The 46688-nt window shown below is 71.6% G+C and carries 51 protein-coding genes and 1 riboswitch (1 of these 52 cut by a window edge); of the genes, 24 read left to right on the forward strand and 27 right to left on the reverse strand.

The annotated features are described in order from the left end of the window. On the forward strand, positions 1-93 hold the 3' portion of the coding sequence (gene proB, locus C2L58_RS43420; protein WP_013228477.1) for a glutamate 5-kinase. It extends 1017 nt beyond the left edge of the window; the window shows 93 of its 1110 coding nt (coding positions 1018-1110); its start codon lies off the left edge, out of view; the stop codon is at positions 91-93. Between the two features lie 100 nt (positions 94-193). Here proB and C2L58_RS43425 read toward each other — a convergent pair whose 3' ends face one another. Further along, complete coding sequence (locus tag C2L58_RS43425; RefSeq protein ID WP_103343433.1) at positions 194-907, reverse strand: SDR family oxidoreductase; 714 nt, start codon at positions 905-907, stop codon at positions 194-196. A 61-nt stretch (positions 908-968) separates the two neighbouring features. Here C2L58_RS43425 and C2L58_RS43430 point away from each other — a divergent pair, with 61 nt between their 5' ends. After that, positions 969-1568 (forward strand): TetR/AcrR family transcriptional regulator, encoded by a 600-nt coding sequence (locus tag C2L58_RS43430; protein ID WP_103343434.1) that lies wholly within the window; start codon positions 969-971, stop codon positions 1566-1568. Here C2L58_RS43430 and C2L58_RS43435 read toward each other — a convergent pair. The 5 genes from C2L58_RS43435 to C2L58_RS43455 all read right to left on the reverse strand — a co-directional run bounded on the left by C2L58_RS43435 (position 1538) and on the right by C2L58_RS43455 (position 7579). Beyond that, positions 1538-1822, reverse strand: coding sequence for a putative quinol monooxygenase (locus C2L58_RS43435; protein WP_103343435.1), 285 nt, complete (start codon positions 1820-1822; stop codon positions 1538-1540). The two genes, C2L58_RS43430 and C2L58_RS43435, sit on opposite strands and share 31 nt — an antisense overlap. Continuing rightward, the gene (locus C2L58_RS43440) at positions 1819-2205 is read right to left on the reverse strand and encodes a PPOX class F420-dependent oxidoreductase (RefSeq protein ID WP_103343436.1); all 387 of its coding nucleotides are present in this window, start codon (positions 2203-2205) and stop codon (positions 1819-1821) included. Before C2L58_RS43440 ends, C2L58_RS43435 begins: the two co-directional genes overlap by 4 nt. A gap of 12 nt (positions 2206-2217) precedes the next feature. Beyond that, positions 2218-3939, reverse strand: coding sequence for an arginine--tRNA ligase (gene argS / locus C2L58_RS43445; protein WP_103343437.1), 1722 nt, complete (start codon positions 3937-3939; stop codon positions 2218-2220). Positions 3940-4009: 70 nt separating this feature from the next. Next, positions 4010-5296, reverse strand: a complete 1287-nt coding sequence (locus tag C2L58_RS43450; RefSeq protein ID WP_103343438.1) for an MFS transporter — start codon at positions 5294-5296, stop codon at positions 4010-4012. Between the two features lie 171 nt (positions 5297-5467). Beyond that, on the reverse strand, positions 5468-7579 hold the full coding sequence (locus tag C2L58_RS43455; protein ID WP_103343439.1) for a RecQ family ATP-dependent DNA helicase: 2112 nt from the start codon (positions 7577-7579) through the stop codon (positions 5468-5470). A gap of 197 nt (positions 7580-7776) precedes the next feature. On the opposite strand from C2L58_RS43455, the gene nadD reads away from it, so the two are divergent. The 7 genes from nadD (at position 7777) to C2L58_RS43490 (ending at position 14612) form a co-directional block, all read left to right on the forward strand. After that, a complete protein-coding gene (gene nadD / locus C2L58_RS43460) occupies positions 7777-8346 on the forward strand; it encodes a nicotinate-nucleotide adenylyltransferase (protein ID WP_233226260.1) in 570 nt (189 codons plus the stop codon). 60 nt (positions 8347-8406) lie between these two features. Beyond that, complete coding sequence (gene rsfS, locus C2L58_RS43465) at positions 8407-8802, forward strand: ribosome silencing factor (RefSeq protein WP_103343441.1); 396 nt, start codon at positions 8407-8409, stop codon at positions 8800-8802. Beyond that, positions 8799-9413, forward strand: a complete 615-nt coding sequence (locus C2L58_RS43470; RefSeq protein WP_103343442.1) for a histidine phosphatase family protein — start codon at positions 8799-8801, stop codon at positions 9411-9413. The genes rsfS and C2L58_RS43470 overlap by 4 nt, the downstream gene beginning before the upstream one ends. A gap of 3 nt (positions 9414-9416) precedes the next feature. Beyond that, the gene (gene octT, locus C2L58_RS43475) at positions 9417-10145 is read left to right on the forward strand and encodes a diglucosylglycerate octanoyltransferase (protein ID WP_103343443.1); all 729 of its coding nucleotides are present in this window, start codon (positions 9417-9419) and stop codon (positions 10143-10145) included. A gap of 4 nt (positions 10146-10149) precedes the next feature. Beyond that, entirely contained in the window at positions 10150-11007 is an 858-nt protein-coding gene (locus C2L58_RS43480; RefSeq protein ID WP_103343444.1) for a DegV family protein, read from the forward strand. 139 nt (positions 11008-11146) lie between these two features. Beyond that, a complete protein-coding gene (locus tag C2L58_RS43485) occupies positions 11147-11863 on the forward strand; it encodes a ComEA family DNA-binding protein (RefSeq protein WP_103343445.1) in 717 nt (238 codons plus the stop codon). Positions 11864-12251: 388 nt separating this feature from the next. After that, entirely contained in the window at positions 12252-14612 is a 2361-nt protein-coding gene (locus C2L58_RS43490; RefSeq protein WP_103343446.1) for a ComEC/Rec2 family competence protein, read from the forward strand. Between the two features lie 183 nt (positions 14613-14795). Here C2L58_RS43490 and thrC read toward each other — a convergent pair whose 3' ends face one another. After that, positions 14796-16061, reverse strand: coding sequence for a threonine synthase (gene thrC / locus C2L58_RS43495; RefSeq protein WP_103343447.1), 1266 nt, complete (start codon positions 16059-16061; stop codon positions 14796-14798). A gap of 13 nt (positions 16062-16074) precedes the next feature. Then, a riboswitch (SAM riboswitch) is annotated at positions 16075-16208 on the reverse strand. 147 nt (positions 16209-16355) lie between these two features. Between thrC and holA the strand changes: the two genes are divergently transcribed. Next, the gene (gene holA / locus C2L58_RS43500) at positions 16356-17336 is read left to right on the forward strand and encodes a DNA polymerase III subunit delta (protein ID WP_103343448.1); all 981 of its coding nucleotides are present in this window, start codon (positions 16356-16358) and stop codon (positions 17334-17336) included. 136 nt (positions 17337-17472) lie between these two features. On the opposite strand, the gene rpsT is transcribed toward holA, so the two are convergent. After that, a complete protein-coding gene (gene rpsT, locus C2L58_RS43505; RefSeq protein WP_103343449.1) occupies positions 17473-17733 on the reverse strand; it encodes a 30S ribosomal protein S20 in 261 nt (86 codons plus the stop codon). Between the two features lie 364 nt (positions 17734-18097). Between rpsT and C2L58_RS43510 the strand changes: the two genes are divergently transcribed. Both C2L58_RS43510 and C2L58_RS43515 read left to right on the forward strand, forming a co-directional pair. Further along, positions 18098-18961 (forward strand): DMT family transporter, encoded by an 864-nt coding sequence (locus C2L58_RS43510; protein WP_199191710.1) that lies wholly within the window; start codon positions 18098-18100, stop codon positions 18959-18961. A 23-nt stretch (positions 18962-18984) separates the two neighbouring features. Next, complete coding sequence (locus tag C2L58_RS43515) at positions 18985-19359, forward strand: VOC family protein (RefSeq protein ID WP_103343451.1); 375 nt, start codon at positions 18985-18987, stop codon at positions 19357-19359. On the opposite strand, the gene C2L58_RS43520 is transcribed toward C2L58_RS43515, so the two are convergent. Then, positions 19356-19976 carry a class I SAM-dependent methyltransferase gene (locus C2L58_RS43520; RefSeq protein WP_103343452.1) on the reverse strand — a complete coding sequence of 207 codons (621 nt, stop codon included), beginning with the start codon at positions 19974-19976 and terminating at the stop codon, positions 19356-19358. The genes C2L58_RS43515 and C2L58_RS43520 overlap by 4 nt on opposite strands. A 115-nt stretch (positions 19977-20091) precedes the next feature. On the opposite strand from C2L58_RS43520, the gene lepA reads away from it, so the two are divergent. Beyond that, complete coding sequence (lepA, locus tag C2L58_RS43525; RefSeq protein ID WP_103343453.1) at positions 20092-21933, forward strand: translation elongation factor 4; 1842 nt, start codon at positions 20092-20094, stop codon at positions 21931-21933. Positions 21934-22084: 151 nt separating this feature from the next. Then, a complete protein-coding gene (locus tag C2L58_RS43530; RefSeq protein WP_103343454.1) occupies positions 22085-22654 on the forward strand; it encodes a Uma2 family endonuclease in 570 nt (189 codons plus the stop codon). A gap of 6 nt (positions 22655-22660) precedes the next feature. Here C2L58_RS43530 and C2L58_RS43535 read toward each other — a convergent pair whose 3' ends face one another. From C2L58_RS43535 to C2L58_RS43555, 5 genes are all read right to left on the reverse strand, one after another. Next, positions 22661-23242, reverse strand: coding sequence for a hypothetical protein (locus C2L58_RS43535; RefSeq protein WP_103343455.1), 582 nt, complete (start codon positions 23240-23242; stop codon positions 22661-22663). 28 nt (positions 23243-23270) lie between these two features. Further along, complete coding sequence (locus tag C2L58_RS43540) at positions 23271-23717, reverse strand: pyridoxamine 5'-phosphate oxidase family protein (RefSeq protein ID WP_103343456.1); 447 nt, start codon at positions 23715-23717, stop codon at positions 23271-23273. Positions 23718-23757: 40 nt separating this feature from the next. Continuing rightward, complete coding sequence (locus tag C2L58_RS43545; protein WP_233226254.1) at positions 23758-24168, reverse strand: HIT family protein; 411 nt, start codon at positions 24166-24168, stop codon at positions 23758-23760. Positions 24169-24192: 24 nt separating this feature from the next. Beyond that, positions 24193-25419, reverse strand: coding sequence for a pentapeptide repeat-containing protein (locus C2L58_RS43550; protein ID WP_103343457.1), 1227 nt, complete (start codon positions 25417-25419; stop codon positions 24193-24195). 72 nt (positions 25420-25491) lie between these two features. Further along, a complete protein-coding gene (locus tag C2L58_RS43555; protein WP_103343458.1) occupies positions 25492-27264 on the reverse strand; it encodes a family 20 glycosylhydrolase in 1773 nt (590 codons plus the stop codon). 108 nt (positions 27265-27372) lie between these two features. Here C2L58_RS43555 and C2L58_RS43560 point away from each other — a divergent pair, with 108 nt between their 5' ends. The 3 genes from C2L58_RS43560 to C2L58_RS43570 are packed head-to-tail and all read left to right on the forward strand — an operon-like array spanning position 27373 to position 29357. Further along, entirely contained in the window at positions 27373-27882 is a 510-nt protein-coding gene (locus tag C2L58_RS43560; RefSeq protein WP_103343459.1) for a MarR family winged helix-turn-helix transcriptional regulator, read from the forward strand. Positions 27883-27933: 51 nt separating this feature from the next. After that, the gene (locus tag C2L58_RS43565; RefSeq protein WP_103343460.1) at positions 27934-28290 is read left to right on the forward strand and encodes a nuclear transport factor 2 family protein; all 357 of its coding nucleotides are present in this window, start codon (positions 27934-27936) and stop codon (positions 28288-28290) included. 17 nt (positions 28291-28307) lie between these two features. Continuing rightward, the gene (locus C2L58_RS43570) at positions 28308-29357 is read left to right on the forward strand and encodes an NAD(P)H-dependent flavin oxidoreductase (protein ID WP_103343461.1); all 1050 of its coding nucleotides are present in this window, start codon (positions 28308-28310) and stop codon (positions 29355-29357) included. On the opposite strand, the gene C2L58_RS43575 is transcribed toward C2L58_RS43570, so the two are convergent. From C2L58_RS43575 to C2L58_RS43585, 3 genes are all read right to left on the reverse strand, one after another. Further along, entirely contained in the window at positions 29354-30796 is a 1443-nt protein-coding gene (locus C2L58_RS43575; RefSeq protein WP_199191711.1) for an amino acid permease, read from the reverse strand. The genes C2L58_RS43570 and C2L58_RS43575 overlap by 4 nt on opposite strands. Positions 30797-30886: 90 nt before the next feature. Then, positions 30887-31927: an alpha/beta hydrolase gene (locus C2L58_RS43580; protein ID WP_103343463.1), complete on the reverse strand. Its 1041-nt coding sequence runs from the start codon at positions 31925-31927 to the stop codon at positions 30887-30889. Between the two features lie 136 nt (positions 31928-32063). Beyond that, positions 32064-33029 carry a quinone oxidoreductase family protein gene (locus C2L58_RS43585; RefSeq protein WP_103343464.1) on the reverse strand — a complete coding sequence of 322 codons (966 nt, stop codon included), beginning with the start codon at positions 33027-33029 and terminating at the stop codon, positions 32064-32066. Between the two features lie 59 nt (positions 33030-33088). On the opposite strand from C2L58_RS43585, the gene C2L58_RS43590 reads away from it, so the two are divergent. Genes C2L58_RS43590 through C2L58_RS43600 form a run of 3 tightly spaced genes read left to right on the forward strand, consistent with a single transcriptional unit; the run spans position 33089 to position 34130 of the window. Beyond that, positions 33089-33289, forward strand: a complete 201-nt coding sequence (locus C2L58_RS43590) for a hypothetical protein (RefSeq protein WP_103343465.1) — start codon at positions 33089-33091, stop codon at positions 33287-33289. A gap of 11 nt (positions 33290-33300) precedes the next feature. Beyond that, positions 33301-33765 carry a ribonuclease domain-containing protein gene (locus C2L58_RS43595; RefSeq protein WP_103343466.1) on the forward strand — a complete coding sequence of 155 codons (465 nt, stop codon included), beginning with the start codon at positions 33301-33303 and terminating at the stop codon, positions 33763-33765. Then, a complete protein-coding gene (locus C2L58_RS43600; RefSeq protein WP_103343467.1) occupies positions 33762-34130 on the forward strand; it encodes a barstar family protein in 369 nt (122 codons plus the stop codon). The genes C2L58_RS43595 and C2L58_RS43600 overlap by 4 nt, the downstream gene beginning before the upstream one ends. Here C2L58_RS43600 and C2L58_RS43605 read toward each other — a convergent pair. After that, positions 34105-35082: an Lrp/AsnC family transcriptional regulator gene (locus C2L58_RS43605; RefSeq protein ID WP_103343468.1), complete on the reverse strand. Its 978-nt coding sequence runs from the start codon at positions 35080-35082 to the stop codon at positions 34105-34107. The genes C2L58_RS43600 and C2L58_RS43605 overlap by 26 nt on opposite strands. A gap of 104 nt (positions 35083-35186) precedes the next feature. Here C2L58_RS43605 and C2L58_RS43610 point away from each other — a divergent pair, with 104 nt between their 5' ends. Next, positions 35187-36458 carry an MFS transporter gene (locus tag C2L58_RS43610; RefSeq protein WP_103343469.1) on the forward strand — a complete coding sequence of 424 codons (1272 nt, stop codon included), beginning with the start codon at positions 35187-35189 and terminating at the stop codon, positions 36456-36458. Here C2L58_RS43610 and C2L58_RS43615 read toward each other — a convergent pair. The 9 genes from C2L58_RS43615 to C2L58_RS51640 all read right to left on the reverse strand — a co-directional run bounded on the left by C2L58_RS43615 (position 36455) and on the right by C2L58_RS51640 (position 43834). After that, the gene (locus tag C2L58_RS43615) at positions 36455-37228 is read right to left on the reverse strand and encodes an enoyl-CoA hydratase family protein (protein ID WP_103343470.1); all 774 of its coding nucleotides are present in this window, start codon (positions 37226-37228) and stop codon (positions 36455-36457) included. The genes C2L58_RS43610 and C2L58_RS43615 overlap by 4 nt on opposite strands. A gap of 85 nt (positions 37229-37313) precedes the next feature. Beyond that, entirely contained in the window at positions 37314-37943 is a 630-nt protein-coding gene (locus C2L58_RS43620) for a cyclase (protein WP_103343471.1), read from the reverse strand. Positions 37944-38108: 165 nt separating this feature from the next. Then, on the reverse strand, positions 38109-38846 hold the full coding sequence (locus C2L58_RS43625) for a sirohydrochlorin chelatase (protein WP_103343472.1): 738 nt from the start codon (positions 38844-38846) through the stop codon (positions 38109-38111). Beyond that, entirely contained in the window at positions 38843-40105 is a 1263-nt protein-coding gene (locus C2L58_RS43630; protein ID WP_103343473.1) for a sulfate adenylyltransferase subunit 1, read from the reverse strand. Before C2L58_RS43630 ends, C2L58_RS43625 begins: the two co-directional genes overlap by 4 nt. Continuing rightward, complete coding sequence (cysD, locus tag C2L58_RS43635) at positions 40105-41025, reverse strand: sulfate adenylyltransferase subunit CysD (RefSeq protein ID WP_103343474.1); 921 nt, start codon at positions 41023-41025, stop codon at positions 40105-40107. The genes C2L58_RS43630 and cysD overlap by 1 nt, the downstream gene beginning before the upstream one ends. Before the next feature lie 20 nt (positions 41026-41045). Further along, on the reverse strand, positions 41046-41741 hold the full coding sequence (locus tag C2L58_RS43640) for a phosphoadenylyl-sulfate reductase (protein ID WP_103343475.1): 696 nt from the start codon (positions 41739-41741) through the stop codon (positions 41046-41048). Then, positions 41738-41887 (reverse strand): Insertion element protein, encoded by a 150-nt coding sequence (locus tag C2L58_RS43645; protein ID WP_233226255.1) that lies wholly within the window; start codon positions 41885-41887, stop codon positions 41738-41740. Before C2L58_RS43645 ends, C2L58_RS43640 begins: the two co-directional genes overlap by 4 nt. Further along, positions 41884-43572, reverse strand: a complete 1689-nt coding sequence (locus tag C2L58_RS43650) for a nitrite/sulfite reductase (RefSeq protein ID WP_103343477.1) — start codon at positions 43570-43572, stop codon at positions 41884-41886. The genes C2L58_RS43645 and C2L58_RS43650 overlap by 4 nt, the downstream gene beginning before the upstream one ends. Before the next feature lie 106 nt (positions 43573-43678). Further along, positions 43679-43834: a putative leader peptide gene (locus tag C2L58_RS51640; RefSeq protein WP_369904358.1), complete on the reverse strand. Its 156-nt coding sequence runs from the start codon at positions 43832-43834 to the stop codon at positions 43679-43681. A 103-nt stretch (positions 43835-43937) separates the two neighbouring features. Here C2L58_RS51640 and C2L58_RS43655 point away from each other — a divergent pair, with 103 nt between their 5' ends. From C2L58_RS43655 to C2L58_RS43665, 3 genes are read left to right on the forward strand one after another with little or no spacing between them, the layout of a single operon-like run. Continuing rightward, positions 43938-44354 (forward strand): VOC family protein, encoded by a 417-nt coding sequence (locus tag C2L58_RS43655; protein ID WP_103343478.1) that lies wholly within the window; start codon positions 43938-43940, stop codon positions 44352-44354. A 47-nt stretch (positions 44355-44401) separates the two neighbouring features. Further along, positions 44402-45634 (forward strand): radical SAM family heme chaperone HemW, encoded by a 1233-nt coding sequence (hemW, locus tag C2L58_RS43660; RefSeq protein WP_103343479.1) that lies wholly within the window; start codon positions 44402-44404, stop codon positions 45632-45634. 60 nt (positions 45635-45694) lie between these two features. After that, positions 45695-46615, forward strand: coding sequence for an NADP-dependent oxidoreductase (locus C2L58_RS43665; protein ID WP_103343480.1), 921 nt, complete (start codon positions 45695-45697; stop codon positions 46613-46615). Positions 46616-46688 lie beyond the last annotated feature (73 nt).

Consider the following 46688-nt stretch of genomic DNA (forward strand, 5'->3'; position numbering starts at 1 on the left):
CCGGACCTGATCGGCCGCTCAACCCCGGAACTCCCGGCCGAGCAACGCCGCGAGGTCGTCCACGCCGACGACCTCGTCCCCCTCCGCCGCTGACCCCACCCGTGTCGACCCGCCAATCACGCGTGTCGACCCGCCAATCACGCGTGATGCCCCTTCAATCACACAAGATTCCCTTTTCGTCACGCGCGGAGCCTCAACCCAGCGAGACCAGGCGGGCTCCGCCGTCGGCTTCCAGAACCGTGCCGGTCAGGTTCCGGTTCGTGGCCGCCAGCGTCACCACCTCCGCGACGTCGTCCGCCGTCGCGACGCGGCGCACCGGGATCGAAGCCGCCGTCTGCGCGAAGAATCCGTCCCGCATCTCCTCCGGGAAGCCGCTCCACCACGCCGTGTCGACCACTCCCGGCGACACCGCGTTCACCCGCCTCGGCGCCAGCTCGACCGCCAGCGGCTTGACCAGCGCTTCGATCGCCGCGTTCAGCGCACCGATCCCGGCCGTGCCGGCCATCGCCGCCCGGGCCGTGATCGCGCTGAGCAGCGTGATCGAACCGTCCGTCGCCAGGTGCGGCAGGACGGCCTGGATCGTCGCCAGGTGCGCCCAGAACTTCGCGTCGAACGCCCGCCGGAGCACGGCGAGGTCCAGCGCATCGATCGGCCCCATGCCTTCGGTGCCGGACAGGCTCACCACCAGCACGCCGACCGTCCCGAGTGACGCGGCCAGCGCGGCCATTGCCGGGGTGTCGCCGCCGTCGGCCTGGTGTCCGGTCAGCTCCGGGTCGCTCGATGCGACGTCATCGAGACGTTCTTTGCCGCGCCCGGTGACGTGGACGTCGTACCCCCGCTGCTGGAGCCGTCGCGCGGTCGCCAGGCCGATGCCCGAAGTGCCGCCGGCCACGAGAGCGATGCTCATGCTTGTTCCTCATTTCGAACCGGTACGTCTCGTTTCGAAATGGACGCTACCATCGGATCCCATGACCGACCAGTCCCGCCCCGGCCGCAAGCGCAGCGAACAGAGCCGGCTGGCGATCCTCGCCGCGACGCTCGAACTGGTCGCGGAGGCCGGCTACGGCGCACTGACCATCGAAGGCATCGCCGCGCGCTCGGGCGTCGGCAAGCAGACGATCTACCGCTGGTGGCCGTCGAAGGCCGACGTCCTGCTGGACGCGCTCGCGACGAAGGCGGACCTGCAGATCCCGGTCCCCGACCAGGGCTCCTTCCGCGCCGACCTGGCCCGGTTCCTGGGCAGCACCTTCGAGCTGGGCGGGAAGTCCCCGGTCGCGGACACGCTCCGGGCGCTGATGGCCCAGGCCCAGATCGATCCGGAATTCGGCAAGCGCTTCCGCGAAGACTTCCTGTTCCGCCGCCGTGACGCGCTCGGCACGCTCGTCGACCGCGCCCGCGAGCGCGGTGAACTCCCGGCCGGCGTCCGGCCCGGCACGGTGCTCGACGTCGTGTTCGGGACGCTCTGGTACCGGCTGCTCGCGACGCGGGAGCCGGTCGACCGGGGTCTGGCAGACGAACTAGTGGCGCTGCTGGCGGATCACGGCGCCTCGACCGCCGAGATCCGGTAGCGCGCCACCGAGGCGTCGAGGATCTGCGCCGCCTGCTCGGCAGACGGCCCGGAGCCGCGGAAGCGCTCCAGGTCTTCGTCGGACTCCCAGCGCTCGTAGACCGTGATCCGGCCGGGGTCGAGCAGGTCGGCACCCAGCGCGTATTCGAGGCAGCCCGGCGCCTCCCGCGCGAGACGGACGGCTTCGGCACACCCCGCCAGGTAGTCCTCACGCTCTTCGGGAGCGACGGCGAGCCAGCCGGCGATGATGATCACGACGTGATCCGATCCGCCTTGATCGTGAGCAGCAGCCGCGTCTGGTCGCGGCCACCCCACCACGGGTACGGGCCGCCGAGGTAGCGCTGCGACAGCTTCTCGATGTGCTCCACCGCGCCGTCTTCGGTCGTGTCGATGACCTGCCCGCGGATCGCGAAGTAGCGCGACGGCCGGGCGCGGTCGGCAACGTTGAGCGCCACCCGCGGGTCACGTGCGATGTTGCGCTGCTTCTGGTGACCCAGCACGGTGTTGACGAGGACGTGCGTCCCGTCGGTGTCCACCCAGGTCTGGGTGAGCTGCGGCGAGCCGTCGGGCATCAGCGTCGACAGGAAGCAGAGGCTGGGCTCGCGCAGCAGAGCGAGCAGATCGCCGGGTAGTTCCACAGTGGTCTCCCGCTAGAGCCGGTCGGGCGCTTCGATGCCGAGCAGGGAAAGCCCGAGCGCGAGTGTGTGCGACGTCAGCGTAGTCAATCTCAGCCGAGACGCGCGCAGCGACGGTGAAGACGCCTTCAGAACGGGACATTCCTCGAAGAACCGCGAGAAAGCGACAGCGGTCTCGTACAGGTACGTACAGAGCTTGTGCGGCGCGTAGCCGCTTGTCGCCGCCTTCAGTGCTTCGCCGAACCGGAGCAGCTTCACCGCCAACGCACGTTCCGCCGGCGCCTCGAGCAGGACGTCGTCGCCCTCCGGCAGGCCGTCCGACTTCCGCAGGATCGACTGCGTCCGCGCGTGCGCGTACTGGAGGTACACCGACGTGTTGCCCTCCTTGGCCAGCATCCGGTCCCAGGCGAAGACGTAGTCGCGCTCGCGGTCGCCGGACAGGTCCGCGTACTTGACCGCGCCGATGCCGACCGCCCGGGCGACTTCGGCCTGCCCCGCCGCGTCGAGCTCACTGCGTTCGGCGACGACCGCGGCGGCCTGCGTCACGGCTTCGGTGAGCAGGTCCGCCAGCTTGACGGTCTCGCCGGCCCGGGTCCGCATGGCCCTGCCGTCCGTGCCCAGCACCGTGCCGAAGCCGACGTGCTCGGCGTCCCCCGTCAGCCAGCCCGCGGCGCGGCAGGTGGCGAACAGCATCGCGAAGTGCTGCGCCTGCGGCGTCCCGACGACGTAGAGCAGGTCGGTGGCGCCGCGTTCGGCCGTCCAGTACCGGACGGTCGCCAGGTCCGTGGCGGCGTACCCGTAACCGCCGTCGCGCTTGCGGACGATCAGGGGCAGCCGGTCGCCTTCGCGGTTGCGGAACCCGGCCGGGAACACGCAGACCGCGCCGTCGCTGACTTCGGTGAGACCGGCTTCTTCGAGGTCGTCGACGACCGTGGCGAGGTACGGGTTGTAGAAGCTCTCGCCGTGGATGTCCTGGTCCGTGAGGGAGATCCCGAGCAGCGCGTACACCTCGTTGAAGTGCCGTGTCGATTCGTCGACGAGCTCCTGCCAGACGGCGAGAGTCTCTTCGCCGCCGCTCTGCAGCTTGACCACGCGGATGCGCGCCCGCGTCGCGAACGCCTCGTCGCTGTCGAACTTCCGGCGCGCTTCGCGGTAGAAGGCGTCGAGGTCGGCGATCGCGCGTTGCCCGGCGGAGACGTCGAGGAGGTGCTCGATGAGCATGCCGAACGGCGTGCCCCAGTCGCCGAGGTGGTTGTGCGGCAGCACTTCGTGCCCGGCGAAGCGCAGCAGGCGGGCGAGCGCGTCGCCGATCACGGACGAGCGCAGGTGCCCGACGTGCATTTCCTTCGCCACGTTCGGGCTGCTGTAGTCGAGCGCGATCCGCCGGGGCGTTGCGGTTTCCGGCACGCCGAGCCGCGGATCGCCGAGCAGCGCGCCGGTGCGTGTTGCAAGCCATTTGGTGCGTAGCCTGAAATTCAGGAACCCCGGCCCGGCGACTTCCGGCGGATCGGCGATCCCGTCGAGCTCCAGCGCTCCGGCGATGAGCCCGGCGACTTCGCGTGGCGGACGACCGAGCTGCTTGCCCAAGCTCATCGCGAGGTTGGCCTGGTAGTCGACGCCGTCGCGCGGTGACGCCTGGACCAGCGCCTGTTCCGGCGTCAGTTCGACGTCCAGCGCCCGGCCGGCGGCGGTCACCACGCGGCGGGCCAGCTCCTCGGTAACGTCGGCGGTCTGCACGGTGTCCCTCCTTCGGCTCGGTCACGGAAGCCCGCAGCGTAACGAGCGTGACCGGCCGATGACGAAGGGTTTACCGCAGCTCAGTGCCCTTCGTCTCGGGAAGCGTGAGGATCACGGCGAACGCGATCGCGGCGCCCACGGCGACGTACCAGAAGTAGAGCGTCTGGGACACGGTGCCGAACAGGGTGATGAGCAGGGGAGCGGTGCCGCCGAAGATCGCGACGGTCAGGTTGTACCAGGCCCCGATGCCCAGCCCGCGCAGTTCGGTGGGGAACAGCTCGCTCATGATGGCCGGCGCGATCGACGTCATCGCCGTGTACAGCCCGAGCCCGACGCAGAACACCACGAGCAGCCCGCCGACGCCCGGACCGATCAAAGTGGACAGCGGCACGACGACGACCGCGGTCGCCCCGGACCAGACGAGCAGCTGCGGCTTCCGCCCGGCCCGGTCGGCGAGGGCGCCCATCGGATACTGCAACGCGATGAACAGCGCCGTGCCGACCGACAGCGCGAGGAAGACCGCGTCGGCGTCCGCGTGCCGGTTCTTCACCGCGAACGACGTCAGCGCGCTGAAGAACGTGTAGTAACAAAGCGTCGAAAGCATCGTGAAGCCGACGAGCCTGCCCACGGCCTTGGGGTGGTGGGTCAGCGTGGTCAGCAGCGGCCGCTCGAGCTTGCGCGCCTTGGCCTTCGTCTGCTCGAACAGCTCGGTCTCGGCGAGGCTCCGGCGCAGCCACAGCCCGACCAGGCCGAAGACACCGCCCAGCAGGAACGGCAGCCGCCAGCCCCAGGACACGAGCTGCGCCTTGTCCAGCGTCCGGGCCAGGACGAACCCGAGCACGGTCGCGATCAGCACGGCCGACCCGGTCGAGATGTAGAAGAACGCCGAGTACCGGCCGCGACGCTCCGGCGGCGCGATCTCGCCCAGGTAGGCCGACGCGTTCGACACCTCACCGCCGAGCGACAGCCCCTGCGCGACGCGGGCGAGCAGCAGCAGGATCGGCGCGAGCCAGCCGACCTGCGAGAACGTCGGCAGCAGCCCGATCGCCACCGACCCGCCCGCCATGAGCAGGATGGTGAGGATCATGGCCGGCTTGCGGCCGCGAGTGTCCGCGAAGCGCCCGAGCAGGACTCCGCCCAGCGGCCGGAAGAAGAACGCGAGCGCGTAGGTGGCGAACGTGTTGATCAGGGCCAGGGTGTCGTTCCCGGCGGGGAAGAACGCGCTGGCGAAGTAGATGCTGAACGTCGCGTAGATCGTCCAGTCGAACCACTCGAGCGCGTTGCCGGCGCTCGCGGCGAACAGCTTGCGCACCGGCAGCCGGTGGCGCCGCGACACCTGGACGGCGGATTCGGTCATGGCGGCCTCCCATGTCACCCGAAGGTGGAACGGGACTTTGCCACATTCATTCGCAGTGCGAAAGATCCCCACCACTCGCCGACCCCGAACCGACCCTCTGGGTACGCGAGCCGACCCTTCCGGTACGCAAGCCGACTCTCCAGGTACATGTCCTCCCTCGTCCCCTCCCCCTCAGGCCGTGCTGGCCAACGCGAACGGCAGCACCGCGGGCGCCCCGGCCCGCCGCAGCAGCCGCGCGGCGAGCGTCATCGTCCAGCCGGTGTCGATGACGTCGTCCACCAGCAGGACCGGCCCGGACGGCAGGACCGCCGCGAGGTCCGCGGGCATGCTCATCCGCCGCCACAGATCGGCCAGCCGCTGCGCGCTGTTCGCCTGGCGCGGCGGCGGTCCCTCGGCGTCGAGCGCGCCGAGGAAGTCGAGCTTGCCGATCTCGGCCAGCCGGGTCGCGAGGCTGTACACCAGCTGCGGCCGCGTGGACGACGGCACCGCGACGACCGCCACCGGCCGTTGCGCCCATTGCCACCCGGCGAGCACCTGCACGCACGCCTTGAACACCGAGTCCGGTACCTCGGCGTCCGTCGCCTGCGGCCCGACGAGCTCCCGCAGCCGGTTGCCCCAGCCGACGTCGGTGAGCCGCCCGAGCACCTGGCCCGGCTCGGCCTGGTCGTCGGCGGAGATCCGGCCGGAGACCGGGACGTCCAAAGAGGACATGCCGGTGGGCCACTGCTTCCGCGGCGCGACCTCGACGCCGGGCCGCTGCAGGCGTTCCCGGGTCGCGTTGACGACGTCGTCGGCCACCGACGTGTCCCAGTGCTGCCCGGTGCAGTTGTCGCACCGCCCGCACGGCGTCGCCTCGGGGTCGTCGAGCTGGCGGCGCAGGTACTCCATCCGGCAACCGTCGGTCGCGAGGTAGCCGAGCATCGCCGCCTGCTCGCGCTCCCGGGCTTCCGCGACCCGCTTGTACCGCCCGCGGTCGTACTGCCAGTCCTCGCCCGTGCTCGTCCAGCCGCCCTTCACGCGCCGGACCGCGCCGTCGACGTCCAGCACCTTGAGCACCATTTCCAGCCGGGACCGGGAAAGCTCGACCGACGGCTCGAGCGCCGCCGTCGACAGTGGACGGTCGGCGTAGGAGAGCGTGTTCAGCACCTGGGTCACCCGCAGCTCGTCGGGGAAGGCCAGCGACCCGAAGTACGCCCAGATCGCCTTGTCCTCCTCGCCGGGCAGCAGCACGACCTCGGCGCGCTCCACGCCACGCCCGGCGCGGCCGACCTGCTGGTAGTACGCGATCGGCGACGACGGCGCCCCGAGGTGCACGACGAACCCGAGGTCCGGCTTGTCGAACCCCATGCCCAGCGCGGACGTCGCGACCAGGGCCTTGACGCGGTTGCCGAGCAGGTCGTCCTCGGCCGCCTGCCGGTCGGCCGGGTCGGTCTTGCCGGTGTAGGCCGCCACCGGGTAGCCGCGGTCCTTCAGCAGCGAAGCGACGTCGTGCGCCGCCGCGACGGTCAGCGTGTAGATGATCCCGGACCCGGGCAGCTCGGCCAGGTGCTCCGCGAGCCAGGCCAGCCGCGCCTGCGACGTCGGCAGCCGGCACACCGACAGCCGCAGGCTTTCCCGGTCGAGGCTGCCGCGCAGCACCAGCGTGTCCGCGCCGGTGCCGAGGCCCAGCTGCTCGGCGACGTCGGTGACCACGCGGTCGTTCGCGGTCGCCGTCGTCGCCAGCACCGGCACGCCGTCCGGGAGGTCGCCCAGGAGGGTGCGCAGCCGCCGGTAGTCGGGCCGGAAGTCGTGGCCCCAGTCCGAAATGCAGTGTGCTTCGTCGACCACCAGCAGGCCGGTGCTCGCGGTCAGCTTCGGCAGGACGTTGTCGCGGAAGTCCGGGTTGTTCAGCCGTTCGGGGCTGACCAGCAGCACGTCCACCTCGCCGGCCGCGACGGCCGCCTGGACCTGGTCCCACTCCTGCGCGTTCGCGGAGTTCATCGTCGCCGCGTGGATCCCGGCCCGCGCCGCCGCCGAGATCTGGTTGCGCATCAGCGCCAGCAGCGGCGAGACGATGACCGTCGGCCCGCTGCCTTGCTCGCGCAGCAACGCCGTGGCCAGGAAGTACACCGCCGACTTGCCCCACCCGGTGCGCTGCACGACCAGCGCGCGGCGCCGCTGCGCGACCAAGGCCTCGATGGCCGTCCATTGGTCTTCGCGCAGCTTCGCCGCATCGCCGGCCAGTGCCCGGAGGAGGGTCTCGGCGCGGTCGCGGAGGGCTGGGGTGGTGCTGGTCGTGTCCACGTCCCCACGTCTACCCCATGACACCGACAGATCGGGAATCGGCGGCGTCGCGAACGGACCGTTCGCGACGAATACGGGCCGTAATGTGATCCGAATCACACGTTCTGCCCGGTCGGGCGAGGTGGCGAAGAGCACCCGGCCGCACGGCGCCCGGCCTTATAGGCTCTTCGCTCATGTCACCACGGCGGATCGGGGTCATGGGCGGCACCTTCGACCCCGTGCACCACGGCCACCTCGTCGCAGCCAGCGAGGTCCAGTCCCGGTTCGGGCTCGACGAGGTGATCTTCGTCCCCACCGGGCAGCCGTGGCAGAAGACCGATCGCGAAGTGACCAGGGCCGAGGACCGCTACCTGATGACCGTGATCGCGACGGCGTCCAACCCGGTCTTTTCGGTCAGTCGCGTGGACATCGACCGCGGTGGTCAGACCTACACCGTCGACACCCTGCGCGACCTGCACGCCGAATACCCCGGCGACGAGCTCTTCTTCATCACCGGCGCCGACGCGCTCGAACAGATCCTGACCTGGCACAAGGCCGACGAGCTGTTCGACTTCGCGCACTTCATCGGCGTCACGCGGCCCGGCTACCGGCTCAACTCCCACCACCTGCCCAGCGGCAAGGTGAGCCTGGTCGAGGTCACCGCGATGGCCATTTCGTCCACCGGCTGCCGCGATCGGGTCGAGCGCGGGGAGCCGGTCTGGTACCTCGTTCCCGACGGCGTCGTCCGCTACATCGCCAAGAAGGACCTGTACCGGAAGAGCGACTGAAGCACTGTCGGTCCCTGCGGGTACCCTTCTCGGGCGAACCCGATCTGGAAAAGGAGCACCGTGGCAGCCACGTCCGAGGCTCGAGAGCTGGCCGTAGCGGCCGCCCACGCGGCGGCGGACAAGAAGGCCAGCGACGTCGTCGTGCTGGACGTGTCCGAGCAGCTCGTCATCACCGACGCCTTCGTCATCGCCTCCGCGTCCAACGAGCGCCTGGTCGGCGCGATCGTGGACAACGTCGAGGAAAAACTGCGCGAGAGCGGCCACAAGCCGGTCCGCCGTGAAGGCGCCCGCGAAGGGCGCTGGGTGCTGCTCGACTACGTGGACGTCGTCGTGCACGTCCAGCACGTCGAAGAGCGCACCTTCTACGGCCTCGAGCGGCTCTGGAAGGACTGCCCGCGCATCGAGGTGGCCGGTCTCGAGGAGTCACCCGCCGACGAGGACCCGGACGTCCCGTGAGCCCGCGGCGGCTGGTGCTCTGGCGTCACGGCGAGACGGACTACAACGCCGCCGGGCGGATGCAGGGTCACCTCGACTCCGCGCTGACCCCGCGCGGCTGGAACCAGGCCCGGTTCGCGGCGCCCGCACTGGCCCGCTTTGCCCCGGACCTCGTCATCGCCTCCGACCTGCGCCGGGCCACCGACACCGCCACCGTGCTCACCGACGCCATCGGCGTCCCGCTGCGGATCGACAAGCGGCTGCGCGAGACGCACCTGGGCGAATGGCAGGGGCTCACCGGCGAGGAGGTCGACAAGGCCTACCCCGGTGAACGCGACCGCTGGCGCACCGACGCGACCTGGGCCCCGCCGGGCGGCGAGAGCCGCGTCGACGTCGCCGACCGTGCCGGCGAAGTCGTCACGGACCTGCAGCAGGCCAATTCCGACGCGGGTGACACCGTGCTGCTGGCCGCGCACGGCGGCCTGATCATCGCGCTGACCGCCCGGCTGCTTGACCTGCCGGTCGTGACCTGGCCGTCGCTCGGCGGGATCTCGAACTGCCACTGGGTCGAGCTGGGCCGCCGCGACGGGAAGTGGCGGCTGCACGCCTACAACGCGGGGATGCACGGCTAGCCGATGGGGCCGCGCCTGCTGGTGTTCGGCGATTCGCTGAGCTTTCACGGTCCTGAAGGACCTTGCGCCGCGGACGAACCGCGGCTGTGGCCCAACCTGGCCACCGCTGCGTTGGGGGGCACCGCCGACCTGGTCGCCGGCATCGGCTGGAACGCCCGGGACGCCTGGTGGTCGCTGACCGGCGACCCGCGGGTCTGGGCCGACCTGCACCACGTCGACGCGGTCGTGTTCGCGATCGGCAGCATGGACACGCTGCCCTCGCCGTTGCCGACCTACCTGCGCACCGGGCTGCGGTACCTGCGGCCCGACCCCGTGCGGCGCGTCGTGCGCAAGGCCTACCTCGCCGCGCAGCCGCGGCTGGCGGTGGCGCTGCGCGGCCGGCCCACGGTGCTGCCGGCCAAGCTCACCGTGCAGTACCTCGACACGGCCGTGGGCGCCTTACGCGTCCTGCGGCCCGAGCTGCCGATCTTCGGCTGGCTGCCGTCGGTCCACCGCGCGGCGGCCTACGGCGGCGTGCACACCGCGCGCCCGGCCGCGGCGGCGGCGATGGCGGCCTGGAGCTCGCGAGCGGGAGTTCCGTTGCTGGACCTCGAAGCCGTCGTCGGGGAGCACGTGCTGAGCGGCGCGGGCAATCCGGACGGCATGCACTGGGGCTGGCCGGGGCACGCCGCGGTGGGCGCGGCGATGTCCGTGTTGATGGCGCCGGTGCTGGCACCCGGCCACGTAGGCTGACGGCGTGTCGGTCGCCGTAGTCACGGATTCCACCGCCCACCTGCCGGAGGGCTTCGCCGAACGGCACGAGGTCCGGGTGGTGCCCCTGCACGTCCTGGTCGACGGCGTGGTTTCCCTCGACGGCGTCGAGACCGGACCGGCGGCCGTCGCGGAGGCGATGAAGCAGCGGAAGATCGTCACGACGTCGCGGCCGACGCCCACCGAGTTCGTCAAGGAGTACCAGGCGGCGTTCGCCGACGGCGCGGACGCGATCGTGTCGGTGCACCTGTCGCGCGAGCTGTCGGGCACCTGGGAAGCGGCGGTGCTCGCGGCGCAGGAGGTGGGCCCGGACCGGGTCCGCGTCGTCGACTCGCGGACCACCGCGATGGGGCTCGGGTTCGCCGCGCTGCACGCCGCTTCGGCCGCCTCCACCGGTGCTTCGGCGGCCGCCGTCGAGGCCGCCGCGGTGACGGCGGCCGGCTGTTCGTCGACGTTGTTCGTCGTGGAAACCCTGGACCACCTGCGCCGCGGCGGCCGCATCGGCCCGGCGGCGGCGCTGCTGGGCACGGCGCTGGCGGTGAAGCCGGTGCTGCACATGTCCGAAGGCCGGATCCTGCCGCTGGAGAAGGTCCGCACGATGAACCGGGCGATCGCGCGCCTGGTCGAGCTCGCGGCCCAGGCGGCGGCCGAGGACGACGTCGAGCTCGCCGTCCACCACCTGGCGTCACCGGAGCGGGCCGTCGAGCTGGCGAACCGGCTCGAGGAGGCCGTGCCGCGCTCGGCGGGTTGCGTGGTTTCCGAGCTGGGGGCGGTGATCGGGGCGCACACGGGTCCCGGGGTGCTGGGGGTCGTCGTCCAGCGGACGGTCCTGCCCCGAAGCTAGCGGCCCATACCACCGGGCAACGACGGAAACGCCTGCTCCGGGGCTCGGCGCCGGAAATCCATCCACAACACCCCGGTTGTCCACAGGACGCGCCGCCACCCCTGTCGGACACCTCCCCGCGGGCCCTAACGTCGATCGTGTGTTCGAGCAGACCGCCCGGGATCCGGGCTCTCCCGTCAACGACCGGCTCTCCTGGCTGGCCGACCAGCTCTCGCCCGATGCGAGCACGGTCGGCCCGGGCGGCCGGCTGGTCCGGCGCTGGCTACCGGCCGCACCGGCCGGCACCGGCCGCCGCCGGTGGGCACTGGCCGGCGTCCTCGCAGCGGTGGTGATGATCGTCCTCGGCGCGGTCGCACTCGTGGGCGGCGGTCCACCGCCCGAGCCACCGCCCGCGCTGCCCACCGCAAAACCGGCGGCGGAGGCACGCGCCGCGCCGCCGGCGGGCCTGGTGATCAGCGTGATCGGCCGCGTCCGGACGCCGGGCCTGGTCACGGTCCCGCAAGGCGCCCGGGTGGCGGACGTCCTGCGAGCGGCCGGCGGCCCCGAGCCGGGAGCGGAAATAGGCGCACTGAACCTGGCCCGCAAGGTAACGGACGGCGAGCAGCTGGCGGTCGGCATCCCAGCCCCACCCCCAGCTCCCGACACCCCGGCGGCGGCCGCCGCAAAGCTCGACCTCAACACGGCAACGGCGGACCAGCTGGACACCCTCCCCGGAGTCGGCGAGGTGATGGCCAAGCGCATCGTCCAGTGGCGCACCGACCACGGCGGCTTCACAAAGGTCGAGCAACTCCGCGATGTCGACGGCATAGGGGAAAGCAAGTTCCAGAAATTGCGGGAGAAGGTGACGGTCGGATGACCACCTTCCCGTGGCCGCCATCCGGCTGGTCCGGGCGGCGTGGGCGAGGGCAGGTCCGTTCGTCCCGGACGGAGTGGCGATCGGCCGAGGTTTGCCGACGGTGGCTGCCCCGCTCGCTGCGATCGATCTTCGCGGCGTGGGCGAAGGCGAGCCCGCACCTGTGAGTGGGGGTGGCGGTCCGGCACGCCACGGGCGGGGTCGCGGTCGGGCAAGGCCTTCCCGATGGCCTGCGCCGACAGCACAGGCGAGAACGCATTCGTCCATACGCGGAAGCAGGTGAAGCTCGATTGAGTGCCTCCCTCAGAACCAGTACCGGGCTGGCTGCGGCCCATGCCCACAGCATCGCCGAACGCGAGTTCGCGCGCTCCCGAAAGCAGGTGGCTCCCGGATGAGCACCGACACCCGCCAGGACATGCGGCTCGTCCCGGCGGCAGCGGCCTGCTGGCTGGCGGCATTGGCCGGCCTGCTGCTCGGCTGGTGGACAGCCGTCGCCACCGGCCTTGCCGCGGTCGCGCTCGCCGGGCTGCTGCTGTGGTGGGCCCGCGACCGGCCCCGGGTGCGCGACGCGGCGGCAGCCCTCCTGATCCTGGGCCTCCTCGCCGCAGTCCCGATCTCCTGGCGAGTCCGCGAAGCCCAAAGCGACGAACTCCGCGCCTCCGCCGCAGAAGGGCTCCCGGCGGCGTTGCGAGTCGTCGTCGCCGAACGTCCGAAGCCCGTGCGGAGCGCGGGGTATGCCGATCAGCAAGCCGGTGCCCGGTCGGTCGTCCTCACCGCCGATGTGCGCACCGCATCGGTCGACGGCCGACCCGTCCCCTCCTCCGGCCGCATCCTGCTGTTGGCTCCGGTCGCGCAGTGGGCGTCGCTGCTGCCGGGCCAAGAGGTGACGGCGACGGGGCTGCTGATGCCGCCGCGCGGCTCGGACCTCACCGCCGCGGTGCTGTCGGTGCGCGGCCCGCCGGGGGAACCCGGCCCGGCGCCGTGGTGGCAGCGGGCGGCGGCCGGGCTGCGCACCGGTCTCCACGATCTGTGCCAGGTCCTGCCGGACGAACCCGCGGGCCTGCTCCCGGGGCTGGTGCTGGGCGACACGAGCGCGTTGTCCCCGCGCGTCGAGCAGGAGTTCGTCTCCGCGGGGCTCACCCACCTCACCGCGGTCAGCGGCGGCAACCTCGCGGTGATCTGCGGGGCGGTCTTGCTCCTGTTGCGCCTGCTCCGGCTCGGCCCCCGGCTGTCGGCCGCGGCGGCCGGGACGTGCCTGGCCGGGTTCCTCGTCCTCGTGGGCCCGGAGCCGAGCGTGCTGCGTGCGGGTGTCATGGCGGCCGTGGCGCTCCTGGCCCTGGCGCTGGGCCGCCGTGGTTCGGCGCTGCCCGCGCTGGCCTTCGCGGTGTGCTTGCTGGTGGTCGCGGATCCGGCGATGGCCACGGACTTCGGCTTCGCGCTGTCGGTGTGCGCCACCGGCGGGCTGGTCTTGCTCGCGCCCCGCTGGGCCGACGCGCTGGTCCGCCGCGGGATCCCACCGGGTTTCGCGGAAGGGCTGGCGATCCCGCTGGCGGCGTTCCTGGTGACGGCGCCGGTGCTCGCGGGCATGGCGGGTTCGGTGAGCCTCGTTTCGGTGCTGACCAACGTCCTCGCCGCGCCCGTGGTGGCCCCGGCGACGGTGCTCGGCGTGCTGGCGACGGTCACCGGCCCGTGGTGGCCGGGCGCCGGGAAGGTCCTGGTGCACTTGGCCGATCCTGAGGCTCGGTGGCTGATCACCGTCGCCCGGCACGGCGCGCGGGCGCCGCACGCGGTCATCGCGTGGCCCGGTGGCTGGGTGGGTGGTCTCCTGGCCGCTGCCGTCCTCGTGGTGCTGGTGCTCGCGCTCCGGCACCGGCGGGTGCGGGTGCTGATGGCGGTGCTCGTCGCCGGCGCGCTCCTGGTGTTCGTGCCGGTCCGGGTGGTGGCGCCGGCGTGGCCACCTCGGAACTGGGCGATGGTCGAATGCGACGTCGGCCAGGGTGACGCCGTCGTGTTGGCGACCGCCGAACCGGGACGGGCGGTCGTCGTGGACGCCGGACCCGAGCCGGGGCCGGTCGACGAGTGCCTGCACCGGCTGGCGGTCGACCGGATTCCGCTGCTGGTGCTGAGCCACCTGCACGCCGACCACATCGGCGGCCTCGCTTCGGTCTTCGAGGGCCGTGCGGTCGGCGCGATCGCCGTCGGGCCGGGGCGGTCGCCGGGGTGGGCCTGGCGCCAGGTGGCCGCCGAGGCCACCCGGCGGGCGGTGCCGCTGGTGGAGCTGACGCCGGGCGAGCGGCTGGACTGGCCGGGCCTGGCGCTCGACGTCCTGGGCCCGCGCTACGTACCGGCCCGCTCGGACGCGCCACAGGACGGCACCACGATCAACAACAGCTCGGTGGTGCTCCGAGCGGAGACCACGGCGGGCCGGGTCCTGCTGACCGGTGACGTCGAACTGGCCGCGCAAGCGGACCTGCTGGCCGACATCGGAGATCTGAAGGCGGACGTCTTGAAGGTGCCGCACCACGGAAGCCGCTACTCGCTGCCCTCGTTCCTCGCCGCGGTGGCCCCGCGGGTGGCCTTGGTCAGCGTGGGCGCGGGAAACACGTACGGGCACCCCAGCAAGTCCACAATGGACACCCTCACCGCCCTCGGCGCACGAGTTACCCGCACGGACATGGACGGCGACACGGCGGTGGTCACCGGAACGGCAATAGCCCGCCGCGGCGAGCCTCGCGGCCCGCCGCGCCGGTGATGGCCGGGGCGGGGACGGTGCCGCGGGCCGGTGTCTCGCGCCGGGAAGGCGACACGTGGTCGAGCGCCCGGGCAAATAACGTGCGCCGCCGGGGCCGGTGAGCTTTAGCCCGGGGGAGGCGACACGTGGCCGTGCCCCTCCGCCGAGCGCCGGGGCGGGCCGAGTGCCCGCCCCGGCCGGAGCTCAGTAGCCGAGGGCCTTGTTCACGGCCGCGGCCGAGGGCGGCAGGGTCGCCTTGGGACCCACGTGGTTCTCGATCGCGTCGAGGGTCTTGAGGCCATCGCCGGTGATGAGGAGCACCGTCTCGGCGTCCGGGTCCAGCTTGCCCGTCTCGACCAGCTTCTTCGCCGTGGCGACGGTGACCCCGCCGGCCGTCTCGGTGAAGATGCCTTCGGTGCGGGCCAGCAGGCGGATGCCCTCGACGACCTCTTCGTCGGAGACGTCCTCGATCGCGCCGCCGGTGCGGTTGACGATGTCGAGCACGTACGGGCCGTCGGCGGGGTTGCCGATCGCCAGCGAGCGGGCGATCGTGTCCGGCTTCACCGGCTGGACCACGTCGTGGCCCTCGCGGAACGCGGTCGACACCGGCGAGCAGCCGGTGGCCTGCGCGCCGAAGACCTTGTACGGGCTGGCGTCCACGAGGCCGAGCTGCCCCAGCTCACGGAAACCCTTGTCCACCTTGGTCAGCTGCGAACCGGAGGCGATCGGCACGACGATCTGCGGCGGGATGCGCCAGCCGAGCTGCTCGGCGACCTCGAAGGCCAGCGTCTTCGAGCCCTCCGAGTAGTACGGCCGGACGTTCACGTTGACGAACGCCCACTTCGGGTGCTCGCCGGCGAGCTCGGTGGCGAGGCGGTTGACGTCGTCGTAGTTGCCGTCGATGGCGATGAGGTCGCCGTCGTACACCGCGGTGGTGAGGATCTTGGCGCGCTCGAGGCTCTTGGGGATCAGCACGACCGACCGCCAGCCGGCGCGGGCCGCGGCGGCGGCCGTCGCGTTGGCCAGGTTGCCGGTCGAGGGACACGCGAGCACCTCGAACCCGAACTCGCGGGCCGCGGCCAGCGCGACGGCGACGACGCGGTCCTTGAACGAGTGCGTCGGGTTGCCGGTGTCGTCCTTGACCCACACGCGCTTGAGGCCGAGCTCCTTGGCGAGGCGGTCGGCGCGGACCAGCCGCGTCGCGCCCGGCTCGGTGTTCGGGATCTCTTCGACGTTGGACGGAACGGGAAGGAGTTTCTTGTAGCGCCAGATGTTCTTGGGGCCGGCCTCGATGTCTTCGCGGCGGACGCGGCCGAAGTCGTAGGCGACCTCGAGCGGCGAGAAGTCTTCGGCGGAGACGAACTCCGGAGCGAGCGGCTGCCGGTGGCCCTCTTCCTTCGACACCAGTTCGACGGCGGGTCCGAGATCCGGGGTCTTGGTGGTGGAGGTCGTGCCGAGGGTGGCGGTCATCGCGAGGTTCCTTTCCTCATCTGCCCCGCCGAAGCGGGCCGGAATTGGCACCGTGGTCGTCAGCTATCCCGCGATCGCGGGATGACAGGCTGTACGCCGGTTGCCGGGGCTTCGTCGGGCCGTTCCCTCTGCCCCTCTGGATGAGCGGTATTCAATTGTCGGTGCGCGCACGCCGGATCCTCCGGGGCGGGCTGCCTCGGCTACACCGTACGACATCGCGCTCGGGCCGTGCCACGGTGGCCGCTCGACATCACCGGAGCGGGCGCATCCGAGCGCAAGTGAGAGGATTCCCGGGTGACCGCGCAAGCCACCGCCCCGGCCCCGCTGCACCTGGTGCTCGGCGAGGAAGAACTGCTGATCGAGCGGGCCGTCCGCGAGACGCTCGCCGCCGCGCGCGCGATGGACGCGACCGCCGAGCTGACCCGGGTCCGGGTGTCCGATCTCACAGCGCCCGAGCTGGCCGAACTGGTCAGCCCGTCGCTGTTCAGCGAAGGCCGGGTGATCGTCCTGGAGTCGGCGCAGGACATCTCGCAGGAGCTGGCCGACGCCGTCGCGGCCTACCTGAAGGACCCGGCCGACGGGGTCGTGCTCGTCGTCGTGCACACCGGCGGCGGCCGCAGCAAGGCGGGCAAGTCGCTCCCGGCGGCGCTGAAGAAGGCCGGCGCCGAGATCACCGAGTGCCCGAAGCTGACCAAGCCGGCCGAGCGGGAGCAGTTCGTGCGCCACGAGGTGCGCCGGGTGGGCGGCAAGATCGACCCGGCGGGGGTCGCCGCCCTGCTCGACGCCGTGGGCTCCGACCTGCGGGAACTCTCTTCGGCGGCGACGCAGCTGGTCGCGGACACGGGCGGCACCGTGGACGCCGACGCGGTCCGCCGTTACCACCGCGGACGGGCCGACGTCACCGGCTTCGCGGTCGCGGAGAAGGCGGTCAGCGGCGATCGCGCGGCGGCGCTGGAGTCGCTGCGCTGGGCGATGCAGCTGGGCGTCCCGCACGTGCTGGTCGCCGACGCGCTGGCCGACGCGGTCCGCACGATCGCCCGGGTCTCCGGCGCCGGCCGGGGCAACCCGAACCAGCTGGCGGGCGAGCTGGGCATGCCCCCGTGGAAGATCCGCAAGGCGCAGGGGCAGTCCCGGGGCTGGAACCCCGACGGCCTCGCGACGGCGATGCGCGTGGTCGCGCGGCTGAACGCCGAGGTCAAGGGCGTGGCGGCGGACCCGGGCTACGCGCTGGAGCGCGCGGTCCTCCAGGTGGCGGCGGCCAAGGGCGACCGCTGACCGCGGCGGCTCCGGACGCGAATGACCCAGACGCGAAGACCTTCAAGCGCGAAGACCCGGAGGAGGGTCGGCGCGAAGTACCCGGACATGAAGAAGGCCCCGGCCGGAGCCGGGGCCTTCCCAGAAATCAACCAGCTCAGAGCGCGTTGACGCGCTTCGCCAGCGCCGACTTCTTGTTGGCGGCCTGGTTGGCGTGGATGACGCCCTTCGAGACGGCCTTGTCCAGCTTCTGGGCGGCGTCGCGCTGCAGCTCGACGGCCTTGGCCTTCTCGCCGGCCTCGGCGGCTTCGCGGACCTTGCGGATCGCGGTCTTCACCGAGGACCGGATCGCCTGGTTGCGCTGACGCGCCTTCTCGTTCGTCGTGATGCGCTTGATCTGCGACTTGATGTTGGCCATAGGGCAACTCCTGTTTCACTCGGTGAGATTCGCCGCCGCGCTGAAGTGGCCCCGCTCGATGAGCGGGTTTCCTCCATGACGGAATGCCGCACGGGCAGCGAGCGATCACTCTAACAGCCGGGCCGCCGGCGGCCGGAGCCGGGAGTACCGTGGGCCGCGGCAGTGCCTAGGGTTCCGTCGCCGGTCCGAGCAACCCGCACCACCCGCACCACGCACCACACGCACCACACGCACCTCAAAACCAGGACCGGTGGGCCTGGTCCGAGCGGCACCATCGGCGGGCCCGGACGGCCCGTCGTTCATCTGACGGGGCAAAAGCCTGGAGGACCAGCTTTTCGCGTGCGCGAAAAGCCGAAGGGGCCCCGTGAACGCCACCGCCTTGTCCCTCGTCCTCGTCGCCGCCGTCGTGCACGCCGCGTGGAACCTCGCGGCCAAGCGCATCTCCTCCGGGGGCACCCAGTTCGTCTGGCTCTACTACACGGCCGGCGCCGTCTTGCTCCTTCCCGTCACGATCGTGCTGCTCGTCGTCGAACACCACCGTCCACAGTGGAGCTGGTTGCTCGCCGCCGCGGTCACCGCCGTCCTGCACATCGCCTACGGGATCGTGCTGCAGCGTGGGTACCGCGTCGGCGACCTCTCCGTCGTCTACCCCGTCGCGCGGGGCACCGGGCCGCTGCTGTCGGTGCTGGCCGCCGTCCTGGTGCTCGGCGAGCGGCCCGGGCCGCTTGGCCTGCTCGGGGCGTTCCTGGTCGTCGCCGGGGTGCTGGTGATCAGCACCGGCCGGAAGGGCGGCGACCCCCGCGCCGTGAAAGCGGGGATCCTCTACGGGCTGCTGACCGGGGCCGTCATCGCCGGCTACACGCTCTGGGACGCGCACTCGGTGACCGGCATCGGCGTGCCGCCGGTCGTCTACTTCGGCCTCGGCTCGGTCCTGCAGAGCGTGCTGCTCGTGCCCGGCGCCCTGGCCGATCGCGCCGAAGTGACGCGGATCTGGCGCGAACAGCGCCGCGAAGTCCTGCTCGTCGCGGTCCTGTCGCCGATCGCCTACATCCTCGTGCTGTTCGCCCTCACCATGGCGCCGGTCAGCCTGGTCGCGCCCGCCCGGGAGCTGAGCATCGTGCTCGGCGGCCTCGCCGCGTGGCTGGTCTTGGGCGAGCGTGACGCCGTGCGGCGGCTGGCCGGGTCGGTGATCGTGCTGTCCGGCATCGCCGCGATTGCGGCCGCCTGAGCCCGTCCGGTAGGGATGGTCGGATGGAGATCCTGAAGAGCCGGCTGCTGATCCGCCCGCGGGACGTCGCCGCGTCCACGGCGTTCTACCGCGACACCCTCGGCCTGGCCGTCGAGCGGGAATTCCCCGGTGGCACCGTGTTCTTCCTCGGCCACGGCTCCCTGGAGGTCTCCGGTGCCGGCGAAGCGGGCTCGTCGCCCGATCTGGTGCTCTGGCTGCAGGTCCGGGACCTCGCCGTCACCCTGGCCGAGCTGAAGGGCAACGGCCTGGAGCCGGTGCGCGGCGCGCGGCGCGAGCCGTGGGGCCTCGACGAGGCCTGGATCGCCGATCCGGACGGCACGCGCATCGTGCTGGTCGAGGTGCCCGAGGGACACCCGATCCGCACGGACACCCGCTAGGCGGGCTTGACGCCGCGCAGCTGCGCGGCGAGCGCGGCGAACCCGGGCGGCTCCCAGGTCCAGGTCTGGAGGTCGGCGAAGCCCGCGGCGGCGGCTTCGTCGGCCAGGACGTGCCTGCTCACGGGCAGCCACTTCTCGTGCGCGGACAGCAGCAGCCGGCCGCCCGGGCGCAGCACCCGGAACAGCTCGGCGAACCCGGCCGCGCGGTCTTCCCACAGCATGACGTTGTTCACGCTCAGCACGACGTCGACGGAGCCGTCGGGCTCGCCGGTGTGCGCCGCCGACCCTTCGCGCAGCTCGGCGCGGTCGCCGCAGCGTTCGTGGCACAGCGTGAGCATCTCGGGGGAGGGGTCGACGCCGACGGCGCGCCCGGCCAGGCGGGCGGCGGCTTCCAGGCCGACGCCGGGGCCGGGGCCGACGATCAGGACGGTTTCGTCGGGCTCGATCTTCGCCAGGTCGACGACGCGGTGTTCGGTGGCGGCGTTGCCGCGGGCCATGACCCAGCCGCCGAGGCGGCCGAGCGCGCCGGAGGGGTGACCGAACGTCCGGTCGAAGACGCGGGCGAAGCCGCTGGTCTCCGGCTGGGGAGGGGGTGCCGGCTGGTGCGGAGTACTCATACTTCGAGGGCACCACGGATCGCGAAACCCCGCATCGGGGATGACCCCCAACCGCACCCGGAGGGCCATGGGACCATAGAGGTGGCCATCCCCGACTTTCCGAGGACTCATTCGAGTGACGACGTTCGCCGACACGACCTTCACGCCTCCGGAGCTCATCCGGAACTTCTGCATCATCGCGCACATCGACCACGGCAAGTCCACCCTGGCCGACCGCATGCTGCAGCTCACCGGCGTCGTGGAAGAGCGGGCCATGCGCGCTCAGTACCTCGACCGGATGGACATCGAACGCGAGCGCGGCATCACGATCAAGGCGCAGAACGTCCGGCTGCCCTGGAAGGTCGACGGGCAGGACCACGTCCTGCACATGATCGACACCCCGGGCCACGTGGACTTCACCTACGAGGTCTCCCGGGCCCTGGAGGCGTGTGAAGGCGCTGTCCTGCTGGTCGACGCCGCGCAGGGGATCGAGGCCCAGACGCTGGCCAACCTGTACCTCGCGCTGGAGAACAACCTCCAGATCATCCCGGTGCTGAACAAGATCGACCTGCCCTCGGCCGACCCCGACAAGTACGCGGGTGAGCTGGCCCACATCATCGGCTGCGAGCCGGACGACGTCCTGCGGGTCTCGGCCAAGACCGGCATGGGCGTCGGCGCGCTGCTCGACGAGGTCGTGAAGTCGGTCCCGGCGCCGCAGGGTGACGCCGACGCGCCCGCCCGGGCGATGATCTTCGACTCGGTGTACGACACGTACCGCGGCGTCGTCACCTACATCCGGGTGGTCGACGGCAAGATCACCCCGCGCGAGCGCATCAAGATGATGTCCACCGGCGCCACCCACGAGCTGCTGGAAGTCGGGATCATCTCGCCGGAGCCCAAGGCCAGCAAGGGCCTCGGCGTCGGCGAGGTCGGCTACCTGATCACCGGGGTGAAGGACGTCCGCCAGTCCAAGGTCGGCGACACCGTGACCTCGGAGCGTCACGGCGCCAAGGAAGCGCTGGCGGGCTACCGCGAGCCGAAGCCGATGGTCTACTCCGGGCTGTACCCGGTCGACGGTTCGGACTACCCCGAGCTGCGCGAGGCGCTGGACAAGCTCCAGCTGAACGACGCCGCGCTCGACTACGAGCCGGAGACGTCGGTGGCGCTCGGCTTCGGCTTCCGCTGCGGCTTCCTCGGCCTGCTGCACCTGGAGATCACCCGCGACCGGCTCGAGCGCGAATTCGGCCTCGACCTGATCTCGACGGCGCCGAACGTGGTCTACGACGTGGTGCTGGACGACGGCAAGGAAATCCACGTCACCAACCCGTCGGACTGGCCGACCGGGAGCAAGATCGACAAGGTGCTGGAGCCGGTCAGCAAGGTCAGCATCCTGGCGCCGTCCGAATTCATCGGCACGATCATGGAGCTGTGCCAGAACAAGCGCGGTCAGCTGCTCGGCATGGACTACCTGTCCGAGGACCGGGTCGAGCTGCGCTACAACATGCCGCTCGGGGAAATCATCTTCGACTTCTTCGACACGCTGAAGTCGCGGACGCGCGGCTACGCGTCGCTGGACTACGAAGAGGCCGGCACGCAGGCGGCGGACCTGGTCAAGGTGGACATCCTTTTGCAGGGCGAGGGCGTGGACGCGTTCTCCGCGATCGTGCACAAGGACGACGCCTACAACTACGGCAACCGCATGGTGAACCGGCTCCGCGAACTGATCCCGCGGCAGAACTTCGAGGTGCCCATCCAGGCCGCCATCGGCGCCCGGATCATCGCCCGCGAAACGATCCGCGCCATCCGCAAGGACGTGCTCGCCAAGTGCTACGGCGGTGACATCTCGCGTAAGCGGAAGCTGCTGGAGAAGCAGAAGGAAGGCAAGAAGCGGATGAAGACCGTCGGCCGGGTCGAGGTCCCGCAGGAGGCTTTCGTCGCCGCACTGTCCACTGAGGACTCCGGCAAGAACAAGAAGTAACTGTTTCCGTTGATGTGACTGTTTCATTGATGTGACAGTGGCGCCTATATTCACGCTTCCGCGTGGATATGGGCGCCGAACCCGTGTTCGATGTGGTTTTCCGTCGGTGCTCTCTGGTTTCCTCTGGTGCGAAGAGCGAAAGGAGAGCACCATGACGGTCATGGCGGACATCGAGCATCCTCACGATTCGGGCCCCCTGACGGTGCACGACCTCGGGGGGATGCCGTATGACAGCCGACGCTACGAGCTCATCGACGGGGTGCTCCTGGTGACCCCCGCGCCGGGAAGACGACACCAGACGATCGCGGTGTGGCTCTGGAGAGTGCTCGTCGATTCTTGCCCGCCCGAGTTCGACGTAGTCGTCGCGCCGTTCGCGGTGCACTCGGGTGACAAGATCGAGCTACAGCCGGACGTCCTGGTCGGCCGGGACGAGGACTTCACGGACAAGGATCTCCCGGCGCCACCGGTGCTGGCGGTCGAGGTGCTGTCGCCCAGCACGGCGATCTACGACTTGAACCTCAAGAAGGCGGTCTACGAGCGGCTCGGCACCGGCAGCTATTGGGTGATCGATCCGGAGGAGCCCGCGCTGACCGTGTTCGAACTGGACGCGGACGGCTGCTACCAGCAGGTGGCCAAGGCGGCGGGCGACGAGGCGGTCGAGCTCGAGCGGCCGTTCCCGGTGCGGATCGTGCCCGAGGACCTGCTGGGCCGGCTCGGCTGAGGCCGGTCAGTGGCGCCGGAGCCGAGGGGTGCCGCGGAGCTGCGTGTGCAGCTGCCGGTGGCGCAGTTCCTTCCGGAGCCGGTCGAGCACGGCGTCGAACAGGGCCGGGGTGAGGATCGCCGTCTGCTCGAACTGCCGCCGCTCGGGCGGTGCCGGCTGCAGCTTGCCTCGCGGCGCGTAGCGCTGCACTGAGCTCTCGACGCCGCCGCCGGTGACCAGGTCGACCCAGAGGGCGTCGCGCAGGTAGCCGTCGCCGAAGCGGGCCGAACGGCGGACCGTGACTTCCGCGATCTCCGGCCAGGGCACCAGGCGCGTGCTGAGCGTGCCCGCCGGCAGGCGGATGCCCTCGTCGCCGATGGTGAGGTCGCGCAGGCCCTCGAACCCGCGCTTGAGGTCGCGGGCCCGGGAGACGCGGTAGACCAGGACGGCGGCGAGCACGGTCGCCGCGTAGCCGCCGCCGATCAGCCACGGCGAGAGGCCGCGCACCAGCCCGGTGGCGAGCGCCACGCCGAACCCGGCGTCGGCGACGACGAGCAAGCCGACGACGACCTTGACCGGCGTGGTCACGCGGGGCGGGGACTCGGACAACGGGACGACTCCTGGGGCAGGGAGGGGGTCAGGGATTGCCGATTATCCGGTCTGCCCGGATGAACACCGCGACCCGCCGCTCTTCGGCCATGACCCGGTCGTACTCGGCCCAGTCGTCGTGGGTGCCGGTGGCGGCGATGAAGACGTCACGCAGCAGCTGCGGCAGGCCCGCGGGGTCGAAGGCGGGGTCGGGGTCGTCGGGCCCGATGAGGTGGGTGGCACCGGTGACGGAGAGCCAGTTCCAGCCGCGCCGGAAGGTGACGGTGGCGTTCCCGGAGCGTCGCAGCAGGAGAAGCTTGTGCGCTCGGCCGACGGCGACGTAGGCGACACCCGGGGCGCCGGTCACCGGATCGTCGAAGACGCCGACGTTGACGACGGAGGCGTGCACGGTGCCGTCCGCCCGCGTCGTGGCGACGGTGGCGAGGCCGTGCTCCTGCAGCGACAGCGTGCGAACCTGCTCCAGATCTGCGCTCATGCCCCAACCTAACCCGCCGCACGGGCGGCCCGTCCGGGTTTCACCGCGCGAAGTGCGCCGATAACCGTCCGCACAGGAGGTCGACGTCGGCGCGAGGCGCCCCGGGCCAGTCGACGTCCATCCACCCGACCTCGGCGGGAGTGCCCCGGTGCCGCACGAAGACGTGCTGGTGGAAGTGGTCGATGCCCCGTCCGGCCATGGCCGAGTGCACGGACTCGGGATCCAGTTCGGCCCGCAGCGCCCGGGCAGCCACCCAGGCGGCCCGCGCGACGGTCAGGGCTTCGGCTTCGGTGAGCCCGTCGAGGTTCGCCACGTGCCGCCGGGTCTCGACGAAGAGGTAGCCGGGGAAGGCGCCGGGACGGTGACTGACGACGGCGAGCTCGCCGGCCCAGATGACCGGCCCCACCAAGGGGCCGGTACCGCTGTGCTTGGCACAGATCGGGCACGGCATGACCGCAGCGTACTGCGCCACGGGTCAGGCCGAGGTTCGATCGGCGGGAGGCCAGACGTGGCCGGCGGCGTCGTCCGCGACCCGGACGTGTTCGAGGACGACGGTCCGTTCGAAGGTCGCGGCGGCGAAGGAGACGGCGCCGCCGAACACCGCGCCGTCCGGGTGGGGGACACCGTCGACCGTGCGCACGCCGCCGAACAAGGCCTCGTCGCGGAACACGGCTTCGTCGAACATCGCGCCGTTGTGGAAGACCGCTCCCCGGAACAGCGCCGAGCCGTGGAAGCGGGCCCGCGTGAAGTTCGCGGACGTGCGGAACTCGCTGCCGCCGAAGATGGCGTAGCCGGTGAATTCGACGTCCTCGAAGCGGTTCCAGCCGGCGAACCGCGCACCGCCGAACCGGACGTTGCCGACCCGGCACCCCCGGAAGTCGAAGTGGCACAGGAGTGCGCCCGTGAGGTTGAGGGTGATTCCGGGCCAGAACTCCGGACGCGGCTCGCCGGGAGCGTCGCCGGGGTAGAGGTGGTCGGCCAGGATGCGCTGGGCCGTCGCGCGCACCTCGAGCTCCTGCTCGCTCGCGTGCCCGTCGGAGCCGGTCTGTGATGACTCCGCCGGGTCCTGGCTCGCACCGGGGGCGCGCAACGACGACCAGGGTGGCAGCCGGGGCCCGGTGGGCAGCGTGTACGGCAGCCGGAGGTAGGCGCAGAGGAGGTTGACGATCGTCTGCCGCTGGTCCGGCGTGTTCTGCGCCAGCCGCTCCAACGCGTAGAGACCGGCCAGCCGGATCGGTGTCTTCTCGGATCCGAGCTGGTCCGCCGCCTTCGTGTAGAGCTCGGTGATCCGCCGTTCCGCCGCGTCGACCCGCGCGTCCTCGGCCAGCCGCCGCTGGTGCGCGGCCGTGTCCGAGGCCACCTGCTCGACGTGCTTTTGCGCGTGGTCCCGCTGGGCGAGCTCCTGCTCCTTCCGGCGGAGTTCGAGCTCGCCCAGGCGCTGCCGTCGCGCGGCCAGCACGAGCGCGACGGCGCCGCCCGCGCCGAGGACCACGTTCCCGGTCGCGCGGAACACCTCCAGCTGCGCCTGGTCCGCCGGTGTGCCGGCGCCGAAGAGCGCCAGCAGCAGCCAGAGCGTCCCGACCGCGACCACGACCACGATCAGCCCGGCGAACACGATGGCCCGCGTGGTGAGCACCTTGCCCAGGCGCTCCTCGCGAAGGCCGGCCGGCTCGGTGGTCGGTCGTGCGGGTGGTTTGCTCACCGGTCGACTGTGCCACGCCCGGGGCAGGCCCGGAACCAGTTCGGGGCCGGGCCGCCCCGGGAGGAAGGCAGCTCAGCAAGCGCCGTTGTCGGTCCACACTCCCCACTGGCCCGTGGTTCCCGGCTCCTCACCCTGCGTCCACCACTTCGCCGTCCACTTGTGGCCGTTGTGGGACACCACGTTCCCGCTCGTGTACACCTGCGTCGCGGTCCACGCCGGGTCCGCGCACGTGCCCGGGTTCGTCGTCCCGCCGGTGTCCCAGGCGACCTGCGCCGACCGGTAGAAGCCGATCCCCTGCGCCACCCAGCGGGGCGCCTGGGCGCCCAGCCGGGTCCGGAACGCCGTCCAGTCGTGCGTCGACCACGGTGACCAGCCCAGCTCCGCGTGCGCGGCCAAGCGGGGGAACGCCAGGTAGTCGATGTCCGAGGGCGTCACCACCGTTTCCGTCCACAGTGGCGACTCCACGCCGCGGACCGCCGATTCGCCCACGCCCGAAAGGTACGCTCCCGGGTTCCAGCCGTACGCGTCCTGGACCTCGATGTAACCCGCCCACGACAACCCGATGGGCGTCGAGCTGTTGTACTTCATGTCCAGGTACGCCTTGTTCGCCGGCGACAGGATCACCTTGCTGCCGCGGGAAACCGCCGTCGACACGCCCGCGTCGGAGGTGGAAGTTCCCCAGAACTGGGGCGTGGCCGAAGCGGGTAGAGACGCCTTCGCGATGTCGTGCCAGCCCACCACCGACTTGCCCGTGGCCGCCACCAGGGGGAGGACCTTGTTGACGAACGTCAGGTAGTCGGCCGCCGACGTCGAGGACGCTTCGTCGCCGCCGATGTGGAGGTACGGGCCCGGGGTCAGGGCCGCCAGCTCGCGCAGGACGTCGGCGATGAACGTGTACGTGATGTCCTTCGAGATGCACAACGAGCTGTAGCCGACCGCCGTGTCCGTGCGCAGGGCCGGGGCCACCCCGGTGCAGTTCAGCTCCGCGTACGACGCCAGCGCCGCGTTCACGTGTCCCGGCATGTCGATCTCCGGGATGACCGTGATGTGGCGCGAAGCCGCGTAGTTCACGATGTCGGTGTACTGCGCCTTCGTGTAGTAGCCACCCGCGCCGCCGCCGACCTGGGTGCTTCCGCCGTACGTCGTCAGGCGGGGCCAGCTGTCGATCTGGATGCGCCAGCCCTGGTCGTCCGCCAGGTGCAGGTGGAGGTTGTTGATCTTGTACTGGGCCAGCTGGTCGAGGTACCGCTTGACCGTCGACACCGGGTGGAAGTGGCGGGCGACGTCGAGCATCGCGCCGCGGTAGCCGAAGCGCGGGTAGTCCACGATCGTCGCCCCCGGGATGCTCCACGGGCCCTGCTGGGCCGCCGGGCTTTCCACCTTGCCCGGCAGCAGCTGGCGCAGCGTCTGGACGCCCGCGAAGAGCCCGTCCGGGGTGGTGGCGCGGACGGTGACCGACGACGCCGTCGACACCAGCTGGTAGCCCTGGGCGCCGACGCTCGCGGGGGCGCCGCCGAGCAGCAGCGCGATGCTGTCGGCCGGCACCGACGCGGGCGCGTCGGACACCGGCAGCGCGAAGCCGGTCGACGGCCGCAGCACGCCGGCCAGGTAGTCGCCGACCTGCCTGGCCGGCGCCGAACCGGCTTCGGTGACGATCTTCGTGGTCGAGACCAGCGGGAACGCGACCCCGGCCGCCGGGGTCACCGAGACCGGCGCCGGCACGATCGACTGCAGCGCCGGTGTGGCCGCCGCGGCCGGCGTGAAGTGGGCGGCTGTCGTGCCGGCGCCGATCAGGGCCAGCACGGCGAGTGCGCGGCCGAGCCGCCGCGCGAAGGACTGCTTCACCGGGGGACCTCCTGGCGGGAAGGGCGCGACCTCGCCGTCGCACCTGCCCGGATCGTCGCACTTCTGGCGGTCGTGGTCTAGACCAGTCTGGGTGGTTAAGCTCGCGCGGTGACGCGGGACTTCGTGCCGGGATCGCCGTTCGCGCTGCTCTCGGCAGCCGAAACGGCCGCCTGGTACGCCTACATGAAGGTGCACCTGCGCCTGGACTACGAGCTGAACCGGCAGCTGCGGGCCGACAGCGGCCTCTCGCTCGCCGACTACCACGTCCTGGTCGCCCTGACGAGCGATGCCGCCGGCCGGATGCGGGTCACCGACCTCGCGATCCGCATCGGCTGGGAGCGCAGCCGGCTGTCGCACCACCTCAAGCGGATGCGGGACCGCGGGCTGGTCGAAACCGGGACGGCCGCCGAGGACCGCCGCGTCACCGAGGTCGCGCTGTCCGAGGCGGGCTGGGCGTCGTTGCGGCAAACGGCGCCGGACCACGCCGGGTTCGTGCGCGAAGCGGTCCTGGGTGCCCTCGAGCCCGCTGAGCTGGCGCAGCTGACGACGCTGCTCGACCGCGTCTACGACCGGCTGGTCGAGCGCGGCACCCTGCCCCGGCCGGACGACCACCCCTGACAGTTGCGTGACATGTCACCTAATATGGGTCGTGAGACCGAGGAGGACGTGATGGCGACGGTGTCCGAGCTGATGGAAGCCAATCTGCTGCAGGTGTTCAACGAACGGGACGACGAGCGGCGCGCGAAGGCGATCGCCGCGACCTACGCGCCCGGCGTCGAGTTCGCCGACCCGGAAGGGGTCGCGACCGGCCACGCGGAGCTGAACGCCAAGGCCCGCGGGCTGCTGGAACAGTCGCCGGGCTTCGTCTTCGCGCCCGCCGGTCCCGTGCTCGTCAACCACGACCTGGGCCACCTCGCCTGGCAATTCGGCCCCGAAGGCGCGCCGCCGGTCGTGCGGGGGATCGACATCGCGCTCGTCGAGGACGGCGTGATCAAGAAGCTGTACACGATGTTGCTGCCCGGCTGAGTACTACGCTCGGGGGCATGTTCGACGAGCTGACGTTCCCGGTCGTCGCCGCGCCGATGGCCGGCGGTCCCACCACTCCGGAGCTGGTCGCCGCGGTGTCCGAGGCCGGTGGCTTCGGCTTCCTCTCCGCCGGCATGCTCACGCCCGCGGCGCTGAGCGCGCAGATCGACCGCACCGCCGAGCTCACCGGGCGGCCGTTCGGCGTCAACCTCTTCGTCCCGCAACCCGACACCGGCGCCGACGTCGGCGCGCACCGCGAGCGGCTCGAAGCGTTCGCCCGCGAGTACGACGTCGAGCTCGGCGAGCCGAAGTGGGACGACGACGCGTACCCCGCCAAGCTGGACGTCGTGCTCGAGAAGCGGATCCCCGTGGTGTCGTTCACCTTCGGGCCGCCCTCGCCGTCGGACGTCCTCCGGCTCCGCGACGCCGGGGCGAAGGTCGTCATCACCGTGACCACCCCGGAGGCCGCCCACCGGGCCGCCGGCCTCGGTGCCGACGCGCTCGTCCTGCAGGGCTTCGAGGCGGGCGGGCACCGGAGCCTGTTCATCGACGACCCGCGGCTGCCGGGCGGCGGCGCGGAATACGGCGTCCTCGCGCTTCTGAGGCTCGTCGCCGCCCGCGTGGACCTGCCGCTGATCGCCGCCGGCGGGCTGGTGCACGGGGCCGACGTCGCCGCCGTGCTCGCCGCCGGGGCTGTGGCCGCCCAGCTGGGCACCGTCTTCCTGCGCGCGGACGAAGCGGGGACGTCGGAGGCGCACCGCAAGGCACTCGCCCTCGCCGAGCGCGAGACGGCCTTCACCCGCGCCTTCAGCGGCCGCCCGGCCCGGGGCCTGGTCAACAAGTTCATGGACGCCCTCTCCGAGGGGGCGCCGGCCGCGTATCCGCAGCTCAACAACCTGGCGGGCCCGGTGCGCAGGGCGTCGGCGAAGGCCGGCGACCCGGAAGCGATCTCGCTGTGGGCGGGCCAGACCTACCCGCTCGCCTACGACGCCTCGGCCGCCGTGATCATCGAGCGGCTGAAGGTCGAGGCGCGCGAAGCCGCCGCCCGCCTCGACCGGATCCGCTAGCCGTCCGTGCGGTTCAGCAGCGAGTGCCGCCGGCTGTAGAGGAAGTAGACGACCAGGCCGATCAGGAACCAGACGCCGAACCGGATCCAGGTGGCGGGCTGCAGGAACGTGATCAGCCAGATCGAGAACACGATGCCGATCGCGGGCACCACCGGCATGCCCGGCGTCTTGAACGTGCGGGGCAGGTCCGGCTGCTTGTAGCGCAGCACGATCACCGCGACGCAGACGACGACGAACGCCAGCAGGATGCCGATGTTCGTCAGCTCGGCCGCCTCGCCGATCGGCAGCACCCCGGCGATGATCGCGGACGCGCCGCCGAGGATCCACGTCATCCGGCTCGGCACCTGGCGCTTCTCGTTCGTCTTGCCGAACCACGGCGGCAGCAGGCCGTCGCGGCTCATCGAGTAACCGACGCGGGTGGCGCCCATCAGGAACGTGAACAGCACGGTGAGGATGCCGATGATGGCCCCGATCGCGATCACCGTGGCCAGCCCGGAGAGGCCGACCGACTTGAACGCCGTCGAGAAGCCGCTCTTCGGGTCGATCTCGGTGTACTTCTGCATGCCGGTCAGCACCAGGCAGGCCAGCACGTACAGCACCATCGAAATCGCCAGCGAGTAGATGATCGCCTTCGGCATGTGCCGTTGCGCGTCCTTCGACTCCTCCGCGGCGGTGCTCATGGCGTCATAACCGAAGACGGCGAAGAACACGGTCGCGGCGCCGGTCACCGCGCCGCCGAAGCCGGCCGGCGCGAACGGCGTGTAGTTGCCGGTCTTGACGTAGAAGAAGCCGACCAGGATGACCACCAGCACGATCAGGACCTTGATCCCGACCATCGCCGTCTCGAACCGGGCGGCGCTGCGGATGCCGCGGTTGAGCAGGTACGCGATCAGCAGGCACAGCAGCGCGGCGAACAGGTCGACCTTGTGGCCCGGCCCGGTCCCGGGCGCGCCCAGCATCCACGCGGGCAGGTCCAGCCCGAGCTGGCCGAGCAGGAAGCTGAAGTAGCCCGAGATGCCGATCGCCACCACCGCCACGATCGCGGTGTACTCCAGCAGCAGGTCCCAGCCGATGAACCAGCCGACGATCTCGCCGAGCACCGCGTAGCCGTAGGTGTAGGCCGAACCGGCCTTCGGGATCAGGCCGGCGAACTCCGCGTAGGAGAACGCCGCCGCGGCGCTGGCGACCCCGGCGATGAGGAACGAGATCAGCACGGCCGGCCCGACGCCGGGGATGCCCGCCGCGTCGTCGCCGTGGGCGACACTGCCGGCGAGGGCGAAGATCCCGGCGCCGATGATGCCGCCGATGCCGATGGCGGTCAGCTGCCACAGCCCCAGAGTGCGTTGCAGGCCGCCGCTTTCGGCCGGGTCCTGGATGTGGTCGATCGGCTTGCGCCGGAAGATGCCGGAGCTCGAGCCCAAGCCTCCTGGAGCGGACATCGTCTTCTCCCGAACGGTCGGTGGAGGGCCCGGATCACGGACCCTCGCGGCAACCTACCGCCAACCCGGCGCGCCGACAGCCTGAGCGCGTCAGCCCGCCGCGGTGTCCTCGCTGACGGCCTTCGGTGCCGTCGCGGCCGCCCGCTTCGCCTGGGTGGTCCGGACCGCGCTCGCCGCGAAGTAGGTGAGCAGCTCCGCGACCTCCACCGGGTCGTCCAGCTGCGGGCAGTGACCCCAGTCCTCGCGGACCAGCAGCCTGCTGTGCGGTACCAGCGTGTGCAGCTGCCGCCCGGACGCGGCGGTGACGAGCTTGTCCTTGCCGCACGCGACGACCAGCAGCGGGACCTCGACCGAGTCGAGGCGGTAGGCGTCGGCGAGTTCCGCGACGAGCTGCCGGGCCTCTTCCAGCCGGCTCTTGGTCGCGCGGTAGTCCGGGAAGAGCGCGGTGAAGCGCTGCACCTGGGTGGCGTCGGCCGCGCCCGAGTCGGCGTACAGCAGCCGGGGCACGAGCTGCTCGGCGACCTTGCGCACCAGGAACCCCGGCACCGGAAGGGGCAGGGACGAGTACAGCCGCAGCGGCAGCGGGTAGCGCGCCATCGCGCGGATCAGCCACGAGTCGACGAAGCCCGGCGCGGCGATCGAGACGACGCCGGAGATCGGCAACCTGCTGTTCTGGGCCGCGCGCAGGCTCATGGTGCCGCCGAGGGAGTTCCCGGCCAGCACGACCGAGCCGAGCACGGCCTGTTCGCGGACGACGGCGGTGGTGAACGCGTCGAGCTGCGGCAGCATCGGGCCCGGCCGCAGCGGCTGGGCGTCGCCGAACCCGGGCAGATCGACGGCGACCGCGGGGATCCCGGCGGCCGCGAGCTGCTCCAGGGCGGGGCGCCAGGTGTCGGCGCTGTCGCAGTAGCCGTGCAGCAGCACCAGCCGCGGAGCGGTGGGCCGGACGTGCGGGGTGGCAGACCTGCGGCGCAGAGAGCGGCGCGGAACCTCCGGCTCGGCGACGGTTTCGCCGACCTCGAGCACGCGGGTGCGGACACCGGCGTAGCGCCGGAAGGAGACCCGGATCGGGTCCTCGTCACTGGGCCGGCCGCCCGGGACAGCCGGCGCGGGCCGCTTCGTTGCGGTCATTCTTCAAGATTACCTGGCCGGGGTGGGGTTTTGGTGGAATTTCGGTGCTAACGACCAGGTCTCGAACTGAAGACGTGAAATATTCACGAGATGCCGGGCTGGGCGGATCAAAGGGTCCGCCCAGCTCACGGCGGGTCTAGCGGGTGAAGACGATCTTCCCGGCGGTGTCCCCGTCGAGCATCGCCTGGAAGCCCTTGGGTGCCTCGGCAAAAGAAAGTTCCGCGCCGATCTGCGGCCGGACGCCGGTCAGGTCGAGGTAGGCGAGCAGGTCCGCGAGCTCGTCGCGGGTGCCCATGGTCGAGCCGGCGACGCGCAGCTGGAGGAAGAAGACGCGCTGCAGCTCCGCGTGCGCGTCCGGGCCGCTGGTCGAGCCCGAGACCACGATGATCCCGCCCGGCTTGAGCGACTTGACCGAGTGCGACCAGGTTGCCTTGCCGACGGTCTCGAACACGGCGTCGACGCGCTCGGGCAGCCGCGCGCCCGATTCGAACGCCTGGTGCGCGCCGAGACTGGTGGCGAGGGCGCGCTTCTCCTCGGTGCGGCCGGTGACCCAGACCCGGAACCCGGCCGCGCGGCCGAGCTGGACCAGCGCCGTCGAGACGCCGCCGGAGGCACCCTGCACGAGCATCGTCTGCCCCGGCCGCAGCCCGGACTTCACGAAGAGCATCCGGTAGGCGGTCAGCCAGGCCGTGCCCATGGTGGCGGCTTCGGCGAAGCTGAGCGCTTCGGGCTTCGGGACGACGTTCCGAGCGGGCACGACGACCTGGTCGGCGAAGGTGCCCTGGTGCTTCTCGGTGAGCAGCGTGCGCTTCGGGTCGAGGGTGTCGTCGCCCTGCCAGCCCGGCGCGTTGATCACCGAGTGGATGACGACCTCGGAGCCGTCGTCGAGGGTGCCGGCGCCGTCGCAGCCGAGGATCATCGGGAACTGCTCCGGCTTGATCCCGACCCCGCGCAGCGTCCAGAGGTCGTGCATGTTGAGGCTGGCCGCCTTGACGTGCACGCGGACCCAGCCGTCGGGCACCTCGGGTTCGGGGCGCTCGCCCACGACGAGCGAGTCCAGCAGGCTGTCGGCGTTGGGTTCCTGCGCGTACACGGCGAACATGCTCCGCAACCTACCGCCCCACAGGCACGACGGCAGCAGAGCGCGCGTAGGCTCACACTGTGTTCAACGGGCTTGCCGACTGGTGGGACGGGGTCGAGCTGTGGCTCGCCCAGGCCTGGTTCCCGGTGCAGTTCGTGCTGGTCATGGTGGTCGTCGTGCCGCTGTGCCTGGCCGCCGCCTGGGTGCTCGACAAGGTCGTCGACCTCTTCGCGCGACGGTTGACTCCGGGGCGTGACGACGACTCCGACGGGTCGGCATAGGCTCGCGCACCATGTTCAACCGAAGGCGGATCACCGCCGCGCTGATCGGGCTCCTCGTGCTGGTGCTGGGGGGCTGGCTGGTCAAGGACAACCTCGGCGGCGGCTCGCCGTCGCCCGCCCCGAGTACGTCGGCGAGCTCGTCCACCGCACCCGCCAAGGGCGGCGCCGCCGTGCCGGGCGCGGACTCCGGGCTGCCGGTGAAGGCGCTTTCCGCGCTGCCGCCGCAGGCCTCGGACACGTGGAAGCTGATCGAGGCCGGCGGCCCGTACCCCTACCCGCGCAACGACGACGTCGTGTTCGAGAACCGCGAGAAGCACTTGCCCGGTAAGAAATCCGGTTACTACCACGAATACACGGTGAAGACTCCCGGCAGCGCGGACCGCGGCGCCCGGCGGCTGATCACCGGGCAGGCGCACGAGCTGTACTACACCGGCGACCACTACGCGTCGTTCGTCGTCGTGGACCCGGCCCGATGAGCGCCGGCGAGCCGGCGAAGGCCGCCGCGGAAGAGGCGTTCGCCCGGGGCGCGTACCCGCACCTGGTGAACTCCCGGCCGACGGTCGACAAGGCGAGCACGCTGACCGCCTTCGCCGAGGCACTGTCCTTTCCGGACTACTTCGGGCACAACCTCGACGCGCTCTACGACTGCCTGACCGACCTGTCGTGGCTGCCGCCGGGCGAGCACGTGCTGATCTGGCCGGGCTCGGACGCGTTGCGCAAGGCCGAACCCAAGACGTACCTGGCCATCCGCAGCGTGCTGTCGGACGCGCAGCGCGCACTCGGCCCGAGCGGCCGCAGCGCCGGTTCGTGGCGGCTCACGGTCGTGCTGCCGGACGCCTGAGCGGCGTCCCCGCGCGTTTGACCGTGCGGATCACCGGCGCGCTTTCCAGGGTCTGCACGCCGCGGATCCCGGCGACGCGGCCGGTGAGGTAGCGGTAGAGGTCCCGGCCGTCGCGGCAGTTCACCATCGCCGTGAGGTTCGTCGTGCCGGTGGTGGCGACGGCGAACGACGTCTCGGGGTGGCCGGCCAGCGCCTCGCCCGCCTCGGCCAGGTGCGCGGGCGAGACGGTCAGCCACAACCGCGTCTCGGACCGGAAGCCGAGCCGGGCGGGGGACACGTCGAGGTGGTAGGTGAGCGTGCCGTGCCGCCGCAGCAGGTCCATCCGGCGCCGCACGGCCGAGTCGGACCAGCCCGTGGCCGCGGCCAGCGCGGTGTAGCTCGCCCGGCCGTCGTGGGCCAGCGCGTCGAGGAGCGGCTGGTCGCCGGGAGCCGGCGGGAGGCCCGGGCCGATGGGTTCCGGCGGGCGCAGCCGTTCGATCTGCCCGGGTGACAGGCAGTGCAGTCCGCTCCAGCTGTCCGGGAGCGCGAACGTGTGCAGTAGTTCGTGGGCGGAAACCGCGGTCACGCGGTGGGCGCGCGGCAGCTTGTGCAGCAGGAGGTCGTCGCGCCCCGCCGTGTCCGGGGCGTGGACGGTGCAGGAGATCTCGGTGCCGCCGGAGAGCAGGTGCACCCACGACACGTCGGGCCGGTCGGCGAGCGCGGCCGCGACGGCGGCTCCGGCGTCGGGGGTCGTGCGCAGGCGGAGGGTCCACGTCGTGTAGCCGGCTTCGCCGCCGCTGACCGCGCCGGTGATCTTGAGGACGCCGGCGGTCCGCAGCCGCTGGTAGCGCCGGGCGACGGTGTTCTCCGAGACGCCCAGCACCGCGCCGAGCGTCCGCATCGGCGCGCGGCCGTCGACCTGCAGGGCGTGGAGCAAGCCGCGGTCGACGTCGTCGAGCGTGACGGTTTCCATGGCCCCAGAGTATTCGATGACGGTTTCCGGCGGACTTATCGACTTTTCTGGTGGCTATCGGCGCTTCCCGCGCACTCTTCGGGGCACATCCGAAGGGAGTTTCGATGCGCAAGTGGTGGCCGTTGACCGTCGTCTGTGCGGGGTCGTTCCTGTTCCTGCTGGACACGACCGTCGTGACGGTGGCGCTGCCCCGGATCGGCGCCGAACTGGAGGCACCGATCGGTCAGCTGCAGTGGGTCACGAACGTCTACACGCTGGTGTTGGCGGTGTTGATGCTCGCGATGGGGTCGCTCGCCGACCGGTTCGGCCTGCGGCGGGTGTTCCTCGCCGGGCTCGCGGTGTTCGGGCCGGCGGCACTGGCCTGCGGGTTGTCGCCGGACATCGGGGTGCTGATCGCGGCCCGGGGCGTGCAGGCGATCGGCGGTGCGGCGCTGGCGGTGACCGGGTTCGCGCTGCTGGCCGCTTCTTATGAGGGACGTGCGCGGGGGACGGCGATCAGCGTGTTCTTCGCGGTGAACGGGCTCGGCGCGGCGGCGGGTCCGGTGGTGGGCGGAGTGCTGACCGAGTACTTCGGCTGGCCGTCGGTCTTCTTCGTCAACGTGCCGCTCGCGTTGGCCACGGGGTTGTTCGCGCTGCGAGCGGTGCGGCCGGACGAGCCGGGGCGGCCGGGCCGGTTCGACGTCGCGGGCGCGGTGTGGTTCGCGGTCGGCGCCGCGAGCCTGGTGCACGGGCTGACCTCGGACCGGTGGGCGCTGGTGGTTTCGGTGCTCGGTTTCGCCGGGTTCGTCGTCGTGGAGCGGCGCCGGGCCGAGCCGATGCTGGACCTGCGGCTGTTCCGCGACGGCGGGTTCTCGACGCTGATCGCCTGCGCAGCGGCATCGACGTTGACGTTCGCTGCGCTGGTCTACGTCTCGTTGTGGCTGGGACTTTCGCGGTCGCCGGTCGCGGCCGGGCTCGAGCTGGCTCCCCTTGCGGTGGCGTCCTTCCTGACTTCGACGCTTCTCGGCAAGGCGCTGCACCGGTTCCCGCCGCGAACCCTGCTCGGAGCCGGAGTTCTGGTGGGCGCGCTCGGCTGTGTGTCGCTGCTGCTCGTGGCGATTCCGCTCGGGCTGGCGGTGACCGGCGTCGGCGTCGGCATCGCGGGCCCGGCGATGGGCGCGGCGATCGCTGCCGCCGCGCCGCCGGGCCGGGCCGGGATGGCGGCGGGGATCATGACGACGACCCGGCAGTTCGGGCAGACGCTCGGGGTCGCCGTGCTCGGGATCGCTTACCAGGCGGGGGGTTTGACGCCGGTCTACGTCGTCGCCGCGGTGGCCGGCGGGGTGACGGGCCTGCTCGCGCTGGTTCCGCGCAAGCAGGCCCGCGTCCCGGCTTAGTCCTGCGGGACCCAGTTCGGCTTGCGCTTCTGGGCGAAGGCCAGGATGCCTTCCTGGCCTTCCTCACTGGCGAAGAACTTCGCCGACAGGCCGAGCATCTCGTCGAAGCCGTCCGAGGGCGTGGCCGGGCGGGGACGGCTCAGCAGCGCCTTCGTCTCGGCCAGCGCCTTCGGCCCGCCCGCCGCCAGTGCCTTGACGTACCGGGCGACCTCGCCGTCGAGGTCGTCGGCCGGGACCGCCGAGTTCAGGAGGCCGATCTCGACCGCGCGGCGCGCGTCGAACGTGTCACCGGTCAGGAACAGCTCGTGGGCCGCGCGGGGGTTGAGGCGGGGCAGGACCGTCAGGGAGATGATCGCCGGGACCACGCCGATGCGGACCTCGGAGAAGGCGAACGTCGCTTCCGGTACCGCCACGGCGATGTCGCACGCGGCCACCATGCCGATGCCGCCGGCGCGGGCGGGGCCGGCCAGGCGGGCGACCACCGGCTTCGGGCTGGTCCACAGCTGCTCGAGGATGCGCGGGAACTCGTTCACGCCCTGGTCGCCCGCGCCGGCGCCGCGGGCTTCCTTGAGGTCCATCCCCGCGCAGAACACCGGCCCGGTGTGGGTCAGCACGATCACCCGCACGGCGTCGTCGGCGGCCGCCTTCGTCAGCGAGTCCGAGAGCTCGCGACGCAGCTGAGCCGACAGCGCGTTGCGGTTGTGCGGGGAGTCCAGGGTGATCGTGGCGGTGCCGCCCACCACGCCGTAGTGCACCAGTTCGTCAGCCATGCCCGTCACCCTTGCACATCCGCCGCGGGTGGCCGGTGTTACGCGGGCCACCCCGCGAGCGGAAACCCGCGGGGTGGCCCGGCGCTCAGCCGATGGTCGTCGTGGTGAAGACCGGGCTCGGGTTCGGGAAGCAGGCCGTCGGTGCGGTGAGGTCGCCGATGATCGTGCTCGCCACCGCCTTGAACGTCAGGCCCGGGTCGCGGTAGCCGGTGCCGCCCAGCTTCGTCTCGATCGTGCCCGACTGGCCCGCGGTCAGGTGCGCGGTGACGGTGGGCAGTTCGAACGTGGCGCCCCCGGCGATCGGGCCGGGGAAGCTCAGCGTGGCGACGCCGTTCGCGACGGAGAGGGCCGGCGGGGTCGAGCCGAGGCCGGAGCCGCCCGTCAGGTCCGCGCCGGCGTACGACGAGTTGGCCGGGATCGGGATCTTGAGCGCGAAGGTGTTGATGTTCTTGACCTTGTTCCCGCTCACCTCGCCGGGCACGGTGTTCGGCGCGGGATCGATGACGACGTCGAACGCGCCGCCCGGCGCGACCGTGGCGGGCGCGGAGACGTCCGCGTCCTGGTTCAGCGCCACCTTCTGCGGACCGACGATGGGGGCGTCGGCCTGGCAGTCGAAGGTGACGCTGGTGGCCGCCGACGCCGGGGCGGCGAGGGCGATCGGCAGGACCGCGGCCGCGGTCAGCGCGGCCAGCCGGGAAAAGTGAAGAGCTTTCATCTGTATCCACCTACCTGCGGTTTCACGAGGGGAGGGAAGAAAGCTGCGCAGCCGCTCCGATTGTTACCGGCAAGTTAAGTAGCATGTCAAGAATTCACCATTCCCATACGCGCACGGTAACAAGAATGTGAATAAGACTCACCTTGTGGCGGTGTCGCCGCCCCGCTACACGTACTGGCGGAGCAGTCCGCCGACCGCGGACGCGTACCGGCCGACCACCACGTCGGCGACGCGCGGGTCGTCGGCCAGCGGCTTCGCGATGAACGCCTTCGGATCCGCCTCGCGGGCCAGCGCGGCGATCCGGTCGGGCAGCAGACCCGGGGCCAGGAACCACGACGCGACGACCAGGTGCCGGGCGCCCCGCGACCGCAGGGCCGCCGCCGCGGCGGGGATGTCCGGCTGGGCGGCGGAAGCGAACGCCTCGCTCACCGGGACACCCAGCCGCTCTTCCCAGCGCGAAGCCAGCGAAGCGACCACGGCGTTCGCGGAGGCGTTCGAGGAGCCGACCGCGCTGACGAGCACGCCCGTGCCCCGGCGGTGGGGCGCGGACGCCAGCCGGTCCAGGGCGACCTCCTGCAGGGCGGGGTCGGGGCCCAGCACGTCCGAAACCTGGATGCGGAAGCCCGGGCAGCCCGCGACGACCTCTTCGATCAGCGCCGGCAGGTCGACGCGGGCGTGGAACGCGCTGCCCAGCAGGAGCGGCACGACGACCGCGGCCCGGTGGCCGTCCGCGTACAACGCTCGCAGCACGTCCGTGACGAGCGGCGCCGACAGGTCCAAAAAGGACTTGTACACCGAGACGCCGGGTGCCCGCGCGCGCACGACGTCGACGAGCGCCCGCACGGTCGCCGCCGAACGGGGATCACGACTGCCGTGCGCGACGGTGACCAGGGGTGGCGTCACGAGAAGCGCTCACCCACCAGCCCCGCGGCGAGGGTGTCGCCGTCCTTCGGGTCGATCACCAGGAACGCCCCGGTGCGCGGGCTGACGCCGTAGTCGTCGACGCCCAGCTCCTCGGCCAGCCGCAGGGAGACGCGGCCGATGTCGTTGAGCTCCAGCGACGCCGGCGAGTCCACACTGGACAGCGTCTGCTCGTCGAACCGGGCGTGCAGCTCGTCCACCAGCGCCTGCACCGTGCGCGTCCCGTGCTTGACGAGCACGCGCGCGCCCGGCTTCAGCGGCTTGGACGACAGCCAGCACAGCGTGCCGGTGATCTCGTCGGTGACGTGCGGCGGCGCGTCCGCGGCGGCGATCAGGTCGCCGCGGGAGATGTCGATGTCGTCGGTGAGCAGCAGCGTCACCGACGTCCCGGCGCCGGCTTCCGCGAGCGGCCCGTCCGCGGTGTCGATGCGCTCCACGCGGCTGCGGATGCCCTGCGGCAGCACGACGATCTCGTCGCCGGGGCGGACCGTGCCCGCCGCGATCTGGCCCGCGTAGCCGCGGTAGTCCGGGTACTCGGGCGTGCGGGGGCGGATCACGTACTGCACCGGGAACCGCAGCGCCGAGTCGTGCGGGTCGGGCGCGACCGGCACGTCCTCCAGGTGCTCCAGCAGGCTGGGCCCGGTGTACCACGGCGTCCGCTCCGAGCGGCTCGCGACGTTGTCGCCTTCCAGCGCCGACACCGGGATCGCGAGCACGGCCCCCCGCGGGTACCCCAGCGACAGGGCGTGCGCGGCGAACTCCTCGGCGATCACCGTGAACGTCGCCTCGTCGTAGCCGACCAGGTCGACCTTGTTCACCGCCAGCACCAGCTGCGGCACGCCGAGCAGGGCCAGCACGGCCGCGTGCCGCCGGGTCTGCTCGATCACGCCCTTGCGCGCGTCGACGAGCAGTACGGCCAGCTGCGCGGTGGACGCACCGGTCACCGTGTTGCGCGTGTACTGCACGTGGCCCGGCGTGTCGGCCAGCACGAACGACCGCTTCGGCGTGGCGAAGTAGCGGTAGGCGACGTCGATGGTGATGCCCTGCTCGCGCTCCGAACGCAGGCCGTCGACGAGCAGCGAAAGGTCCGGTGTGGACAGTCCCTTGTCGACGGACGCGCGGGTGACCGCGTCGAGCTGGTCGGCGAGCACCGACTTCGTGTCGTACAGCAGCCGGCCGACCAGGGTCGACTTGCCGTCGTCGACGCTCCCGGCGGTGGCCAGGCGCAGCAGCGAACTCATCAGAAGTACCCCTCACGCTTGCGGTCTTCCATGGCCGCTTCGGACATCCGGTCGTCGGCCCGGGTCGCGCCGCGCTCGGTGAGCCTCGAGGCCGAGACCTCGGCGATGACCTCTTCGACGGTGGCCGCGGTGGATTCGATCGCGCCGGTGCAAGAGCCGTCGCCGACGGTCCGGTAGCGGACGGTCAGCTCCCGGACCTCCTCGCCCGGCCGCGGGCCGCCCCACGGGCCCTCGGCCAGCAGCATCCCGTCGCGCAGGTACACCTCGCGCTGGTGCGCGTAGTAGATCGAGGGCAGCTCGACCTTCTCGCGGGCGATGTAGTTCCAGACGTCGGCCTCGGTCCAATTGGACAGCGGGAAGACGCGGACCTGCTCGCCAGGGCGGTGCCTGCCGTTGTAGAGGTTCCACAGCTCGGGCCGCTGCCGCCGCGGCTCCCACTGGCCGAAGGAGTTGCGGAGGCTGAAGATCCGCTCCTTGGCCCGGGCGCGTTCCTCGTCGCGGCGGCCGCCGCCGAAGACGGCGTCGAACTTGTTCTCGGCGATCGTGTCGAGCAGCGGGGTGGTCTGCAGCGGGTTGCGCATGCCGTCGGCGCGCTCTTCGAGGCGCCCGTCGTCGATCCAGTCCTGCACCTTCGCGACGACCAGGCGCAGCCCGTGCCGTTCGACGACGCGGTCGCGGAACTCGATGACCTCGTCGAAGTTGTGCCCGGTGTCCACGTGCAGCAGCGGGAACGGCACCGGCGCCGGCCAGAACGCCTTGATCGCCAGGTGCAGCAGCAGCGTCGAGTCCTTGCCGCCGGAGAAGAGGATCACCGGGCGGTCGAACTCGCCCGCCACCTCCCGGAAGATGTGGATGGCCTCGGACTCCAAAGCGGCGAGGTTGTCCTGAGCCGCGTCGGTGGCGGGTTCCAGTGTCGTCATGCGTCCCTCGGTGTCTGACATCAGCCGTGCAGCCCGCACTCGGTCTTGTTCTGCCCCGCCCACCGGCCGCTGCGCGGGTCCTGGCCCGGCGCCACGCGAGCGGTGCAGGGCGCGCAGCCGATCGAGAGGTAGCCGATCGACACCAGCGGGTTCTCGAGGATCCCGTGCTCGCGGATGTAGCCGTTGAACTCGTCGTCGGTCCACGCCGCGATCGGGTTGACCTTCACCAGGCCGTTGCGGTCGTCCCAGGTGACGATCGGGGTGTTCGCGCGGGTCGGCGCGTCCACGCGGCGGACGCCGGTGACCCACGCCGAATAGTTCGCCAGCGTCTTGCGCAGCGGCACGACCTTGCGCAGGTTGCAGCACAGCGTCGGGTCGCGGTCGTGCAGCTTCTCGCCGTATTCGGCGTCTTGCTCGGCGACGCTCTGCTCGGCCTGGGCGTTCACGATCTTCACGCCCGGGTAGACCGTCTGGACGGCGTCGCGCGTGCCGATCGTCTCGGGGAAGTGGTAACCGGTCTCCAGGAACAGGACGTCCACATCGGACTTCACCTTCGTGGCGAGGTCGATCAGCACGGCGTCCTGCATGTTGGACGCGACGATGAAGTCGTCGCCGAACGTCTCGGCGGTCCAGCGGATCGCCTCGTCGGCGGTCGCGTCGGCGAGCTCTTTCGACGCGCGCTCGGCGAGGGTCTTGTAGTCGGCGGTGGCGGTCATCGGGGAACCTCCGGGAGGGACAGGCCGAGGAACTTGACCGAGAAAACCCGGCGACAACTGGAACAAAGCCAGCCGCCGTTCTCTTCCGGCCGCAGATCCTCGTCGCCGCAGTACGGGCAGTAGTACGGCGCCGCTCGTTCGGTCACTGGAGGGCACTTTCCTCGGCGCGGGCGGCCCATTGCGCGAACCGTTCACCGTCTTCGCGCCCGGCGACGTAGTTGCGCACGACCCGCTCGACGTACCCGGTCAGCTCGCCCGAAGTCACCTTGTGCCCGCGCAGCTTCCGGCCGAACCCGGCGTCGAGGCCGAGCCCGCCGCCGAGGTGCACCTGGAAGCCTTCGACCTGGTGGCCCTCGGCGTCGGTGACGATCTGGCCCTTGAGGCCGATGTCGGCGGTCTGGATCCGCGCGCAGGAGTTGGGGCAGCCGTTGAGGTGCACGGTCACCGGCGTCTCGAGGCCGTCCTGGATGTCGGCGAGGGACTTCTCGAGGTCCGCGACGAGCTGCTGCGCGCGCGCCTTCGTCTCGACGATGGCGAGCTTGCAGAACTCCAGCCCGGTGCAGGCCATCACCCCGCGCCGCCACGGCGACGGCTTCGTGTCCAGGCCCAGCTCGGCCAGCTCCGCCTGGAGCGTCCCGACCTGTTCCTCCGGCACGTCGAGCACCACGAGCTTCTGCTGCGGGGTGAGCCGCACCCGGCCCGATCCGGCCCGCTCGGCGGCCTTGGCCACGGCGACCAGCGTGCCGCCGGAGACGCGACCGGCGATTGGTGCCGCGCCCACGTAGAACTTGCCGTCGACCTGCGGGTGCACGCCGACGTGGTCGATCGGCACCGCCGGGTCGGCCGGCGGCGGGCCGTCGATCAGCTCGCGCTTGAGGTATTCGTCCTGCAGCACCTGCCGGAACTTCGCCGCGCCCCAGTCCTTGACCAGGAACTTGATCCGGGCCCGGGAGCGCAGCCGCCGGTAGCCGTAGTCGCGGAAGATCGAGATGACGCCTTCCCAGACGTCCGGGACCTCGTCCAGGGGGATCCAGGCGCCGAGGCGCTGGCCCAGCATCGGGTTGGTCGACAGCCCGCCGCCGACCCAGACGTCGAAGCCGGGCCCGTGTTCGGGGTGGTCGACGCCGACGAAGGCCACGTCGTGGATCTCGTGCGCGACGTCGGGCTGGCCGGAGATCGCGGTCTTGAACTTGCGCGGCAGGTTGGCGAATTCCGGCTTGCCGATGTAGCGGCGCTTGATCTCGTCGATCGCCGGCGTGCCGTCGATCACCTCCGCCGCGGCGATGCCCGCGACCGGCGAGCCGAGGATGACGCGGGGGCTGTCGCCGCACGCCTCCATCGTGGTCATGCCGGCGTTCTCGAGCTTGGCCCAGATCGCCGGGACGTCCTCGATCCGGATCCAGTGGTACTGGATGTTCTGCCGGTCGGTGATGTCGGCGGTGTCGCGCGCGTACGCCTGCGAGATCTCGCCGAGCACGGCGAGCTGCCCGGTGGTCAGCGCGCCGCCGTCGATGCGGACCCGCAGCATGAAGTAGCGGTCGTCGAGCTCTTCGGGCTCCAGCGTCGCCGTGCGGCCGCCGTCGATCCCCGGCTTGCGCTGGGTGTAGAGGCCGAACCAGCGGAACCGGCCGCGCAGGTCGCCCGGGTCGATCGCGTCGAACCCGCGGTGGGCGTAAATGTTCTCGATGCGCGCCCGCACGTTGAGCGGGTGGTCGTCCTTCTTGGACCGCTCGTTCGGGTTCAGCGGCTCCCGGTAACCGAGCGCCCACTGCCCTTCGCCGCGCTTCTGCTTGGCGCGCGCGGGGCGGGCTGGGGTTTGGGGCGTGGCCATGGCGGCGTCCTCCGAGAGGCGTTTCGTGGCGGCGGAGGCCCGCCCGCTCGCGGGTTTCCTCCGGCGCCGGCTGTCCGAAATTCGTGGCAGGTGGTGGCGACGGCAGTCAGCGAACGGGTGCGCAGAGGGCGCTGGCGACCCGCAGGAGGTCGACGTGGCGGCGGGCCACGAGGAGAACACCGGCATGAGTCACGTCGTCAGATTGCCACGTGTCCACAATGTGGTCCAGGCCTGCCCGGATGGTGGGAGAAGGGTCACTCACCTGCGGAAAACGTGTCAACCGCTTCGGGCGAGCCCCCTTGCGGCGACCAAACCACTACGTTTATAGTACTTCAAGTACAGTGTTTTGCCGAAGGGAACTGGGGATGCTGGTCGAGGGTTTCGGGGCGGGCTACCTCGTCGACGACGTCGCGGCGACCACCCGCTTCTACGCGGACGTCGTCGGCCTGCCGGTCACCGTCGAGCTGGACTGGTTCGCCAGTGTCAACGCGGGCGCGCCGGGCTACGAGATCAGCTTCGTCCAGCGCGGGCACGAGTCGGTGCCGCCGGCCTACCGCGCGCGGCAGACGGCCGGGCTGATGTTCGGGCTCGTCGTCGAAGACGCGCACGCCGAGGCGAAGCGGCTGGAGGAGGCGGGTGCCGAGCTGGTGACCCCGGTGGTCGACGAGGTCTACGGGCAGCGCCACTTCTCCGTCGCCGATCCGAACGGCGTGCTGCTCGACGTCATCGAGATGATCCCGGTCGACCCGGACTGGGCGGCGGCGAACCCGCCCGCGTCGTAAACAGGTGTTAACCCGATCGGCCCCTTGAGGCGACCGGGCGTGACGGGGTGGACAATTCGATCGTGCCCGTGCTGCGTCCCGACCCCGCCACACCGATCGATCCGGCGTTGCCGGAAAGCGCGCTGAAGGGGCTCGGCAGCAGAGCCTTCGGCGTCTACGTGCACGTCCCGTTCTGCGCCACGCGCTGCGGGTACTGCGACTTCAACACCTACACCGCCGGTGAGCTCGACACCGGCTCGTCGCCGCAGTCCTGGCTCGAAGGGCTGCGCCGCGAGCTGGAGCTCGCCGCGCGCGTGCTCGTCGTGCCGCCCGCCGCGGACACCGTGTTCGTCGGCGGGGGCACGCCGTCCCTGCTCGGCGCGGACGGGCTGCGCTCGGTGCTCGACGCCGTCCGGGACGTCTTCGGGCTGGCGCCCGGGGCCGAGGTGACGACGGAGTCGAACCCGGAATCGACGTCACCGGAGTTCTTCGCCGGGATCCGCGAAGCGGGCTACACGCGGATCTCGCTGGGCATGCAGTCGGCCGCGCCGCACGTGCTGAAGATCCTCGATCGCGTGCACACCCCGGGCCGGCCGGGGAAGGCCGCCGCCGAAGCGCGCGCGGCCGGGTTCGAGCACGTGAACCTCGACGTGATCTACGGCACGCCGGGGGAGCGCGCCGACGACCTGCGCGCGACGCTCGACGCCGTGCTGGCCGCGGGCGTCGACCACGTGTCGGCGTACGCGCTGATCGTCGAGGAGGGCACGGCGCTGGCCCGCCGCGTCCGCCGCGGCGAGCTGCCCGCGCCGGACGACGACGTGCTGGCCGCGGACTACGAGATGATCGACGCGATGCTGTCCTCGGCGGGCCTGCGCTGGTACGAGGTGTCGAACTGGGCGGCCTCCGACGCGGCCCGCTGCCGCCACAACCTCGGCTACTGGCGGGGCGACGACTGGTGGGGCGCCGGTCCGGGGGCGCACAGCCACGTCGGCGGGGTGCGCTGGTGGAACGTCAAGCACCCGGCCCGCTACACCGCGCTGCTCGCCGGCGGCGACTCGCCCGCGGGCGGGCGCGAGGTGCTCACCGACGACGACCAGCACCTCGAGCGGATCATGCTCGAACTGCGGGTCGCCGAAGGGCTGCCGCTCGACGTGCTCGACGAGCCGGGGCTGGCCGAGGCGCGGGCGGCCGCGGCCGAGGGGCTGCTCGATCCGTCCGCATTGGACTCCCGGGGCCGGGCGGTGCTCACCGACCGCGGCCGGCTGCTGGCCGACGGGGTGGTCCGCCGCCTCGCCGGGTAGGGATTAAATCCGGAGGCCGTGTCGTTGCTTGTATTCAGCAACGACTTTCGAGGAGGCCTCATGGCGCGCGCGATCAGGTTCGACGAGTACGGCGACGTGGAGGTCCTCCGGGTCGAGGACGTTCCCCGGCCGGTGCCGGGACCGGGTCAGGTGCTCGTCGAGGTGCGGGCTGCCGGGATCAACCCGGGCGAGGCCGGCATCCGGCAGGGCTTCCTGCACTCGCGTTTCCCGGCGACCTTTCCCTCGGGGCAGGGCAGCGACTTCGCGGGGGTTGTCGCTTCGCTCGGTGAAGGCGTCTCGGACATCGCCGTTGGCGACGAGGTGATCGGGTTCGTCGACACGCGGTCGAGCCATGCCGACTTCGTCGTCGCCGAGGCCGCGAACCTCACGCCGCGCCCCGACGGGGTGCCGTGGGAAGTCGCCGGTTCGCTGTTCGTGGCGGGTACCACCGCGTACGCAGCCGTGGGCGCGGTCTGCCCGCGTGAAGGGGAGACGGTCGTCGTCTCGGGCGCGGCGGGCGGCGTGGGCTCGCTCGCGGTGCAGCTGGCGAAGCTGGCCGGCGCCACGGTGATCGGCCTCGCCGGCGAGGCGAACCACGACTGGCTGCGCGAACTCGGCGTCATCCCCGTTTCCTACGGTGAGGGCGTGCTCGAGCGGATCCGCGAAGCCGCGCCTTCCGGGGTGCACGCGTTCGTGGACACCTTCGGCTCCGGGTACGTGGAACTGGCGCTGCACCTGGGGATCCACCCGGGGCGGATCAACACGATCATCGACTTCGCGGCGGCCGAGAGGTACAACGTGAAGAACGACGGCAACGCGGCCGCGGCGTCGGCCGACGTGCTGCGCGAGCTGGGCCTCCTGCTGGACAAGGGATTGCTGACGCTGCCGATCGCCCGCGTGTACCCGCTTGATCAGGTCCGGGACGCCTACCGCGAGCTGGAGCAGCGGCACACGCGCGGCAAGATCGTGCTGCGGCCCTAGGTGTGATGTCCAGGGAGGTTGGTCAGCCGGGTGACCGGCGGCTTGCCGCCGGTTGAGCTGTGGGGTCGGTGAT

This window comes from Amycolatopsis sp. CA-126428, from assembly GCF_002904335.1.
In the GTDB taxonomy this organism is placed as follows: domain Bacteria; phylum Actinomycetota; class Actinomycetes; order Mycobacteriales; family Pseudonocardiaceae; genus Amycolatopsis.

Bases quoted from the DNA above. Each gene is read 5' to 3' on its own strand.
- C2L58_RS43425 (WP_103343433.1), bottom strand. From the start codon at position 907: ATGAGCATCGCTCTCGTGGCCGGCGGCACTTCGGGCATCGGCCTGGCG.
- C2L58_RS43430 (WP_103343434.1), top strand. From the start codon at position 969: ATGACCGACCAGTCCCGCCCCGGCCGCAAGCGCAGCGAACAGAGCCGG.
- C2L58_RS43450 (WP_103343438.1), bottom strand. From the start codon at position 5,296: ATGACCGAATCCGCCGTCCAGGTGTCGCGGCGCCACCGGCTGCCGGTG.
- nadD (WP_233226260.1), top strand. From the start codon at position 7,777: ATGGGCGGCACCTTCGACCCCGTGCACCACGGCCACCTCGTCGCAGCC.
- octT (WP_103343443.1), top strand. From the start codon at position 9,417: ATGGGGCCGCGCCTGCTGGTGTTCGGCGATTCGCTGAGCTTTCACGGT.
- C2L58_RS43490 (WP_103343446.1), top strand. From the start codon at position 12,252: ATGAGCACCGACACCCGCCAGGACATGCGGCTCGTCCCGGCGGCAGCG.
- thrC (WP_103343447.1), bottom strand. From the start codon at position 16,061: ATGACCGCCACCCTCGGCACGACCTCCACCACCAAGACCCCGGATCTC.
- rpsT (WP_103343449.1), bottom strand. From the start codon at position 17,733: ATGGCCAACATCAAGTCGCAGATCAAGCGCATCACGACGAACGAGAAG.
- C2L58_RS43515 (WP_103343451.1), top strand. From the start codon at position 18,985: ATGGAGATCCTGAAGAGCCGGCTGCTGATCCGCCCGCGGGACGTCGCC.
- C2L58_RS43520 (WP_103343452.1), bottom strand. From the start codon at position 19,976: ATGAGTACTCCGCACCAGCCGGCACCCCCTCCCCAGCCGGAGACCAGC.
- C2L58_RS43530 (WP_103343454.1), top strand. From the start codon at position 22,085: ATGACGGTCATGGCGGACATCGAGCATCCTCACGATTCGGGCCCCCTG.
- C2L58_RS43540 (WP_103343456.1), bottom strand. From the start codon at position 23,717: ATGAGCGCAGATCTGGAGCAGGTTCGCACGCTGTCGCTGCAGGAGCAC.
- C2L58_RS43545 (WP_233226254.1), bottom strand. From the start codon at position 24,168: ATGCCGTGCCCGATCTGTGCCAAGCACAGCGGTACCGGCCCCTTGGTG.
- C2L58_RS43565 (WP_103343460.1), top strand. From the start codon at position 27,934: ATGGCGACGGTGTCCGAGCTGATGGAAGCCAATCTGCTGCAGGTGTTC.
- C2L58_RS43570 (WP_103343461.1), top strand. From the start codon at position 28,308: ATGTTCGACGAGCTGACGTTCCCGGTCGTCGCCGCGCCGATGGCCGGC.
- C2L58_RS43575 (WP_199191711.1), bottom strand. From the start codon at position 30,796: ATGTCCGCTCCAGGAGGCTTGGGCTCGAGCTCCGGCATCTTCCGGCGC.
- C2L58_RS43580 (WP_103343463.1), bottom strand. From the start codon at position 31,927: ATGACCGCAACGAAGCGGCCCGCGCCGGCTGTCCCGGGCGGCCGGCCC.
- C2L58_RS43585 (WP_103343464.1), bottom strand. From the start codon at position 33,029: ATGTTCGCCGTGTACGCGCAGGAACCCAACGCCGACAGCCTGCTGGAC.
- C2L58_RS43595 (WP_103343466.1), top strand. From the start codon at position 33,301: ATGTTCAACCGAAGGCGGATCACCGCCGCGCTGATCGGGCTCCTCGTG.
- C2L58_RS43600 (WP_103343467.1), top strand. From the start codon at position 33,762: ATGAGCGCCGGCGAGCCGGCGAAGGCCGCCGCGGAAGAGGCGTTCGCC.
- C2L58_RS43605 (WP_103343468.1), bottom strand. From the start codon at position 35,082: ATGGAAACCGTCACGCTCGACGACGTCGACCGCGGCTTGCTCCACGCC.
- C2L58_RS43610 (WP_103343469.1), top strand. From the start codon at position 35,187: ATGCGCAAGTGGTGGCCGTTGACCGTCGTCTGTGCGGGGTCGTTCCTG.
- C2L58_RS43615 (WP_103343470.1), bottom strand. From the start codon at position 37,228: ATGGCTGACGAACTGGTGCACTACGGCGTGGTGGGCGGCACCGCCACG.
- C2L58_RS43620 (WP_103343471.1), bottom strand. From the start codon at position 37,943: ATGAAAGCTCTTCACTTTTCCCGGCTGGCCGCGCTGACCGCGGCCGCG.
- C2L58_RS43630 (WP_103343473.1), bottom strand. From the start codon at position 40,105: ATGAGTTCGCTGCTGCGCCTGGCCACCGCCGGGAGCGTCGACGACGGC.
- cysD (WP_103343474.1), bottom strand. From the start codon at position 41,025: ATGACGACACTGGAACCCGCCACCGACGCGGCTCAGGACAACCTCGCC.
- C2L58_RS43640 (WP_103343475.1), bottom strand. From the start codon at position 41,741: ATGACCGCCACCGCCGACTACAAGACCCTCGCCGAGCGCGCGTCGAAA.
- C2L58_RS43650 (WP_103343477.1), bottom strand. From the start codon at position 43,572: ATGGCCACGCCCCAAACCCCAGCCCGCCCCGCGCGCGCCAAGCAGAAG.
- C2L58_RS43655 (WP_103343478.1), top strand. From the start codon at position 43,938: ATGCTGGTCGAGGGTTTCGGGGCGGGCTACCTCGTCGACGACGTCGCG.
- C2L58_RS43665 (WP_103343480.1), top strand. From the start codon at position 45,695: ATGGCGCGCGCGATCAGGTTCGACGAGTACGGCGACGTGGAGGTCCTC.